This is a genomic window from Prevotella sp. oral taxon 306 str. F0472 (genome assembly GCF_000257925.1).
In the GTDB taxonomy this organism is placed as follows: domain Bacteria; phylum Bacteroidota; class Bacteroidia; order Bacteroidales; family Bacteroidaceae; genus Prevotella; species Prevotella vespertina.
Genome location: NZ_AJIN01000029.1, coordinates 1 through 48,123, shown reverse-complemented (window position 1 = coordinate 48,123; position 48,123 = coordinate 1). Strand labels below are relative to the sequence as shown.

Genomic DNA, 48,123 nt, shown 5'->3' with positions numbered 1-48,123 from the left:
AACCATTCAGAAACGCATCAGTGCCAAGATGAGAAAGAAAACACTTGAAGCCTACAAGCAAGCCTATCTTGTGCCGACTAAGTTAAACAATCGTAAGGCTGTCTATCTGAGCAGGGAGACACAGGAACGTGCCGACTTTATTGTGCGTAGATTAGGCGACAGAGGCAGCAACCTTTCAAGCTTCGTGGAGAACATCGTTCGTCAGCATCTGGAGGATTATGGTGAGGACATAGAGAAATGGAGAAGACTGTAAGCCGTAAGAAAAGGTAGACGGTTTTCTGGAAAAAGGTCTACCCTTTCTTCAAAATAGGTCTACCTTTTCGAGCAAATAGGTCTACCTTTTTTGCTAAAAGGGTCTACCTTTTCTTCTTCGGTTTAGTTCTCTATGAGAATGCCACGAATGCAGTTAGTCATAGAATGCACGGCATTCGTTTTTAAGCTATAAAACGTTTTAAGCGTAAATGGTTTGTTCGGTAGCATTGCAAGACGTCAGTTTGTACCCACAAACTGCTCTTGCTCCCCTCGTCAGACTGTCGGGGAGATAAGACCGTAATCACTCCGTTCTCATCGGTCAGTTCGAATTAAGACAAGAACATCTAATGATTAACTTTCAAGAACTTATATGAACAGATAAAAAAAGCTGCCCGATGGCAGCAACGATAAGGAAGAACAGAGGATGAACAAGAAGAGTTCATCAAGTAAGATGACCTAGAGGAAAAGCACGTATAAGTCAAAGGCGAAAGTGCGGGCGTAAGTTTTCCGATTACTGCCGTGAGATACTCCTAAGTGGAGAGGTGGCAGCCGTTCCCAAGATGACCGACAATGAAAGGGAAGCCATTGCCATACTTCAGCATACAGGAAGGTTCTATGGGCAGGTTTCCAATCTCATCAAGGTCAAGAACGAGGATTGGCTACATATTACAAAGAATCTTTCTCTATGTGCCAAAGAAGCATTTAAGCGATTTTACGACCCGCATTTTCGTGTGGACGATGAGGTATATAAAGTCTTAAATCTAACAAGAAATGATAGGAAAATGTAAGGCGATAGCGCACGGCAGCACGGCTCTGGACTATATATTTATGGAAGGCAAACTCGGTAGTCGGCTTGCCTTCCATAATCTTTGCAGCAGAGAGCCGAAGGCTATCTATGAGGAAATGAAAGTGGTCAGCGATTACAACACACGATGCAGAAACAAGTTCCTCCGCATTGAAATCGGTATAGCACCACAGGACGAGAAAAGACTGCCTGTATCCGAGCTTATGGGAATAGCTCATCTGTTTGCCAGACAGATGGGGCTTGGAAATCACCAATGGGTAGCTGTAACGCACAAGGACACCGACAATATGCACATCCACATCATTGCCAACCGCATCAGTCTTTATGGAGAAGTCTATGATACCACCTTTGTGAGCAACAGGGCAGCGAGAGTGGCGGAGGAAATAAGCAGAGAGAAAGGCTTGACCATCGCAAGGGAGATTAAGGCGGAGAGGAAGCATCAGAAAGCAAAGACCAATCCTACGAGAGAACAGACGAAGCAGCAGGTGCAGAAGATTTGCTATGCCTTGCTTGATAAGTACAAAGGTACAGGCATCACGGGACACTCCATGTTTCTCTACGAATTGAATAAGAACAACATTGCCATAGAGCGCATGAAGAATAAGCAGGGTAACGTCTATGGTTTGAAGTTCTCCTACTGTGGACAGACATTCAAAGCTTCCGAGATAGGCAGGGAGTTCGGCTACCATTCCTTGCAAAAGAACTTTGAAACAACCAACAAGGAAGAATCAAGGAAACCACATCTAACAGTACAAGAGCCGACAGAAAGGAAAGAACAACCTGATACAGGTTACCAACTCGTACCTCCAAGCCGTTCCTCTATCTCACGAGACAATGACACCCCACGAATGCAGAATCCTATTAGTACAGTGGCAGACACCATTGTTAGTGCAGCCGATGAACTGATGGAAGGGTTAGGCGATTTGATTACACCAACCGCACAAGGCGATGACTATGCCGAAACTGCATGGCAGCGCAAACTCAGAAATCAAGCGAACAGAAAGAAGAAGCGAGGAAGAGGGCTATAACTATAAGAGTAGAAGTTCGGTAACTCAGGTGACATTCTTTATTCCAATTATCAAATGTTGTTTTGAGTGGATTCTCTGATTATGTTTTGTAAAACAAAAGTAGGTTTACCTCTATCTTAGGTGCTTCGTAGAGCATTGCGCTAAAAAGGAATAATAATTAAAAAATATTTCTGTAAAATATACTTTATGTGAAGTAAATATGTTAACTTTGCAAGAATAAAGAGAATCATCATTGATGATTCAATAGCTATTGCAGAAAGATGGAAGTCAAGAAGCATTATAAATGTCATATATTTTATCGATACTCAACGTATCGTAGAACTTCCTTTCTCCACAAAGAACTGACAAGTGTTCTGAAACATGATGTCTGGGGTGTAAATGAGTAATATTATCACATTTCGTTGCTAATCAAATGAAGGACAAATGTATTCACAATTATTCTCACCATATAACTTATACTCCTGTACTACGCAAAGTGAACGTAGGAATAGTAGATTAAATAAGGACGATTTTGCTGAGAAGGTGGATTTACTCCTTGGCAATAGCATAAATGATGGTACATACCAGTTCGCAATAAAAGCCTGGTGGGACTTATTCCTCAATAACCATCCCAAAGGTTCTTTGGATTCCCTTTGTCAAAATTTGATTTTGCGTAAGCTATATAAAAATATCAAGCGCATATATGGAATTGGTCAGTCTAATCGCAACCTAATCGTGAAACAGATGGTTTCGTTATTGATAGATGGGTCTCATAAGTGGATTATTCGTCTTGATATACGAAATTTTTATGAATCCATTGAACGCAGCCTACTTATGGAGCGTTTCCAAGAAGATGGACGTTTGAATTATCAGTCTATCAGTCTTCTCAAAAATCTTTTTGCTAATCCAAGTATTTCCGAGAAGAAAGGATTACCTCGTGGATTGAGTATAAGTTCTGTGATGTCAGAACTTTATATGAAGTATTTTGATTTGGAGATTCGCAGAATGGAAGGTGTATTCTACTATGCACGATTTGTTGATGATATCATAATATTTTGCAGCAGTAAAATTTCGCAAGAAAATATTTGGATAAAGATTCCTAAGTTATTGAGTAATATAGGGCTACAACTTAATGAATCTAAGTCATATAAGTGGGATAACCAACAGAAGATTTTAAACCTTACCTATCTTGGTTATACATTTTTTCCCAAAGAAAAGAATATTATAGAAATAACCATAGCTGATAAGAAAGTGAATATCATAAAGACCCGCATAACCAAGAGCTTTGTGCGCTTTGCCAAAGATGGGGACTTCGACAAACTAAAGAACAGAATAAAATTTCTTACAGGCAACTTCACAATCTATAATCCCTCTACTTTATTACCAATCAGAATTGGAATCTACTTTAATTATAATATGATAACCTCCAAAAATTCATTATATGAACTTGATAAGTACTACCAGAGATTGTTGCATTGCAGAACGGGACGCTTAGGAACAAGGTTGAGAATACAGATGACTGTTATCCAGCAAAAGGAACTATCCAAATATTCTTTTGTTTTTGGTTTTGAAAGACATGTAAGACATTACTTTACTTCTGCAATGATTGCAGATATAACTAATTGTTGGCGATGAGTAAGGATATAAATCTAAATAACACATACAGAGTTCTTCTAACTGAAGTCTTGCCATATGAACTTCCTTTGATGCTTGACAACGAAGGCTTCTATCTCAATATGCAAGATGAAGATTTGCAAAATATATTCAATGAGACCTTCCGGGGAAAACTAAATGAATGGACAATTCCTTTCGATTACTCAGTCCGTAAATATGGTGGAGACAAGAGCCGTAAACTTAGTTTAATGCATCCTGTTACTCAATTGCAATGCGCTGAGTTTTATAAATCTCATGATAGCTATATGCTTTCACTTTGTAGTAATAGTCCCTTTTCTCTTCGATACATATCAGAGTGTGCCAAATGTATATTCAAGACTGATGAAACGGAAACTATGGATGCTCCGGAACAACAGAACCGCATAGAAATTTTAGATGATGAAGTGGAGAAACGATACCGTTCGTATTTCAGTTATAAGCGTTACGATATGATGTATAAGTTCTTTACCAGTGGCGATTATCTTCGTTTGGAACAAAAGTACACCAATCTGATGAAGATGGATATTGCCAGTTGCTTCTATCACATATATACTCATACTATAACATGGGCTGTTAAGGGCAAGGAACAAGCTAAGGCTCAAATAGGCAAACCAACCTTTGAAAATGCTTTTGATACCCTTATGCAGCATACAAACTACAATGAAACGAATGGGATAATTGTCGGTCCAGAGATTTCTCGAATATTCGCAGAAATTATCTTGCAACGTATTGATGTCAATGTGCTCAACCGCCTTAAGCAAGAGCCATATTCTTTAAAACTCGGTCGTGATTATGAAATCAGAAGATATATCGATGACCATTATATTTACGCAAATAGCGAAGAAGTACTGCGCTTAATACTTGATGTCTATAAAGAAGAATTCCAGTTCTACAAGCTTTATATTAACGAGAGTAAACTTGAATTTTTGGAGCGACCTTTCGTTTCAAATGTATCTGTTGCAAAACGAGAAATTAACGAACTAATATCCAATATTTCCGAACACTGGTTATTGAAGGATGAAAATCATAAATACAAGCATATTGTAAAGAATGAGATGAGCACCTTTTCATCCGTCGTAAACAAATTCCGTTCGATTACGTTTAGGTATAATCAGAAGTATGGTATATTGAATAGATATTTTCTTGCATTACTCGTCTCACAACTATGTGAAGAATCGAAGAAGGAAAGTGCTATTAATGCAACTTCTAAACTACCTTTGATGTATCTTGAAATCGCTTTTTATGTCTTCTCTTTGGATATGAATACTTCTGCTTCCATAAAACTATGCCGTATTTTGAACGAACTGCATATATGGGCAGAAAAATGTATTGACAAAACTATATTGCCAGAACTGGAAAATAGAATATATCGTGAAGTAAAACGCTGTTTGGATATTTACGAGGTTAATAGAAAAAGTAACGAAACCAATCTCGAAGTACTTAATTTGATACTGTGTCTCAGTCATATAATGAAAACACCAATACCACGAACACAATTGGTTAGACTCTTCAATATTACTGAGGGCTGTATAACGGAATACAAGCATCAAAACTATTTTCAGATATGTACTCTATTATATATTATTGGTAGGGATACAAACTATAATGATATTAGAATTAATATTTTAGAAGAAATCAAACATCGAGTTAAAGAAGAAAATTCGATGTGGCATGCAGACACTACAATGCTTTTCTTTGACGCTTTAGTCTGCCCTTTTTTCACGAAGAGTGAAAGAAAGGATATATTAATGGAAGCGTGTGGATATAAAGAAAACACAGCGTATAATAAATTGAATATTTATAACAAAACGAAGAGATGGTTCTTTAACTGGGATAAAAAATGTGACTTATCTGATTTGTTATCTAAAAAAGAATATCATTCTCCATACGAATAAGATGAACATACGGAATCAGCAAAAGCCCGAAGAGACAGTTCTGAGGAAGTCATCCATGATCAAGAATACGACCAAAGAATATACGTTCAATTAGAGTTGCTGACTTAATTTTAGCGCATGCGTGTGCTGAATTATTGCTCAACGAATGCATTTGCAACAAAGAGAGAACGAGGGGTATAATCCCCACACACTAATGACCCCCAAAGGCTTGTTGCTGATTCCGCTTTATTTATATTTATTCGAACTATTAGCTATAAATTAAATCAAGTTAATATAGTCAAAGTTTCATTCTTGATATATAGAATTTTTTCTCTTTTTATGACTATACATATATATATTATCTGTTAAGTACAGAAGTTTCAGATATTATTAAGGAGTTAAACCATACTTTCCAAATCGAAGTGCACAAGCAGGTATATTTCTTAAAAAACGCTTGTTATTCGGTAACAAAGTATTATCTTTGCAGACAGAATAATAAGCGTTCTTTGTTAGGTAGAATACAGCGACTTGAAGTAGCTCGCTCGTTTCCAAATCGTTACCTATTTTGTTCCTTCGGTGAGGTAACTTATTTATTTTCAAATAGATACATTTTAACAATTATCTTACCCTGCTATTTTGTAATAACTTGATAAACAGATTGTTGTAAAGATGCTAAAAGGATGAATTTTCCTTTCTTTTAAAGTGAAATAGTCTGTTGATTTTGTAATGTTTTTTCGAAATCTATTGCGTGTTTTAAGATAAGTTGTTGAGTCTTTTTAATAATGGAATTTACGCAGAACTATCTTTGACCTTTCTTCTATGATTTACCATGCGAAGTCAATATAGAGTTTTGCTAATGCGTGTTTACTCTATATTGTTATCTCTAAAGTGATAATTTGGCAAGCATGGTTTAGGTAGTAACCTTGTAAGAAGTTTTATACGCTTGTGCTATAAGGATAAGTAATCTTGTTTTTGTTTGCATTTTTAGGTAAAATTCTTACCTTTGTGTTAGACATTAAATTTAAAGCTTATGGGCATTATTGCATCACTTATTATTGGAGCCATTGCAGGATGGTTAGGTGGACTTATCTATAAAGGTAGCGGTTTAGGACTTTTTGGAAATATCATTGTTGGTATTCTTGGAAGTGGCGTCGGATCTTGGCTTTTAGGAAGTGTGCTTCATATTTCACTTGGTGACGGGTGGATAGGTTCTATCATCACGGGTGCTATAGGTGCTGTTGTGGTTTTATTCTTATTAAATATTGTGTTTGGAAAGAAAAAATAAGGACACAAAAGTGGGTGTTTTAAGACAAATAAGTCGTTAGAGCCTAAATATATATTGTTTTATCATTGAGTAGACGTTTTGCTTTGTAGCGCAGGCGTAGCAGCAGACTATGATAAGTTATAAAGACAGACAAGGAACTGATAAAAAAATAAAAGATGGTAGGAACACTACTATAGTTAAATAATTAATAAACGTAAAGCCCCGAAATGTCATACATTTTGGGGCTTTACTCTTATGTTTTCTCTCTACTATCTCTTTCCGTTAGCAGTCCATATTTTGCCATCTTTAGTGTATAGAATATTCAATGATGAAGCATTGATTCTAATTATTTTTACGCCTTCTTTCAAGTCGATGTTTACTAAAGTGTGGTCACCTTCCTTCTTAAAGGTTACGCCTTTAAGGTCAGGGATTCCATCTGAAAATCTAAAATAGTAGCTACCAGCTGCCTTAATGACGGTTATAGAACCATTATCGGCACTTTTCTTTATTTTATCACCTGAATAAGTGATTCTTCCTTTGTATGTCCCTACAAAGATGTCATTGTCTGCAGGGTCATCTGTCTTGCTACAAGAGATTGAAGTAAGAGCTACTATGAATAAACAAATCAAAGTAGCTAAACTGAAGATTCTTTTCATAAATAATTTGATTTTAAGGCTTACTAATCAGCTAAGTTATTTCTTAACTTTTTCTTTCAATGATGCTAATTTCTTTTCTAATAGCTTAACAAGGTCTTCAGGTTTACTGTCTGAATCTGATAAAAGATTGTCAACCTTTTCTTCTAAAGTGCCTTTTAACTCCATAGATTTATCACGCATTTTTCTTGTAAAACTATCTATTTGGTCTTTTAGTTCATCAACTTTATCGCCTATAGAATTCTTTTTACATAAGGTTTTATCCTTGTCAAGTACAAAAAGTACACCTATACCTGCAACTGTTCCAGCTGCTACTCCTAATAAAATGCTTCCAATTTTCGACATAGTCTTATATATGTTTTAATTAGTTTAAAAATATACTGTCGTTGTAAATATAACAAATAAATCTGATATAAGCAATATTGATGCGCGAAGTGTGTGGTAATTTTATAAAGAATAACATTTTCTCATGGTTATTGTGATAATATTTTATATATTAATAAAAATCACTATCAGTGCCTTTTAAAAACAATGTTTACTTGATAGCAATACAATTTTTACAAAAAAAGTCAAGTCTATATAACTATCTTCTACATTCAATTTTAGTGTTTTTGTTTATGTATGTAAGTATAAAAAAAATACCAAACCCGTGATGGTTTGGTACTTCTTACTCTTGTATTGTACTATTATTATGGTAAAATAATTAGTTCAAGGCTATCAGATTTGACTTTCACTTTCAGCCAGTCATATAGCTGCTTTCTGTTGTCTTTGGCAAGTGTCTTGTTTGTTTTGACTATAGCCACGATATGATTTTTTATTGAAGCAGAATCAACGAAAGACTCAGATGCTTTTGAAAGCATAATACTCTTTGCTGAGGGGCATACGACTTTAAGTTCTTCTCGCATGTCGTTAGCAAGTACTGCATAACGTGTATAAGAAGTTAGTTCCTTCTTTAGCACATCGTTGTTATATGCAAGTTCTTGCCATTCAGCCGTATTTTTTTCTCCTACCATCAACTGACCTTTATTCTTGTGCTGTAGGAGTAATAAGCTATCAGAGTTAGATCCTTGTATCACCTTTAGTACGTAGCCATCAAGCTGATAATTAGTCATCGATTTTTGTGCTTTAGCTATCGAATCAGTTGATATCGGATTGCCCACCGCTACCACATGGAGGGTTTTGGTTTTTAGGTCGTATTGGTGTGAGAGAATGTTTGTTCCGCTATAATTAAGTTCCTTTGTAACGAAATTCTCTATGTTATTTTCAAATACACTTTGCTTAATGATGTTCCATGTCATGTAGCTTGCAGGGATAATTGTGATAATGATAATGCTGACGATGTAAAGATTTACTCGTCTCATTTGTTCACGATTGATAAACTGCTTTCTATGAAAATGCAGAAAGCGTACACCAAGACAGGTTGTAAAAGCAATGAAAACAGTATTGATGAAATAAAGGTAAAATGCCCCAAAGAAGTAGGATGTGTTTTGTACAGCAAGACCATAACCTGCTGTACAAAGGGGTGGCATTAAGGCTGTGGCAATGGCAACACCCGGCACCACGTTGTTTCTTCCTTTTGTTGACGTAGCTAAGAATCCAGCAGCACCACCAAAAAGAGCTATCAATACGTCATAAAGGGTAGGCGATGTGCGTGCTAAGAGTTCGGATTGAGCATCCGTGATAGGTGAAAGTGTAAAGTAGATTGCTGCAGTAACAACGCTAATGAACGTACTTACCAAATAGTTTTTTATGGACTGTTTGAACAAGTCCAAGTCAGCAATTCCAATAGCTAATCCCATGCCGATGATTGGTCCCATCAGTGGAGAGATGAGCATAGCACCAATAATTACTGCTGTTGAATTGACATTTAAGCCTAAGGATGCAATAAATACGGCAAAGATAAGTATCCAGAGATTAGAACCTTGAAAGTTGATGCCATTAGTTATTTGTTTAATAACATATTTTTCGCCGTCTTTGTCAGGTAAGACATTGAAATAACTCTTAATTATCTGCCATAAAGTTTGATTGTTATTTTCCTGCATTTCGTTTTTTTTGCAAAGATACTGAATTTAATGGAAAGTTTCAAGCAGTTTCTTGATTAACTATTAGGGCGTGGGCTGGTATTTGTGAGCGTACATTCTTTTCGTTTCACATAAGAACAAGATTGGTAAAGTTAAGGCTCCGTTGTAGTGTACAGCCAATATGCAATTACGATAGTCCTATATATGAATAGATGTTCTGATCAACAAAGAGCTAAGAGAATAAAAAAAAGAGTACCAAGAAAACTTGATACTCTTTTTATTTATGTTAGATTTTAGTGTGCAAATTACTTGCCACCCTCCATCTTCTTCTTCAAGTCAGCGAGAACACCGAGGTCGCCGAGAGATGTACCTGCTGCAACGTTGTTGATAGCAGCTGCATCATTCTTTGGCTTGCTCTGAGCTGCTGGACGCTGGCGACGTGGCTCTTCCTTAACCTCCTCGAATGTACGAGAGTGAGAAAGGATGATACGCTTAGTGTCCTTAACGAACTCGATTACCATGAATGGGAGAACCTCACCAAGCTGTGCCTGTGTGCCGTCCTGCTTAACAAGGTGCTTTGGAGTAGCGAAGCCCTCACCACCCTCGTTGAGAGTGATAACAGCACCCTTGTCCATAGACTCGGTAATCTTACCCTCGTGGATTGAACCTGGAGTGTAGATTGCCTCGTACTCATCCCAAGGATTAGACTCGAGCTGCTTGTGACCGAGGCTCAAGCGACGATTCTCCTTATCGATTTCGAGAACAACAACCTCAATCTCAGAACCCTGTGATGTGAACTCAGATGGGTGCTTAACCTTCTTAGTCCAAGAGAGGTCGCTGATGTGGATAAGACCGTCAACACCTTCCTCGAGCTCTACGAAGATACCGAAGTTAGTGAAGTTACGAACCTTTGCGATGTGCTTAGAGCCTACTGGATACTTAACCTCGATAGCCTCCCATGGGTCTTCCTTGAGTTGCTTGATACCGAGAGACATCTTACGCTCGTCGCGGTCGAGTGTGAGGATAACTGCCTCAACCTCGTCACCAACCTTCATGAACTCCTGTGCAGAACGCAAGTGCTGGCTCCAGCTCATCTCTGAAACGTGGATCAAGCCCTCTACGCCTGGCTGAATCTCTACGAATGCACCGTAGTCAGCCATAACAACTACCTTACCCTTAACGTGGTCGCCAACCTTGAGGTTAGGATCCAAAGAATCCCAAGGGTGCTGAGTGAGCTGCTTGAGACCGAGAGCGATACGCTTCTTCTCCTCATCGAAGTCGAGGATAACAACGTTAATCTTCTGGTCGAGAGCAACAACCTCATGTGGATCGCTTACGCGGCCCCAAGAGAGGTCAGTGATATGTACGAGTCCGTCAACACCACCGAGGTCAACGAATACACCATAAGAGGTGATGTTCTTAACGGTACCCTCGAGGATCTGACCCTTCTCAAGGTGAGAGATAATCTCCTTGCGCTGTGCCTCGAGCTCAGCCTCGATGAGTGCCTTGTGTGAAACGACTACGTTACGGAACTCCTGGTTGATCTTAACGACCTTGAACTCCATTGTCTTACCAACGAATACGTCGTAGTCGCGTATAGGGTGAACGTCAATCTGGCTGCCAGGAAGGAATGCCTCGATACCGAATACGTCAACAATCATACCACCCTTAGTGCGGCTCTTGATGTAACCCTGGATAACCTCGTCGTTCTCCAGTGCCTTGTTGATATTCTCCCAGCTCTTCTGGAGGCGAGCCTTCTTGTGAGAAAGAACGAGCTGACCGCGCTTGTCTTCTTGGCTCTCTACATAAACCTCTACCTTATCACCAGGTTTGAGATCTGGGTTGTAACGGAATTCAGAAGCAGGGATAATACCATCGCTCTTGTAGCCGATGTTAACAACTACTTCCTTCTTGTCAACTGAAATAACAGTACCTTCAACTACTTGGTGTTCCTGGATCTTGTTAAGAGTTTCGTTGTAAGCCTTTGTAAGGTCATCCTTACTAGCTACGGATTGTGAACCATTTTCGAACTCATCCCAGTTGAAGTCAGCTAAAGGCTGTACATTCTGGACGTCTTTGAAATTTGTCATAAAGTGTTTAAAAAATAATTTAATTAATAAAGTTTGACTTTATATTACCTTGTATGAAATGGGGATAATATACCCAAATCGGTGCAAAGTTACTAATAATATTCTGAATATCAGAGTTTTTGACTACGTTTTTTTGTCTTTTTCTTCTTCTTCTTCCAAATATCACTTAGCTTATTGAAGTCTTTCTTCAAGATAAGACCTATTCCTTGTGTTGTGAGAGAATTGCGTGTGAAGTATCGGTCATTTGTCTGGTTATAGAATCGGAATGCAATATTTCCATTAGGTGATAAGAGATAACGAATATCAAAGTCTCCGATAAAGGAGGAATTATTCTTTGCTACATTATCACGATAACCGAATTGTCCGTTGAATAAGAGTCGGTTGTTAAGCATGCTACCTGATAATGTTCCTTCATATTCAGCATTATCGAATCCCTCATTACCTGTAGCAATATTTGCTCCGAAGTTCCAGTTGTTGGTGTTTATCACATTGGACAACACTGTGTTTATTTGCTGAGAGAGAGTTCCTGATAAAAGACTTTGCATAGCGAGCGAAGCTCCACTTGGAGTTCTATTGCCTTGTGCTGTGCTATTATTGTTACTCTGTGGGTAGAAGCGTCCGACTGCAAGTAAGTAAAGTACCTGCTGGTTCAGTTCTTGTTCAGAGTTTAATACAGAACGTACCATTTGTTGTGCATCTGAAGATAGGGTAGGGAGATCGAGGCCGAAGTTGACGGAAGGTGCGCCAGGCGTTCCATTTATATCTAGTAGGCAATTCACTTTCGTATTATTAGAGCTGAAAGAATTGCCAAGCCCCAAATCGCTCAATGGTACGGAGTTAATTGTGTAGACACCTTTCAAATCTAATGCAGCGTTGAATGGATCGCCACCAAAAGCGATAGTAGAACCTTGTTGGAATATGAACTGCTTCTTAATAATATTCTGGATGGTGAGGTTATATTGTCCGTAATCTACATTATAATTACCAAAGAGCTGGAATGCTCCCTTATTATAGTAGGTGGCTCGAATAATACCAGAACCATTAAGTTTGATGTTATCACCAGTCGTTTCATCCATTAAGACGCCTAATGTTAGGTTAGGGTTAGTCTTCAAGATGAAATTCATGTGCAAGTCACTAGGTATGTTTGCAAATCCCGATTTTGATATAGGACGTGGTGATGAAATTGTCTTTGTCGGTACTGATTGTGTCTCATTGGTCTCTGAAGAGATACTTTCTATACTGTCCTTTGGTGTATTTAACCAATGGATAAAGTTGTTTGTTCCAGCGTCATTGGTTGTAGCGGCATTGTAAGTAATGAATGTATTCTTGCAAGGCTTCATTTCTACATCCAATGTCGTTGTGCCTGGACCACCCTTTATGTGACAATTACCTGTAGCATATACGATGCCCCAGAAAGACTCTTTGCCCAGATGTTTGGGGAAGTTGTAAGCAAGAAGATTCTGTGCTTCGACATTTATATCATAGGTTAGGTGCCTCAAACTATTGTGATGTAACCCTCCTGAAACAATTCCGATATGCCCATAAGGATCAGTAATAGTGTCGTTGGCAAAGATGATTTCATTTGGTATGATGCGTATGCGTCCCCGCATTAAATCGTATGTTGTCCCTGTTGGTTTGATATAAACATTGCCATTAGCCTCCATATCACCCTCAAGATTTACATCGCTTAGCGGACCAACAACCTTGCACCACCCGTTAGCTCTAAGTTTTATTTTATCCATGAAAGAATCACAGAAGGTCTTGAGGAATGATAAATGTGTGTTATGTGCGTAAATAGGAAGGTTGATATAACTATTTTTTATATCCACATATCCTTTGATTTCTGTTAATGCCCCATCGTCAGTATCCGCATGTGCATCAATACCGATTTTGCCTTCCTTATCGTAGTTTACATTGGCGTAGAGTGTTCCCATATCTCCCTTCTCAAACTTGAAATTGTGCACTTCGAGGTTAGCTTCCATCTTAGGTTGATGGAAGAAAGATTTGATAGAGGCTGTGCCAGAGGCTGTACCAGAAAACTCTACGCTATGGAAATTGGCAAGGTCTAGAATATAGGGTACGTCTATTTCTTTGAACTTTACGGTGATGGAATCGTTCATATTACCTGACGTAACACCATTCGCAATAAGATGTTGGTTGCGATTAGATATTTCAAAATGACTGATGTTAAGGTTGTTTCGCCTATAAGATAAGTCAGATGGAAGAACATTTAATGTGATAGTATCAATATTAATCTTAGAAGGATTGAAGTGTAATTGTGTCTCCAAATCACCATTATGATGAGTAAATTCCACAATACTATTGATATCTCCAGACAATGCAGTGTGACCAGGAATTTGGAAATTTACATCAGAACTAATTGTATTATTCTTAATGAGTCCTTCTGCATCAACTATAATGTGTGGTCCTTTAGCACCCTTTCTTTCTCCAGATAGTCGAGCTAATAGACCTTCTGAGAGCGTAGAAATATCAATAGATAAGTTTTGTAATTGTTGCCCAGCATAGGTAAGATCTGCTGCATCAAGAGATAACTTTATTTCATTTCGTCCTTCATTTATAGCACCGCTAGCTACAATAGGGTAGGGAGAAATGATAGAAGTCTTAAGTAATTGATTGATTAATTGCGTGTTATTAAGCTTCAAAGAGAACGTATAAGCATTCCGATCCTTTACCATGTGGTAGTTGGGATGCTGGTTGACAATACTTGGAAGATAATGTCCTAATACGGAGATAATACTCTGAGGAAGTGATTGGTAATTATATTGTCCATTAATATCAATCTCTCCAAAGTCGGTCTTTGCTTTTAAAGATTTGGCAATAAGTCCATTGTTCATGACCACATTGATGTGGTCAAGATTTATATTTTCTTTGTCTCCATTGAGCATGAACTGAGAGACATCCAACGTTCCTATTATGTTGTTAATATTAGAACCAGACCCTTTAATCTGGCTTTTAAATGAGAACGTTCTATTGCCTAGTGTGTTGGTCAAATGTAATGCGGCAAGATTAACTCCTTGTGCATTGATAGATATATCTGCAGACAATCTTTCTCTCTTTTTGATGAATGCTAAGATGTTATAGGCTTTTCCTTTAATCGCTAACTTTCCATTAGGATCATTGATAGATAAATCTCCTATAAAGGCATCCTCCTTATATAAGCTGTTGAGATGAACATTTTTATAGTTATATCCTTTATATTCGAAAGAAAAGATGTCACCCTTTGCTAATATATATGAAAGGTTAGTTTTCCCATCAACGAAGATATTTGTACTAATCATTCCAAAGTCAGGATTAGCTAGTACTCGCCCAAGATTAAAGTTAGATGTATTTACTTTCGCGCGAATGTTTTTACCATAAACATTGGCTGTTAATCGTACTTCTCCAGCACTACTTCTTAATGTTCCATGTGCATTAAGATTTCCTCCAATAGAGGATACGGAACCTTTATAGTAAATATCACCAAGATTGTTAAGTGTTGAAGGGATTGCTTGATGTAGAAGTTTTGCAATGGTTTTTAATGTCGCATTGTTTATTGTTATCGGATTAAGAGAGAATTTCCAATTAGGTCTATGGTGTAAATTATTAACCCAACCTTTAGCGTGTAATAATGTTGATAAATCTTCATTCTTTATGGATAAAAGTCCAATTCTAACATCATCGTATGTGCCTTTTGCCTCCAAAGTAGTGGAATAGTTTGTATGAAGGCTTCTCAAGTCATCTGTGAAAGGTGCAAAATCAGAAGGAGTTAAGTCTGCCTTAAATCCTTTAATAGAATATTTTAAACTTTTATTTATTAGTTTCTTATTTTCTAATTGGTAATGAGTAGATAATTGTTTTAACTTCACATGGCTATTAGGTAATATGAGGCTAAAATCATTGATAAAACCTTGGTGTTGGTCTATCTTTGTTTCAAATGTAAGTTGTTTGACGCTTATTCCAGAAGCATCGTTAAAGGACAAGGATTTGAGATTAGCCCAAAGAGAGTTATTATCCAGCTTGTTCACAATGATGTGTGAGGATATACTGCTTAACAAAAGATGGTTAATGTTGAACTTATTGGGCGTTTGGGGAGCGTCTAATATGTCATATTTAATTTTGCCATTACGAATTACAAGGCTATTAATGGCTAGGTGTAATGGGGTTTTCTTACTATTATCCTTGGAAGCTAAAGAATCTAAGACAAATTGAAAGTTAGGCTTGGCATCCTTATCTTTTTTGTATAAGTTGGCGTCTAATCCAAAGATCTGTGCAGAAGAGATATTAATATCTCCACTACGGAGTAATGGCATAATATCAATTTTTGCGCCAATACGAGAGGCCGAAACCATCTTCTTTTTGTTTTGATCATAAATAAGAATATCATCGAGGATAAACCTATTTAAAACGCCGAGGTCTATACGCCCAATACGAACTTCTGTTCCTAGCTTTGTTGAAGCAGCATCTGCTACTCTATGCGCAACAAAAGTTTGTATTGTTGGGATGTGCAACAATACAATCAAGACAATATAAAGACTAACTAAAGTCCATATAATCCATCGGAAAGTGGTTCTAAGCTTCTTCAATGCATTTGCAAAACTACTAAAAAAACATTTTGCGCTGAAATAAATACATATAAATGTTCCTAATCTCCTTAAATTTTGCTACATTTGCACAATATTCATGAATGAAATAAGATAATATCGCATTTATATAATTGTTATGGCAAATGTAATTAAGTTACGAAAGGGCTTAGACATTAACCTTACAGGACGTGCACAAGAGCAGATGTTGTCTGTAAAATCATCTAAGGAGTACGCATTGGTGCCGGATGATTTTATAGGTTTAACGCCGAAAGTTGTAGTTCGTGAGGGTGAACATGTTCGAGCTGGCGACTCGCTGTTTGTGGACAAGGGTTGCCCTGATGTAGGTTTTGCTTCACCTGTGAGCGGTATAGTTTCGGCCATTGAACGTGGAGCGAGACGTAAAGTGCTGCGTGTGAAAATCGAAGCTGATAATCAACAAGAATTTACAGACTTCGGTGTTAAGCAAGTAGATAACTTATCTGCTGAAGAGGTGAAAAGTTCTTTGTTAAAAGCGGGTTTGTTTGGTTATATCAATCAGTTACCTTATGCTGTTTCAACTCGACCAGACACGGAACCAAAGGCTATCTTTGTTTCTGCTCTTCGTGATAAACCATTGCAGGGCGACTTTGAATTTGAATTGAAAGGACAGGAGAAGGACTTCCAAACGGGTTTAACAGCGCTGTCTAAGATAGCAACTGTTTATCTCGGTATTGGCGCGAAACAATCAGCTAATGCTTTAGTGAACGCTAAGGATGTTAACGTAAATGTCTTTGATGGGCCATGTCCTGCTGGTAATGTTGGTGTGCAAGTGAACAATATTTCTCCTGTTAATAAGGGCGAAATCGTGTGGACAGTAGATCCTACTGCTGTTATTTTCTTTGGCCGATTATTCAATACTGGTAAGGTTTCTCTTATGCGTCGTGTAGCCATTGCAGGTAGTAAGGTGAAACAGACGGGATATGTTGATGCTCTTGTAGGTACTCCTTTGAAGGATATTTTGGCAGATAATATTGCTGATGGTTGCCATGTGAGAGTTCTAAATGGTAATCCTCTTACAGGTGTTGTTGCGTCTGAAGAGGCTGTACTTGGAGCACATACTTCTGAGGTAACATTAATCCCAGAGGGTGATGATGTACATGAAATCTTCGGTTGGATGCTTCCTCGTTTCAAAGATTTCTCAACCTCACGTAGTTACTTCACTTGGTTGCAAGGAAAGAAGACTTATGATCTTGATGCTCGTATAAAAGGTGGTGAACGTCACATGATTATGAGCGGAGAGTATGATAAGGTATTACCCATGGATATCTATGGTGAGTATCTCGTAAAATCAATTATCTCAGGTAATATTGACCGTCAAGAAGAATTGGGTATTTATGAAGTAAGTCCTGAAGACTTCGCTCTTGCAGAGTTTGTCGATAGCTCAAAATTACCATTGCAGAAGATTGTTCGTGAGGGATTAGATATCCTTAGAAAAGAGAATGCATAGGGGTCAAAAGCCCACAATAACTTTAACTATAGTTTTAAATAAAGTTTCTCAAAGTGTTATTAATGATAATCCCATCAGCTGTTATAGACGTAAAAGGATGTAAACCATGCTTGATGAGTGCATTACAAATGCTTTGTAGTAACATTACAAAAGGCTTGTAATAACATTACAGCTAACTTGTAATAGCATTACAAAAGCTTTGTAACAATTTGGAAACTGATTTTTTGGACTTTAAGAACCCTATAATAAAAGTATTATGAGTTTAAGAAATTATCTCGATAAGATACGCCCAAACTTTGAGGAGGGCGGAAAGCTTCACGCTTTCAAGAGTGTCTACGATGGTTTCGAGACGTTCCTTTATGTTCCTAACGAGACATCAAAGAGCGGAACTTCTATCCATGACGCTATTGACTCGAAGCGAATTATGAGTTTGGTGGTACTTTCATTGGTACCAGCGATGCTCTTCGGTATGTACAATATCGGCTATCAGAACGCTTTAGCAGCTGGTAAGTTGGCTGATGCTACCTGCTGGGGAATGTTCCTCTACGGTATGCTTGCCCTGTTGCCAAAGATTCTTGTGTCTTACATTGTCGGCTTAGGTATTGAGTTTGCTTGGGCACAGTGGAAGGGTGAGGAGATTCAGGAAGGTTATCTTGTATCAGGTATTCTGATACCATTGATTATCCCTGTGACCACACCTCTTTGGATTCTTGTGCTTGCAGTGGCCTTTGCTGTTATCTTCACAAAGGAGATCTTTGGTGGAACAGGTATGAATATCTTTAACGTAGCATTAGCTGCACGTGCCTTCCTCTTCTTCTCTTATCCAAGTAAGATGACTGGTGACAGTATCTGGGTGGCAAAGGATGCTATCTTCGGACTTGGTTACACCTTGCCTGATGGCTTCACTATGGCAACCCCATTGGGTGAGATAGCTCAGGGAACAAGTGTGAACGCATCTGTATGTGATATGGTATTAGGTCTCATTCCTGGTTCTGTGGGTGAGACATCTGTTATCGCTATCGCTATCGGTGCTGTAATCCTTCTTTGGACAAACATCGCCAGCTGGAAGACAATGTTGAGCGTATTCCTTGGTGGAACCGTGATGGGACTTATCTTCCATTCAACTGGTGCAACACCAATTCAGTGGTATGAACACCTCGTCTTAGGTGGTTTCTGCTTCGGTGCAGTATTCATGGCAACCGACCCAGTAACCTCAGCACGTACAGAGACAGGTAAGTGGGTATATGGTTTCTTCATCGGTGCGATGGCTATCATCATCCGTGTGTTGAACCCAGGTTATCCAGAGGGTATGATGCTTGCCATCCTCTTTGGTAATATGTTCGCCCCACTCATCGACTACTGTGTAGTTCAGTCAAACATCAGCAAGCGCGCAAAGCGTGCTAAATAAATAAGGAGGACGAAGAAATGAAAACAAATAGTAATTCTTATACAATTATCTATTCTGCCATCCTCGTGCTGATTGTAGCCTTTTTGCTTGCTTTCGTGTTCCAAGCATTGAAGCCAATGCAGGATGCTAATGTACAGCTTGATCAGCAGAAGCAGATTCTCTTTGCACTCAATCAGAATCGTGATATGAGCAATGAGGAGGCTGTTAAGCTTTGGAAGCAGATTATCATAGCAGATGATATCATCAATGCAGATGGTAAGGTCGTTGAGGCTGGAAAGCAGGGTGGCGTTGATGCCGGCTTTAAGTTGAATAGTAAGGATGCCAAGGAAGGCAAACTCGCTTTGTTCCGTTGCAAGGTAAACGGTGAAGATAAGTATGTTATCCCTGTTTATGGTAACGGTCTTTGGGGACCTATCAATGGTTTCATCGCTATCAATGGTGATAAGAGAACCGTCTTTGGTGCTTACTTTAACCACGAGAGTGAGACTGCTGGTCTCGGTGCTGAAATCAAAGACAACAAGGCATGGCAGGATTTGTTCAAGGGTAAGCATCTCTTTAGTGGAAACGATACTCAGAAGATAGCACTTGCTGTTGAAAAGAAGATCGAAGACCCATCTACGCAGGTAGATGCCGTAACAGGTGCAACACTTACCAGTAATGGTGTAACAGAGATGTTCCATGCAGACAAGGGTGGACTTCAGCCTTATGTTAAATTCCTGAACAGCAAATAATATTCTAATCTTTAGAACAATAAGAATATGGATTTATTCTCAAAACAAAATAGAGAGGTGTTCAGCAATCCGCTGAATCTGGACAACCCAATTATGGTCCAGGTGCTCGGTATCTGTTCTGCCCTTGCCGTAACTTCACAGCTGAAGCCGGCGATTGTTATGGGACTTGCCGTTACAATTATCACGGCATTCTCTAATGTTATTATTTCACTTATCCGTAACACAATCCCTAACCGTATTCGTATTATCGTACAGTTGGTGGTTGTTGCTGCTCTGGTAACAGTAGTTAGTCAGATTCTTAAGGCTGTAGCTTACGATGTCAGTGTAGAGCTTTCTGTCTACGTAGGACTTATCATTACCAACTGTATCCTTATGGGACGTCTTGAGGCTTTTGCTATGACAAACAAGCCTTGGCCAAGTTTCCTTGATGGCGTCGGCAATGGTTTGGGTTACGCTATGATACTTGTTGTTGTAGGTGCTGTTCGTGAGTTCTTTGGTCGTGGCTCATTGCTCGGTTTCAAGATTCTCCCACAAAGCCTCTATGATGCAGGTTATATGGACAACGGAATGATGTCAATGCCAGCAATGGCACTCATCCTTCTCGGTTGTGTTATTTGGGTTCATCGTGCATATTTCTATAAAGAAGACAAGAAGTAATTATGGAACATCTTATTAGTTTATTCTTCCGGTCCATCTTTGTGGACAATATGATATTTGCGTTCTTCCTCGGTATGTGTTCATACCTTGCTGTTTCAAAGAGCGTAAAGACTTCATTGGGTCTTGGTGTGGCCGTAACATTCGTGTTGCTTGTTACCACACCAATCAACTATCTTTTGCTGACTAAGGTTCTCGGACCAGACTGTCTTGCAGAGGGTGTTGACCTTACTTATCTTAGTTTCATTCTCTTTATCGCTGTCATTGCTGGTATCGTACAGATTGTGGAGATGGCTGTTGAGAAGTTCTCACCTTCACTTTATGGTGCGTTGGGTATCTTCCTTCCACTGATTGCCGTTAACTGTGCTATCATGGGTGCTTCACTCTTTATGCAGCAGCGTATCGGTCTTGACCCAGCAAGCACACAGTATATCGGTACTGTATGGGATGCACTTGTCTATGGTACAGGTTCTGGTCTTGGCTGGACATTGGCTATTGTGGCAATGGGTGCTATTCGTGAGAAGATGGAATATTCTGATGTACCAAAGCCTTTGCAGGGTCTTGGCATCACATTTATTACAGTAGGACTGATGGCAATGGCAATGATGTGCTTCTCAGGTCTTAAAATCTAAGTAAACAATGGGACAATTCATAACAATAAGTATTGTGGTATTCCTTATCACCATCCTTGTGTTGGTGATTCTCTTGCTTGTGTCTAAGAAGTATCTCAGCCCAAGCGGAAAGGTAAAGATAACAATTAACGGTGATAAGGAGATGACCGTTGATCAGGGTAGCTCAGTTCTGTCTACGCTGAATGAGAACGGTGTGTTCCTCCCTTCTGCTTGTGGTGGTAAGGGTAGCTGTGGCCAGTGTAAGTTGCAGGTAGTAGAAGGTGGCGGTGAGATTCTCGATTCAGAGCGTCCTCACTTTAGCCGTAAGGAGGTTAAAGATCATTGGCGTCTCGGATGTCAGTGTAAGGTGAAGGGTGATATGTCACTCAAGGTTCCTGAGTCTGTCATGGGCGTTAAGGAGTGGGAGTGCACTGTTATCTCTAATAAGAATGTGTCAAGTTTTATCAAGGAGTTCAAGGTTGCCTTGCCTCCTGGCGAACACATGGACTTCGTTCCAGGTTCTTACGCACAGATTTCTATTCCAGCTTACGACTGCATTGACTATGATAAGGACTTCGATAAGAACGATATCGGTGAAGAATACCTCGGTCCTTGGAAGCAGTTTAACCTCCTTTCTCTGAAGGGAAAGAATCCTGAGCCAACTGTTCGTGCTTACTCTATGGCAAACTATCCAGCTGAGGGTGATATCATCACACTGACTGTTCGTATTGCAACACCTCCATTCCTGCCACGTCCGCAGGTTGGTTTCCAGAACGTACCAACTGGTATTGGTTCTACTTACATCTTCTCTCTTAAGGAGGGTGATAAGGTGATGATGAGTGGTCCTTATGGCGACTTCCATCCTAACTTCACTTCTGGTAAGGAGATGATTTGGATTGGTGGTGGTGCTGGTATGGCTCCTTTGCGTGCGCAGATTATGCACATGACAAAGACCCTCCACACTCGCGACCGTGAGATGCACTTCTTCTATGGTGCGCGTTCACTCAGTGAGGCATTCTTCCTTGAGGACTTCTGGGAGCTTGAGAAGGAATATCCTAACTTCCATTTCCACCTCTCTCTTGACCGTCCAGACCCTAAGGCTGATGAGGCTGGCGTGAAGTATTACACTGGTTTTGCAGTAAACTGCATCCGTGATGAGTATCTAAAGAATCACGAGGCACCAGAGGATTGTGAGTACTACCTCTGTGGACCTCCAATGCTTATCAAGACTGTTACAGATTATCTTGACAGCATCGGTGTTGATCAGGATGCAATCATGTACGACAACTTCGGATAGATATAATTTAAGGCAGAACTCCAAGTAAGGGTTCTGCCTTTTAGATTATCTTTGAGAAGTTGGGTTATACCATCAGTCTGCGTCAGATACGTGAGGATATTCCAATTTAAATTATTACATTTGCACCCCATGAGTTACGTTTTATGTTCACATCTCCCACCTTAGTCGCTGATAAAACTGATGAACTTACCCAGACCTACGCAAAGATATATGGCAACAGAACAAACAAACAAGTAAGAACAATCGATATGGAATTTAAGAAACAACCGTTGACCTCAGCAACGCATAGCGAGTTTACACTCGAGGCATTGAGGCAAATTGCGCCTTCGGCTTTCACGGAGGTGCGGGGAGCAGATGGTGAGCTGACACAGAAGGTGGACTTTAAGGTGCTTCGTGAACTCTTGGGCGATGCTATTGCTGATGCTGACGAGGAGAGCTTTGGCTTTCAATGGGTGGGCAAGCAGGAGGCTAAGCGGGCGGCAGCGGAACCGACTCGCCAAACGTTGCGTCCCGTTGTGGACGACAGTGTGGACTGGGACACGACAGAGAACCTATACATTGAGGGCGACAATCTCGAGGTGCTGAAACTCTTGCAGCGTGCTTACCTCGGCAAGGTAAAGATGATCTATATCGACCCGCCTTATAATACGGGCAACGACTTTGTTTATGAAGACGACTTCGCCATGAGTGGGGAAGAAATGGACGAAGCGATGGGCAATGTCGATGAGGAGGGCAACCGCCTACGCCGCAACCTCGACTCTAATCCCCGTTACCACTCTGACTGGTGTTCTATGATTTATAGTCGCCTACTCGTCGCACGCACCCTGCTCGCTAATGACGGCGTTATCTTTATTTCCATTGACGATAATGAGGTGCACCACTTGAGAAAGATATGCGATGAGGTGTTTGGAGCGGGGAACTTTCTTGCACAAGTTGTTTGGGAGAGAGCGTATGCACCTATCAATCTTATGAAGCATTTCTCTCCTTCACATGATTATATTGTATGCTATGCCAAAGATGTGGATTTAGCGAAATGTAATGGTATTCCCCGAAGTTCTGAAGCTGATGCACGCTACTCAAATCCTGATAATGATCCTCGTGGTGTTTGGAAAGCTAGTGACTTATCGGTTGGACCAGCTATTGAATCAAACGTATATCCTATCACAACGCCCTCCGGGCGTGTGGTAGAGCCTCCAGCTGGGCGCAGCTGGAGTCTCTCGGCGAATGCATTCGCCGAGAGACTCCGTCAGAACCGAATATGGTTCGGTTCTGATGGTAACAACGTACCCGCAATGAAACGTTTTCTTTCAGAACTACGCAAGACAGGAGTTACCCCTATGACGATTTGGAAGTACGGAGAGGTTGGACACTCACAAGGTGCTACACAAGCTCTTGCTGAGATGTTTGATGGTAAGAAGTATTTTGATTACCCTAAGCCAGTTGATCTAATCAAGCGGTGTATATCCTTATATTCCTCTCCCGACTCCCTCATCCTCGACTTCTTCTCCGGCTCTGCCACTACCGCCCACGCCGTTATGCAGCTGAATGCGGAGGATGGTGGTAAGCGTAAATACATTTGTGTGCAGATACCAGAGAAGACGCCAGAAGGTAGCGAGGCACGCAAGGCGGGTTACAACACGATTTGCGAGATTGGTAAGGAGCGCATCCGTAGGGCTGGCAAGAAGATTAAGGAGGAGGCTGGGCTGATGGGTCAGGACTTAGACACTGGCTTCCGTGTGCTTCGTGTGGACTCGTCGAATATGGAGGAGGTTTACTTTGAGCCTGCTGGATTGGAGCAGCAAAATCTCTTCACGCAGGTGGATAGTGTGAAGGCTGACCGCTCGGAGCTTGACTTGCTCTTTGGCTGTATGGTAGACTGGGGCGTGGAGCTAAGCTATCCACTTCGAATGGAGGAGGTAGACGGTAAGCACCTGCACATTGTGAACGAGGGCGCACTCGTGGCTTGTTTCGACAAAGAAATAAGCGTTGAGGCTGTCAGTCGTATTGCGGAGCTGAAGCCCCTACGTGTCATCTTCCGTGAGGAGTGCTTTGCTACCGATGCCGATAAGCTGAATATCTATGAGAAGTTCAAGCAGTTCTGTGGCTGGAATGATGAGGAAGTCTATAAGCGTATTCACGTGTTATAAATATCAGTTAACTAAATCTTAAACATCAATGGGGTAAATACAGTTGCTATATGTCCCAATGCCCACGCCGTGAGTAAGGGCTGTGGCGGAGTGTTCCCGTGTTGGAACACGGATGTTCCCACACTGGAACTTTCATGTTCCAAAGCCGGAACATGAATGTTCCGCCGCTGGAACATTGGCGTACCACTGCTGGGAACATTTCGTTCCTCATGGTAGGACGCTGCCCAATGCACGTAATGATGATTAGACAATAGATAAGATGAAGATACAATTCAAACATCAAGCCTTCCAACGAGATGCGGCACAAGCCGTTGTAAATGCCTTTCGTGGGCAGCCGTTACAAGATTTCTTTGCTTACCGCAGAGATGTGGGTAAGGGAGTTTTGGCACTGGACGCACAGGGCTTTCGCAATCATGATATTCTACTTAACGATGAGGAGCTAACTCGCAATATTCGTGAAGTGCAAATCAGTCAAGAGCTGCAGCCAGTCAATCACGTGCTTCGTGACGGCAATGGCACGCTGGCACTGAGCATAGAGATGGAGACGGGAACGGGTAAGACCTATACCTATATCAAGACCATGTACGAACTCAATAAGCACTATGGCTGGACAAAGTTTATTATCGTGGTGCCGAGTGTGGCTATTCGTGAGGGAGTCATCAAGAGTCTTGAGACGATGGCAGATCATTTCGCAGAAGAATATGGCGAACGTATGCAGCACTTTGTGTACGATAGTGCACATCCTAAAGCTATCGACCAGTTTGCTTCCGACCCTAAGATACACGTGATGGTCATCAACACACAGGCTTTCAATGCCACAGGAAAGGATGCTCGCCGCATCTTTATGAAGTTGGAGGATTTTAACTATCGTCGCCCGATAGACATCCTCAGTGAGACACGCCCTATCCTGATTATAGACGAACCGCAGAGCGTATTGGGTACCGACAAGAAGAATAAGACCCGTCAGGGTTTGCAGCAGTTCAACCCGTTGTTCTCACTCCTTTATAGTGCGACGCACCGCAAGGCAGATGTTTACAATCAGGTTTATCGTTTGGATGCTATTGACGCCTTCAATAAGCGACTGGTGAAGAAGATAGAGGTGATGGGAGTAGAGCAGATTGGTACGACCGCCACGAATGGTTATCTTTATCTCGATGCGATAGTCCTGTCGAAGAAGAAAGGCGAGGCGCCACGTGCTCGCATTAGTTTTGATGCAACGAGTAGGGTAGGCTTGCGCACGGCAACACGTCTGGTAGATGAGGGCTTCGACCTCTATGCCGAGAGTGGTGAGCTAGAGGCTTATCGTGATGGCTTTATCATAGAGCGGATAGATGGTGTGAAGGGGTGTATTCGTTTGAGCAATGGTCAGGAAATCTATGAAGGTCAGGCAATGGGAGCAATCACCGAGGAGTTGATACGGCGTATACAGATTCGCACCACCATACAGAAGCACTTCGAGCGTGAGCATCAGCTCTATAAGCAAGGAATTAAGGTGTTGAGCCTGTTCTTCATAGATGCCGTAGAGAAGTATCGCATCTATGATTCTGGTGGCGAAACCCGTAAGGGACGATGGGCAGAAATCTTCGAGGAAGAATATGTATCCGTACTGAATGAGGTGCGTGACCTTTACTGGGATGAAGAATACAAACAATATCTTCAAGGGATAAGTGCCGAGCAGACCCACGCAGGCTACTTCTCTCAGGACAAGAAGGGAAAGATGATAGACTCGAAGGTGAAGCGAGGTGAGACGGAGGCTAATGACCCCGACGCCTATCAGTTGATTATGCGCAATAAGGAACGCCTCCTATCATTGGATGAGCCTACCCGCTTTATCTTCTCTCACTCGGCATTGAAAGAGGGCTGGGATAATCCTAATGTCTTTCAGATTTGTGCGCTCAAGCAGAGCAACAACGAAGTGAAGAAGCGGCAGGAGGTGGGACGTGGTATGCGTCTCTGTGTCAATCAGCAGGGCGAACGGCAAGATAGTGACCTGCTGGGCGATGCAGTCTATGACACGAATGTGCTGACAGTGGTAGCCAGTGAGAGTTATAAAGACTTCTCGGAGGCATTGCAGAAAGAACTAGCAGAGAGTATTACCTCGCGTGCAGTACTGGTTACGGTAGCATTGTTTGCAGGTAAGACCATTGTGAAAGGCAACGGCGAGAAGCTGACGCTTACAGAGTCGCAGGCAGTAACCATTTTGGAGGAACTTATATCAGCAGGCTATGTGAAGAAGCAGAAGCTGACCGATAAGTACTTTGAGGATAAGAAGGCTGGTACGCTGCAGTTGGAGGATTGGCAAGAAGATGTGGAAACTATCGTTCAAGAGCTGGATAAGGTGTTTAATCCTGATGTGCTTAAGGTGGAGAATGGTCGAGGCAAAGAGACAGCCCACTTCCGGATGGAACGATTTAACAAGAAGGAGTTTCAAGCCCTGTGGAAACGTATCAACTGTAAGACTTACTATGAAGTTGATTTTGAGACAGAGTCTCTAATACGTAAGTCTATTGTAGGACTGGACGATTCACTCCATGTTACCGCAATTCGTATTGCCGTCACATCGGGTACGCTGGCAAATATCCAGTCAAGAGAAGAACTCGAAGCTGGGCAGGCGATGCAGGAGGGTAAGACAAAGACGGTGAAGGTGAAGGAAGCTGTGGCGAGTGGTGTACGTTATGACCTCGTGGGCGAATTGGTACAGCGTACAGGCTTGAAGCGTAGTACGATAGTTGCGATTCTGACAGGTATCAAGCCCAAGACTTTTGGAATGTATCGTCGCAATCCAGAGGAGTTTATTATCCGTGTAGGTAATATCATCAACGAGCAGAAAGCCATTGCCGTGATAGAGTATATTGCTTACCACAAGATGGATCAGCATTATGATGCCAGTATCTTTTCTGAGCATGAACTCCGTGGGCGTATCGGTATTGATGCCATACAGAGTGAGAGGTCGCTCTACGACCTTGTAGTTGTGGATAGTCAAGGAGTAGAGAAACGCTTTGCCGAAGAGTTGGAGCGGGAGGAAGAAGTTGAGGTTTATACCAAGTTGCCACGTGGTTTCTATATCAATACGCCTGTGGGCAAGTACAATCCCGACTGGGCAATCGTCTTCCGAGAGGGAGCGGTGAAACACATCTATTTCGTTGCAGAGACGAAGGGCTCTGAGGACATTACTCAGCTTCGAGGGGTAGAGAGTGCAAAGATAGAATGTGCTAAACGCCATTTCGCCTCAATCTCTGATAGCTCGGTCAAGTTTGATGTAGTCAAGAGTTACGAAAAGCTGAAGAATATCGTTACGCAAGGTTAGGATATAAGTTGCATTTGATTTGCAATGAGAAAGGAGGACTTCTCAACTTTACGATAACACTGGGAGATATTGATGACCATAAGCCTTTGGAGCGTGAAATAATCTCTGTTAGTTTCGTTTTTGACAAACTTGCGATAGAGTATTTTGCCTGATGAAGCATCCTGAAACAGCATCACACCCAATGTTCTGGAAAAGTATATTGTATCCAATATTATTACTGCAGATTTAAATAAAAGCGTTCCGAGAGGTTTTCAGCCTACCAAATGTCCATTACGCCTGAAGAAAGTGAAAAAGAAACAAAAGTCAAGATAAGTTCAATATGAGCAATATATTTCTCTACCCCATATTCACCACAGATTTTACCAAAATCCATTCCTAACAAGAATACATAGAATATTCTTGCAGGAATGGATCCCAATCTTTATATATGCTTATCTATTGGCTGTCTGCCACAGATAAGTATCTGCACAATGAACAGAGGCAGTTTGGTCGGCAATCATCAACTTGAAGTCGCCTTCCTCCAATCTCCATTTGCCATCCCAACCTACAAAAGCCAAGTCGTCTGCCTTTAATTCGAAGGTCACAGTCTTGGTCTCACCTGGCTGAAGTTCCACTTTGTCGAAGGCACGGAGACGACGACCATCTGGCACCATGCTGGCGACGAGGTCGCTGCTGAACAGGAGAATGCTCTCCTTCCCTGCCACCTTGTCCGTGTTCTTCACATCCACGCTCACCTTGATAATGTCGCCGTGGCGGAAGTCAGACTTGGAAACCTTCAGGTTGCTATATTGATAAGAGGTGTAGCTCAAACCATATCCGAAGCCCCACTGCTGGGTAATCTTCGCATTGTAGTCGTAAGCCCCTTCCATCGTACCCACCTCCTCACTTTTCTTGAAGTCGTAGTTAGCGAGCGAATTGATTTCCTTAGGATAGGTGTAAGGCATCTTGCCACTGAAGTTTGACTTGCCCGATACCAAGTTTACCAAGGCATCGCCGCCCATGTTGCCAGGGATAAGGATATCGATGATACCCTGTGCCAATGGTTCGATGTCGGCGATGAGACGTGGACGTCCTTCATTCAGTACCAAGATGACAGGCTTGCCTGTCTGAGCCAAAGCCTTGACCAGATTGCGCTGGTTTTCAGAAAGCCAGAGGTCTGTCAGGTTGCCCGGAGTCTCGGTATAGGAGTTCTCGCCAATGCAAGCCACAATGACGTCGGCATCCTTCGCTGCAGCCACTGCCCCCAGAATCTGAGGTTCGTTCTCCTCCCAATACTTGCCCTTTTCATTATAGGTAACACCCTGGTTCAAGATAACATTCTCCTTGCCATACTCATTGCAGAATGCCTCATAGATGGTATTATACTTGCCGGCAAATTCATCGGTACGATGGCCCTGCCAGGTATAGCTCCATCCACCATCCAGACAGCGCATCTGATTGGCATTAGGCCCCGTGAGGAGAATCTTCTTGCCATGCTGCAAAGGAAGGATATTACGCTCGTTCTTCAAGAGTACCATACTCTCGGTAGCTCCCTCCAAGGCGAGCTTGGCAAACTCCTCGCCACCAAACTTAGGATAATTCTTCAGTTTCTGGGTTGGATTCTTAAAGAGATCGAGACGGTACTTCATACGAAGCACACGGCGACAGGCATCATCGATGCGACTCATCGGAATCTTGCCTTCCTTCACCAATTCAATAAGGTAGCCACAAGCATCGCAAGAATAAGGTTCCATAATCATGTCGATACCAGCATTGATGGCGATGCGGAGTGCATCCTTCTTGTCCTTTGCCACCATCTCACGAGTATAGAGATTGTTGATGTCTGCCCAGTCGGTGATAAGCACACCATCCCATCCCGTCTCTTCCTTCAGCCATCCTGTCAGGATTTCCTTGTTGGCGTGCATCGGCATACCGTTGACGGAAGCGGAATTCACCATCACGGTCAAGGCTCCAGCTTGCAGACCCGCCAGGAAAGGAGCAAAGTGCTTCTCTCGCAAGTTGGCAGGAGAGATATAGGCTGGTGTACGATCTTTACCAGTCCAAGGCACGCCATAGCCCATGAAGTGCTTCAATGAAGTGGCGATGTGATACTGGTCGATGTTATTTGGGTCCTCGCCCTGGAAACCATAGACCATGGCCTTGCCCATCTCTGAAGTGAGATAGCAATCTTCTCCAAAGTTCTCCCAGATGCGAGGCCAACGGGCATCACGACCGAGATCAACGGTAGGACTGAAAGTCCAAGGCACACTCACCGCACGAGTCTCATAAGCAGTGGCCTCAGCCGAATGGCGAGCAATCTCACGATTGAAGGTGGCAGCTATATTGATGTTCTGCGGGAAGAGGGTACCGTCTTGTGTATAAGTAGAACCGTGGTTCTGATCGAGACCGAAGACGCAAGGGATGCCGATGCGCTTCATCGAAATCTTCTGGATTTGCTCGATGTACTTCTCCCACTGCTTGGCGGTTGGCGCGCAAGTGTTAGGAGCGTTGAGGATAGAGCCAATCTTATAGCGAGAAAGGATAGAATCGGTCTTGTGCTCGTCGATATAGAACACACCGTTCTTGTCGTTGGCACCAAAGAGGTCGGTCACCAATTCCATCATCTGACCTATCTTTTCCTCCAAGGTGAGTTTCTTCAGGGTTTGTTCTACTTGAGCCTCTATCTTAGGGTTGCTTTTGATAACTGGAACATTAGCACTGGTTGTATAAGCAAATGCCAACATTGAAATAGAAAATAATAATTTCTTCATAAGTTCAAAGGCTTGACGTTTTATGATAAAACGGAAATCTTTCTAATATTTTATTCGATAGTTACTTTCTTTACGGTGTAACCGTCACCCACGAGGAGGAAACCATCCTGCTCTGTCAAAAGTTGGATAGATAAGTCGGTCAGTTTAAACTCCCATTTAGCAGTTCCATCCACCATGATGTCGCCACGCTCTGGGTCGCCCTTACCAGTAAGGATGTTGTTCCACCAAGCAGTGGCAGCAGTACCCTGACCATTTCCATTCACATAGACACGGAGGATGGTGCCAGCCTTCACCTTTGAGAGGAAGGTATCCTTCAAGGCATTGAATGGTGTACCCCATGTCACGGCAAACTCACCTTCCCAGATGGTGTTCTCCATAGATGGGCGAGCCTCGGTGGTTACCTTGATGGTACCGCCAGCAAACTGTACACCATTGCCATCTACCAATGTAATGTTGTAATCGCCATTGGCGAGGTCGGAAGGAGCAGTAACTTTCAATGTCGTACCCTCATCGAGAACTTCGAAGACAACCTCCTTATCAGCGATGAGAACTTTCTGAACGAGACCCAGGTTCTTGCACTCGTGGATGGTTGTAGTTTCTCCTGGAGCTACCCTAAGCTCGATGGCATTGGTACCCAAGGCTGGGTCATCGGCAGCAGGAGTCACGGTAACGTTCAAGGTGCGGGATGTAGTCTTGCCCTTGGTGGTGGTTGCCACAATCTTCAGTTCATGATTACCTAAAGGCAAAGTTTGGTCGATGGTAGTACCTGCGGCAATCTGAGTGCCGTCGAGCAACCATGTCACTGTGGTGTAGTGAACAGGAGTCACCTTGATTTCCAACTTATAATTTGTCTTGCGGTCTATCTTGGAATCAGCCAAGTCGGTGTTCAAAATACGTGGATTGTCATTTTCGCTGACAGTGAAGTATGGATCATCGTCAGAAGAGCAAGAAGACAAGGTAGATGTACCAGCCAGTGCGAAACTCATGGCGAAGAGCATCATCATAGCCTTCAAAACTTTTCCCTTATATTGTTTCATTGTCTTATTCATAATTAATTATTCTATCTATTGTCCTATAAAACTTAACATTAAACGCTTAACACTACTTGCTGTATCCCTTTCCGAATGGAGGATTGAAGTCTGGCTGAAGGTTTACATCAGCCTTGTCCCACCAGAGGCGCTTGTGCCAGTCGTCTGTACCACCCATGCGGTCGATGGCAGCCTTGTAGTTGGCACTGTTGTACTGACCTTCCAACTCAGGATACTGTAAACGGACAGGCATTGACCAGTTAGAATCTGTGTAAGTAAAACCATTCTTGGTCAAGAGATCACGATTCAAGATGGCAGGATAGTCAGAGCGGCGCATGTTTGCCCAACCCTCAGAAGGGTTCATCATGTGGAGAATCCAAGCCTGGGTGTTGATAGTCTCCTTAGGATTGTCACCCAACGGATTATTGGCAATGAACGCATCTATCTCTTCCTTGGAAATCTTGTTGGATGTAAGATAGTAGTTGTTGAGCAACTCCATGCTGGCACGAACACCAGCCTCGTAGTGGCTCTCTGCATCATCACCCCCAACATTCCAACCCTTGGTTGCAGCCTCAGCCTTGAGGAACTCCACCTCGGCATAGCTCATCAAGTCGCCAGGACAAGAAGGCATCTCGAAGTCGATGTTCAGGCAAGGACGACCTGCTCGGGCTATATAATCAGAGTTGGCATAAGTGTTCTTGTCTATCTCCGCATACTTCTTCAAAGTGGGAAGGTCATCAACCGTAGCTGGATTCATCCAGTCTGTGTACCAGGTAGCACCAGGGTTGCAAGGCTCTTCACCGAGACCCTTGTTCCGGAAGTAAGCCAGGAAATCATCGGTCAAGTCGATGTTCTGCTCTTTGTCTGGCTTCACCTGACTACGTTTGATATTGTAGTAGTGACGGCAGATGCGATAGAGACGAGGGTCGTTGGTATTCTGCAACTGATAGAACAAGGTAGAGCATACCATGGTAGGCGATGTGGCATCCTGACCATAGAGAATCTCTCCTAAGGCATTGGTGCGGAAATCGTAGTCGTTGGCTCCATCATAATAAGTATAAGGAGTATCGGCATATCTGATGTAAGCATCATCTGCTGCACTGGCGATAGCACCGGCAGCAACAGCCTTCTCAAACTCTTCCTTTGCCTTCTGTGGATTAACATCTGAAATGCGCATGGCATAGCGCATACGGAGCGCATTGGCATACTTCTTCCACTTGGCTACATCACCACCCATGCTGGTGACATCACCAGAAATGCGGTCGGTACCGGTGCCAAGTTGCTTCTCGCAAGCGTCAAGTTCCTCAAAGAACCAGCTGTAGAGTTCCTCTACGGTATCATACTTAGGGGTGGAGATGCCTGAGATGTAACCCAGACCTGCCTCCAAACAAGGCACGTCGCCGTAGGTATCTGCCAAGATTGCCGTGAGATAGACACGATGGATACGAAGTGCCGCATTCAAGTTTGCCTTGTCTGTTGAATTGTGGATGGCATCCACAAGGTTCTTGATGCTGACCTCATAGTAGCGGTCCCAGACACGACGAGCGATGTCGTCCTCACGGAAGTTGGAACCTGCATAGTTGGTTACGTTCCAACCACCAGCGAAATACTGTGGAAAACCTGAGATATAGTTACGGTAGGTATCCATCAAACTGAAGTCACCGTAAGTCTGCAACAAAGCAGTAGTCAACTGTGCGTTAGGGTCGAGCTCGCTCACCTTGGTCTTGTCGGTATTGATGTTGCTCAAGGTTTCATCTGAGCAAGAAGTCATCGCAGTGCCGGTTGTCATCAGGGCAAAAGCCATCAGCAGGCTGCTCTTACCTATATATTTCTTGATTATATTGTTCATTTTCTTACATTATTATATATTAGAACTCTTCTAAAGAAATTGATTTATTTTTTCGAGATTAGAACTTCACGTTCACGTTTAAACCATAGCTCTTGCGAGATGGTAAAGAGCCATATTCCAGACCGAGACCAGAGGTATTGTAACTGGAGTCTGGGTCGATGTTAGGAATATTCTTCCAAATAATGAATGGGTTACGAGCCACGAAGGATACGGTCAAGCCCTTGACATACTTGCCCAGGATGCTCTCTGGGAAGGTATAGCCGAAAGTAATCTCACGACACTTCACGTAAGAGTTGTCGTAAACGAAGGCACTCTGCACGCCATTTGCCACATGCTTCCAGTAATCCTCAGGGTTCACGGCGATGTCGTTCTTACGATAAGTACCATCGCCATTGTCGATGACACCCTCTACGACAAATCCCTTGCAGTTACCTGTTTCACGCCATGCGGCAAGGTCCATACCCGAAGCCTTGCGAGCCTCCTCGGAAGTGTACCACTCCTCACGGCCTGCCAATGTTCCCTTTGCCTTACCTGTCTGGTATGCGGAACGCATGGACATAGAGTAGATGTCGGCACCTACCTTAACATCGAATGCAGCAGAGAGGCGGAAGTTCTTGTAGCTGAAGGTTGAGTAGAAACCACCTGTCCAGTCCCAAGTAGAGTTGCCGATGGTCTTGATTTTCTGGTCAACCTTTGGAAGACCAGTAGCTGCATCGACAACCACCTGACCCTTGTCGTTGTAGAGGAAGTCGTGTCCACGGATGGCTCCATAATTCTCTCCTACCTTGGCACCAACAGAAACACCGGACCAGTATGCCTTCGCCAACTCGAAGTAGTCCATGCCATTGGTGAGCGACTTCACCTTGTTGGTATTCTTCGAGAAGTTGACACCCAAGTCCCAAGCGAAGTCCTTGATCTGCAAGGCACGGGCATTGAGGGCAATCTCAATACCCTGATTCTGAATCTCACCGGCATTGATGAGGCGGTAAGCATAGCCAGAGGTGGTGGTTGAAGCCAAGCTCAAAATCTGATCCTTGGAGTTCTGGTTGTAATAGGTGGCATCCAAACCCAAGCGTCCGTTGAAGAACTTCATCTCCAAGCCTACCTCGTAAGAATCTGTCATAGTAGGCTTCAAATCCTTGTTTGGCTGTGTTGAGTTGGCTATCATACCGATGGTATAACCCGAGTAGCTGTACTTGCCCGTGGTATAGTTGAGTGCCAACAGGTATGGATCGGTATCGCTACCTACCTTTGCCCAAGATGCGCGAATCTTACCGTAATTGATAAACTTCTTGTTCTTGATAAACTCGGAGAAAACCAAGCTACCAGATACAGAAGGATATATATATGTATTATTGCCCGAAGGGAGCGTAGAAGACTTATCTCCACGGATGGTTCCCTCCAGATAGTAAGTATGTTTGTAGCCGAGGCTCGCACTGGCATAGAGGGAAGAAATCTGCTTCTTATACATGCTCTCACGAGTATTCTGCTCCTGATAGTTCATGATGTTCTGTATTCCATTCATCTGCTGGTTGAGACCGACGTTGGTAGTGGTCTTGTTGTTCACCTTGAAGATGTTACCACCAGCGGTAGCATTGACATCGAAGTCGCCCCATGAGTTGTTGTAGAGGGCGAGTATCTCGGCGTTGAGTGTGCGGTTGTTGAAGATTTGGTCGGTAAGCTTTCCGGCAGGAGTACCTGGAGTTGTCTTGGCGATGAAGTCCTCGAAGTTCATGCTGTTGATGTCGGTACCGATGGTACCCTGCAACTTGAGGTGGTTGTCGATGTTCCAGATAGCCTTACCCGTAAAACGGAACACGTCCTTGTCGGATGTATTGCTGTTCTTATAGAGATCCCAGTATGGGTTCTTGTTATACTGGTCGTTACCATTCCAGTTGGAATAGTTGCCGTCGGCATCCTCATAGTGCTTCAACCAGGCCTGGTCGTAGGTACCCGCCAGAGTCATGAGGTTCTTACCCACGTTGCTCTGGGAGTCACCAAGGGCAGGACGGTTCTTCACCTTCTCACGAGTATAGTTGGCGGTGAAGTCGAAGTCAACAGGACCTGCGGAGGTATTAACACGGAGGTTGAAGTTGTCACGACTCATATTGGTGTTAGGCAGGATGTCCTTGTTGCGCATATCGGTAACAGAGAAACGCATACCCGTCTTACTGGAATTAACAGAGAGGATGGCAGAGTTTTGGGTGGTGAAACCTGTGCGGAAGAAATCGGAGGCGTTGTTAGGGTGCATCAAGAATGGACGCTCCTCACCATCAAAATACTTGAACATGAAATCATCGGCCTTAGGTCCCCAACTGGTATTGGTACCAGAGGTGCTGGATGCAGGCAGCTCGCCATTGTAACCAGCGCCATATATCTCCTGGATGTCGTCCCACTTAGCCAACTGGGTATCGACAGTGTAAGAACCATTGTACTCCACGGAAATCTTATCCTTCTCCGCCTTCTTGGTCGTAATCAAGATAACACCGTGGGAAGCACGGCTACCATAAAGGGCAGAGGCAGCAGGACCTTTCAATACGGTCATCGTCTCGATATCATCAGGGTTGATGGCAGAGATTCCATCACCCAGATCATAACCGCCACTTTCACCAGCACTGCCAAAGTTTGTATTATCCAAAGGCACACCATCCACCACGTAGAGAGGCTGGTTGTTGCCTGCCATTTCTGTATTACCACGAAGGAGCACGCGGGTAGAACCAGAAGCACCGCCAGCGGTGTTCTGCACAACGAGACCAGCCACCTTGCCTGAAAGAGAGTTGATGACGTTGGTTTCCTTCGCCTTGGTGAGTTCCTCACCCTTCACTTCCTCCAAGCCATAGCCCAGGGCCTTGCGGTCTCGCTTGATACCAAGGGCGGTGACAACTACCTCATTCAAGACCTTACCATCCTCTTGCATCTGTATTTTCATGCCATTAGCAGCTTTCACGGTCATCGTCTTGTAACCGATGTAGCTCACTTCGAGCGTTACTCCAGGCTTGCAATTCAGCGTAAAGTTACCATCCAGATCGGTAACGGCACCGTTGGTTGTACCAGCCACCTTCACGCTTGCACCAATCAAGGTTTCGCCAGTAGCATCCACTACTGTACCCTTGATACCTTGGTTCTGCTGAACGCTCATAGCAGCATTGTTCATCTGGGCAGCGAGGATGGCAGAAGTTGGCATCCACATCAAACCTGCACCGAGCATGCCGAGAAACATGGTTTTCTTTCTCATAATAGATATTTTGTTTTTAGTTTAACATTATTCTTTCCCAAAGATTCCTTCGAGAATCCAAGGAGCATTCACCTTCATACTCTTGAAACGGTCGAAGATGCCATACTTCTCAGAGCCGTTGCCGAAGTGGTTGTTGTCCCAAACGAAAGTAGAGAAGCCTCGTTTGCGAGCCTCTGTAGTCAAGAACTTACAGTAGTAGGTCATGTTTTCATGCACTTTCACTGAGTTTGACTTATAGTGGTCGGTTACTCCCCATTCTCCTATTACGATACCCAGTCCTTTATTACTCCAGGTATTCATTACCTTATCGAAGAAATCCGTCATCGTCTTCTCGTTTTCAGCAGGTATCTTGCCAACATCCTTGTAGGCATCACCCCAGTAATCGTAGGCGCAATCGCCGGCATAGCTCCATGGCTGATAGTAGTGGAATTCCACACTCATATAGTTGTTGCCATTGCCTTCGGCATCCTTCGGAATGATGAATCCTCCATTCTCGATGCCAAACCAAGGGTTGCAAACGTAAGTCTGTAAGATAAGGTGGCGCTTGGCATTGTTGCCACCTGTGGCACGAACCATATCCACGAATATCTGATTGTAAGCATTCTGCACTTCGAGGTTCTCGGCTGTAGGCTTGCTCCAGTTGTCCCTGACGTGAACCTCATTGGTACCGGCGAAAGCCAAGCGGCTGTCATAATTGGCAAACTCAGAGGCGATATTCATCCAGAGGAGCGCAAGCTTTTGGCAGTTTTCATCCTTATATTGATAGGTAGGACGACCTTCGAGCCATTTTTCATGATGTGCATTGATGATAACCTTGAGGTCATTATCCAGACACCAACCCACTACCTCCTTGATACGAGCAATCCAAGCCTTGTCGATGCTCATCGCCTGCGCATTGGTAATGTGGCACTGCCAACGGATTGGAATCCGGATGGCATTGAAACCTGCCTTCTTCACGGCCTGTATCATCTTTTTGGTGACAACGGGATTGCCCCAAGCTGTCTCTGCATGGATGGAACCGTTAGGGTTGCCAATCTGCATCGACTCTCCATCCTGTCCAGGAGCTGAGCACTCGAATTCATTGCCGAGATTCCAACCGACTACATCTTTGTTCCATTGCTTGGCGGTAGGAATCGATTCGCTTGTATCAGGCGTATCCACCACCGAAGGACTAGCACTGCAAGAAAATACAGTAAACATACTTACAAATAGCAAGCAGATTTTCAAAAGGTTCCTTTTCATTATTAAGTTTATTGTTATTTATGCTTAATTGTTTATCTATTGCGAGTTATTGTTTGAACTTAGCTGCAAAAATATAGAAAAGAGGAAAAAACTAGGTTAGAATGCAAACAAAAAAGGTTTCAAATCTAACTTATCGCCAGGTTCGAAACCTTACATTTGTATATAACTAACTGTATATCAGATAGTAGTAACTTTACTTTCTTTACCAATAATTTACACTGTTCATTTTAGTCATACTTACTAGGTGACACCCCGAAATGCTTCTTGAAGATTGTACTAAAGTACTTTACGTTTACAAATCCTGTCTTCACAGAGACATCCAAGACGCTATCGCCTTGCTTCAGATACTGGGCTGCCTGCTCCAAACGGATGAGTCGTATGAAGTCTTGCGGTCCTTGTCCCGTCAGAGTCTTCAACCTGCCATAGAAGAGGGTGCGGCTCATCGCCATCTCCCGACAAAGGCGGTCGATGGTGAAGTCGGTGTCGCTCAGGTTATCGAGGACGAGACGGGTTGCTTTCTCAACGAAAGCTTGGTCCATCGGATCCACTCCCAGTTCTTGTTCATCGGAAGATTTATTCTTTTCATCGGAAGCGGATGGCACGGAAGGTTCGCTTGGCAACAGGCTCTTTTGAGACGATTGCCCAGAGTCTTCTCCTCTGACGATGGCGAGACTTCGCTCCATATAGTATTGACTCAGACGACAACGGTTCTTCAACATGCTCGCTATCTTGCTGGCAAGAATGGCAGAGTCGAATGGCTTCGCAATGTAATCGTCTGCTCCAAGATATAGACCTTCTATCATGAAGTCGCGCCCTGCCTTCGCTGTTAGGAGGATGACAGGCAGCCAACTGGTCTCCTTGTTTTCCTTGATGCTACGGCAGAGTTCGTCGCCCTGCATACCCGGCATCATCACATCCGATACTACGATGTCACACTCACCATTCTCTGACAGATACTTCAAGGCAGCCTCACCACTCTCCACATCCACCACATGGTATTGGTCGGCGAAAGCCATACGGATGTATTGACGGAGGTCTTCGTTATCATCGACAAAAAGGAGCGTGTCCTTAAGTGATTCTTCTGATTTTATTTTTTCATCAGTAGACATAGAGTTATCGGAAGTTTCTGGCAAACTTGATGGCTTGAAAGAAACGGAAACATCAACATATCCGTTATCAGGCAATACAACCAAGAAAGCAGATCCCTTCCCTTCCTCGCTCTCGAACGTTAACTTTCCTCCCAGTTTCTGCACGAGCTGGCGAGTGAGCATCAAGCCCAAGCCACTGCCCATCTCCTGAGAGTTGACAGCATTGGAGGCACGAAAGAAACTCTGGAAGATATGCTTGGCCTCGGTTTTCGGGATACCAATGCCGGTATCGCTTACCTGGATGCTGACTTGCTTACCAACCTCATCAATCGAAGCTGAGATGGTGATGGTTCCACCCACCTTCGTATATTTTATAGCATTGGAGAGCAGATTCTCGAATATCAGATCCATCATAGAAAGATCGGTAGAGAAGGTATGCTGTCCACAGGTTGCCAACCGAAGATTGAGATGTTTCTCCTGGGCAGACATCTGGAACTTATCCACCTGCTGACGCAAGAGAACAGACAGCTCCACTTTCTGCATGTGGACTTGTGTCCTCACTACGGCTATTTTCTGGAAATCAAGCAACTCGGAGACCATCCTCAGAAGCTTGTCGCCATTACACAGTGCCATCTCCAAGAACTTTCGGCTCTTATCGCCCAGTGTAGTATCTTTCGCCAAGTCGGCAAGAGGAGCCAGCACAAGACTCAAAGGGGTACGGATATTATGGGCGGTATTCACAAAGAAGTTGATCTTATCATCGTAGTACTTGCGATGCAAACGCTCTCTGTAGTAATCCCATCCGAAATAGACTATAACACCTAAGATACAGAGATAGGCAATCCATGCCCACCAAGAGTTCCACCATGGTTGAGCGATATGAATGCGCAAGGTGGATTCTCCCAATATGCGTCCGTTACTCCTACCTATTGCCTTGACATGCAGGGTGTAACTGCCAGGAGGCAAATTGGCGAAACGAGCCTGCTGGTAGGCAGAAGGCACACTCCACTGATGGTCATACCCCGCCAGGTAATACTGATATTGGATGTCGTGCTGATACGGATAGTTGATGCTCTCGAAATGTACGATGAGGGTTTTCTCATCATGAGAGAAACTCATCTTTCCTTCTTGCAACATCTCGAAGAGTTCTGCATGCCAATCTTCCAGTTGGTCAGCCTCATCGAAAGTCTTTCCTTCCACCTCAACACCCGTGATATGAAGAGGAGCCTTGTAGTTCAATCCCCTGGCAAACTTGGATGCTAAGACCACAGCTCCTTCACTGCTTCCGAATATCATTCGCCCGTCTTGCGTTCGGACCACAGCCATACGCTTGTACTCCCGCTCCAATCCCTTGAAGAAGTTGAGATTGGTCACCTTTCCATGATCGATGAAAGCCAGTCCCTTGTCGGTACTCATCCACACCTTGCCAATGGGAGTCTTGACCAAGGCATAGACGGTGTTGGAAGGCAAAGACTGCGAGATGGTATAGTTCTTAACCTGGTGCTTCTGCCAATCGTAGAGGTACAAGCCTCCTCCATCGGTGGCTATCCAGATATGCCGTGCATCCTGAAAATCCATCGCATTGACAAAGAAATTATAATCGACTGACGGAAATTCCGACGGATAGAAGAATCGACTGACACGAAGGCTTCTCTTGTCGATACGATAACATCCATGGGTCGTTCCCACCGCAATAATCTTCTTATCAGGAGACTCCACGATACTCTGAACTTCATTGATTGGCAAGTAGTTAACGGAGTTATCCACATTTCCATTCTTTTCTAATGATGATGGGATATGTACCAAGTCTCCATCCAAACAACCTATCCACAAGCCTCCTTCGCTATCCTTGAAAATGCTATACACATAGTCGGTCTTTAACTTGCCATTCGACACAGAGTAAGCCCGACTACTGCTTCCATCGGCATGAACCTGAAAGATGCCATCACCATAGGTTCCCACCAAGACCTTGCCATCGGCAGTCTGACAAAGGGTAAGCGCCACCTTATTATATAGGGAATGATGCCACAGATGGGTTTGCTCGTCATAGATGCTCACCCCCTTGTCGGTAGCATACCATATTTTGCTATTGCGACCCTGTGCATCCACGCTCTGCATAACATCGTTCACACCATTATTGATAAGCGACTGGCTGTTGAGATTCTCATGGCGCACAAACTCCAAGGTATGCTCCATAGGAATAGCCATATCCACACCTCCTGAATAGGAGCCCATCCAAAGGTCGCCAAGATGGTCCTTGCAAAGGGTATAGACGCCATTGCCATGCAATACATTTTCCGGTCTACCATCCGTATTCAAAAGTAGATTCGTCTTACAAGTCTTCTTGTCGTAGGCATAGACACCTGCTCCATCCACCGCCATCAAGATGGTGGCTGCATCGTAGGGGATAATGGAACGAACAGGGATGAGCGGAATATCTGATAAGGATGAGAATTGCGTGAGAGAAGACAATGGCTTCCATGTTCTGTCATCGAGCAAGAGAATGCCACGATGGAAAGTTCCCAACCATATCTGATGAGCCTTCACGTCGTGATAAGACGAAAGCACGGAATACCCTCGCAAGAGCAATCGAGGCTGGGCTGCATTTTGTGAATAGGCGAAGACTCCCGAAGGAGAACCTATCAATAATTTTTTGCCGAAGAATCGGATATGATTGACATATGTGTTCTTCAGAATGTATTTTCCTTTGTTCGGCGAACTATACGCTGTTTTGTCTTTGCTACCAGCAATAGATAGAGGAGCCATCATATACACGCCCCTATCTAACGCCATCCAAAAGCATCCCTTGTTATCAACCAACAAGTCATTGAGCACCACACTTCCTCCAAGTACATTCATCAGATTGACCTGGAGTTGGAATGTGTCTTTCACCTTATTATATATATAGATCTTTCCTTTATTATCATAGGCATAGATATGCTGTTGGCTATCCTTAGTCAACTTGATGTTTCTACCACTGGCATCACTAAACTGCATATCCGTAGCCAAGGTATAGTTCCGTACCTGTTGACCATTGTACCTGTCAACGCCTCGCTTGGTACTGATCCACATAGCACCATCCTCAGCCTCAACTATCGAATACACACGGGCACTGGAGAGCCCATTGTCCGTATTGAGATTCGACAACATCAGCATATTGCGGGTCAAATGTTCCTGAGCATGGAGCTGCGAACACAGCACCATGCACAAGAGCCACAGGAAATCAACCTGTAATCTTAGAAAATATGATAAGCCTTTATTTTTCATTTATCGGTCCAATGTATTAATTTCTTCCAGTCCCTTGGTTTGCTTCTTCGGCGTTATGCCGAGTCCCTTCAAGCTCTCCGCCCTGCGCATCACGTTACCGCTTCCATCGTAAAGCTGCTACCTTGTCTTATCGAAGGTCCTGGAAAGACGGGTTATCAGATCGTCGATGCCCAGGGAGAAGCCGATGGCAAGCCCTATAACGATTCCTATTACTTTTTTATATTGAAGTTGTCTTGACTTTTTATTTTGTTAAAATTGAGAGGATTTCTTATCTTTGTATTAGCAAACCAAGCCTCAAAATCCTCTCATGTACAAAGTACTATACAAAGATACAATAAAAATGAAATTCTACCTCATTTATCAGTTGCAAAACGTGGATATATTTGCCAAAGTAGACTGTAAGAGGTAACTCCATACATTCTTTATAAGCTTAAGACTGGTTGTCAATAGTATATGCTTCCAGTTTTATCGTTCTTCACAGCACAGGTTCTTCATTGCAAAACCGTATACGGACATTTTCGCATGCACTTTTGTTTGACAACGTACAGTTTTTGGGTGAGGAGTTCTCGGAACGCTTCTTCTTTTACTCCTTGATGAAAAGATGTTTTGGTTTGAATTATGTGAATTATAGTGGAGAAGAACTGGAAAAGACTCTAGGGAAGGGAATGCCAGATTATTATCTGAGATATCGAAATAGGGTATTCGTATTTGGATGTAAGGATGTTCAGATGGCTGCAAAAATGAAATTAAGTGGTGATTATGAGACGATAAAAAACAATTTTTGAGAAGTATGTCACAAATTCCAAGGGGCATGCGAAAGGGGGTGTCAGTTGGCAAATATGATTGGTAAAAAGATGGTTCTTCCGTTAAATGCGTAGACGCCTATCATGCAGTGCATATAGTCTTAATTTGAAGTTTTCTTCATTTCAGAACCCATATATCTGTCTTTTCAAAACCTTTATTTTGTTGTTAATTCCTTCTATTGTTCCGTATGTTATATAATGGTCATACCATGCTAATATGTATGTCTTGTATGCTCTAATAGTTGACGCCATTTTCATTAATGGCTGTATTTTGGATTCTATAGCTTGCTTTACCCATTCATCCAACACAGCTTTAGCCTTTTGCTTACTACACTAATTCCATATTTCCTTAAGATCTTCTTTGAGATAATAGGCAATCATTAACGGACGGTTTAGTCTTAGGGCATTCTCCAGTCTATTTCTGTGTTCATGATCAAAGATATCATTTCCATTTCTGAGCAACAACCAACGTGTTCCTTTGATTACTTTACGCTTGTTGACGTCCTTTTCCACATGCCATAACTGTCTTCTTAGCAAGTCCAGCTTTTCGTTCATAAGCTTGGTTACATGAAAGTGGTCTACTACAAGTGCTGCATTGGGAAGATGCTCACTTACAGCTCTTGTATATGCTGCAGAAAGGTCTGTACATACTGCTTGTATATGCTCTTTGTCTTTGCCGAGCCGTTCCCAGAAACCATCAAGAGCATTCTTCCCATTACCATCACCGACATAAACAATATGACCATTATCCAAATCTACAACTATTGTCTTGTATACATGCCCCTTATGAGTGGCAAACTCATCAATGGAAATACGCCTTAATGTGGAAAGATCTGGGTTGGAGTAATTCGACTGCAGATACTCCATCTGTATATTACGCACTACATCCCAAGATACCTGAAGAAACCATGATATGTCCTGGATTGTAGCAAAGCCAGACAGCCCAAGCACCATATTTGCAAAGGCTTTTGTGTGGCGACGTTTCCCTTTCGCAAAGTCGATGTTTTCTTGTTTGATACAGCCGCAGTCCTGACATTGAACACGATGTACACGCATGTCTATATAGGTCTTGCTCAGACCTATAGGAACACTTACAAAGCGACGAATATGACTGCCGTTACGATTAATATTATGACTTCCACATACAGGACAACAAAGTTTTTCCTTTGGAGTTCTAAAACTAAGTTATTACCTTCGTAGCGCAGATTCTGACAATCTTGTTGGGAGATGCCTAAGGCGTTTTGCATTATGCTGGTATTCATGTTCTTGGAGTTTGGTCACTACAAAGATACATAATTCCAGCTTTTTATATATAACTAATCAGAGATATCTATCCATTTAACGAAAGAACCTATTTTCAGTCTGATGGCAAGGGCTTGCTAAGAAATGATAACGGCACAGTCTTCAAGCCAAACGACCGCTATCCGCTGACAAAGGACGTGTTTCGCTTGTACTATACCTCGCTGTCATCTGACCGCCAGACGATTGATGTATATGTGGAGGATAGTTTTGGTAAGGTGCAGCAGCTGACCTTTAGTTTCAACAACGAGCGAGAAGAGAGCAAGGATAAGCCTGCATCTTCTCGCCACTAAGACCATAATGGATGCGAACGATAAATTCTTTCATTTTACTTTGTGTCTTCTGCCTGTTCTGCCAGCCGACCCTTGCCCAGTGCAGGGTGCGGCTGGCAGACTTGCCACCTTTTGAGCGTGCAGTAGTTGTTGTAAAATACTTTGAGGGACTGCACGGCTGGAAGAATTATCCGTATGTTGGATATGGGCATCAGCTACAACCAGGAGAGCATTTTACGGCGGATATGACAGAGCGGCAGGCGGACTCTCTGCTCCGTGCAGACCTTTGGAAATGCTTTGAACACTTCAAAGGGTATAGGAAAGATGCGTTACTGCTGACCTTGCTTGCCTACAATGTGGGCGCAGGGCGACTGCTTGGATATGGCAAGCATCCCAAAAGTAGGCTGCTACGAAAGATAGAGGCAGGAGATAGGAACTTTTATTGGGAGTATGTTTCGTTTTGCCGATACAAGGGAAAAGTTTTGAGTGGATTGGTTAAACGGAGACAGGTAGAATATGCCCTATTTTTCAATCTTTAAGATTGATGTTGAAAAAGAAGGGAAAATGGACACTTTTTCATAAAAAAACCTATACCTTTGCAAGAAAACCTCATGGAAAGAATATTACCCTATGAAATTAGCTACAAATGCTTAGAAAAATGGAGATTTGTTGAAAATGGATTTTTATGGAGTCTTCTTCTATGTCCTTTTTTAACAGTACTATTACAAGAACAATATAATGAGTTTGTTGTAAGATGTATAAACATATTATCAATAATCAATTATATATCTATAATAGGATACGCACTGCTTTATATAATTGTAGAGATTTTAATGCAGCCAATGACTGCAAGCAGTAGAAGAAAAGGGTTTATTGATAATTCTTTAGGAACTAAGTTTTTAGATCAGCCAGTTACTAATTACTATGATAATGATTCCATTAAAGTTGGAACATATAAAATGTTAGTAAACTGTTTTGAAAATTGTTTTTTCACTTTTAGCCTAGTTAAGGCTACACTATCAATAAAAATTTCTAAAAACGTAATAATCGCATTGATTCTTATTTTCTTTACATATTATGGAATCAAGAATTTAGATGTGACAATACCTATATTACAACTTTTTCTTTCATTCTTCTTTTTAATGGACTTAGCATATCATGTTATCTTTTATTTTAAACTACGCTCACTATTTGAAAGATTTAAATCTATTTTTTCAAAAAAGTTATCCAAAAAGGAAACACTTGAGCAAGCATTCTATATGGTTCTTGAGTATGAATCAGCTTTAGCCTATAATAAATCATCTATCAGTAACTCAAAGTATAAGGAGATGAACGAAAAATTGACAAATAATTGGGCAGAAATAAAAAGAAATTACAACATTTCATAATGAAATATACTGTAGAAAACGTCTTGCAAGGCCATCCTGATAAGATTTGTGATCAAATAAGCGATGCGTTATTAGATGAATGCCTTAAATTAAACAAATATGCTCACACTGCAATAGAATGCCTTGGTACTGGTCATAATGTTGTTGTAGGTGGAGAGATTGACGGAATTGAAGATTTAGAATTAGATGTAGTGAAAATTGTAAATGATCTGTATCACTCTATTGGATATGAAGAATTCCTTTCCGTTCAAAATTTATTAAGATGCCAATCAAGTCAACTTAAAATGGGCCTCATTAAAGATGGTGCTGGTGACCAAGGTATTATGTATGGATATGCTGTCAATAATAAATATAACTATTTACCTTATGGTGTATATTTATCAAGTTTAATAGCAAAAGAAATTGATAAGTATAGACATAATTCCAACTATCTATTACCTGATGGAAAAATTCAAATAATAGTAAATGATAATAGGCTAGAAAAATTATCAGTTAATATTCAACATAAGGGTAAAGTCGATAAATGTTTTATGGAAAATGATATTGTGGACAATGTTTTGAGTAAATTTATTGACCCATCTGAAACAGAAATTAATATAAATCAAAACTCAAATTTTCTACAAGGTGGCTTTTTGAATGATACTGGACTAACTGGACGAAAAATCATAGTCGATACTTATGGAGGAATAGCTCCTCATGGCGGAGGAGCCTTTTCTGGCAAAGACCCAACTAAGATGGATCGAACAGCTGCATATATGGCACGTTTTGTTGCCAAAAACATTGTTGCTAACGGATTTGCAAATGAATGTACAATTTCAGTAGCGTACGCTTTTGGTGAAGGAAGGCCAATTATGTTGCAAGTTGTAACTGAGAAAAGAGATAATCATAAAATGCTGACTCAGCTAATAAATGAGAGATTTGACTTTAGACCAGAAGCTATAATAGAGCGTTTAGGATTAAGACAGTTTTCATTTTTACCTACATCTCGTTATGGTCACTTTTCAAATTCTGATTATCCATGGGAACAAGTCTATACATTATAGAAAACATCTATAATCCTGCGACTTTCTTTTGCTTCTTTTCTTTGGTCGACTGCTTGTTCTAAGAAAAAGAAAAGAAGCCACGCAAACCGAAAATTTGCGTGGCTTTTGGTTTTATTTAGAAGGATATTTTTGCACTTTCGTTATTCTGTCTATTCGTTTGTTGGGATGTCTGTCAAACGCCCAATTCACCACCTCATCGGGCAAGGTACTGTGAATGCTTCCACCTATGACTAGCCCACAATTTTGCAGGATTTTTTCCCGTGCGTCTTCCTTGCTCTCTGCAACCACATCAAATACTCCATCGAAGATGTATTGCGTCCGAACTCTGTAAACTTTCTTCTTCATAATCTTAAAATTCAACCTTTAATAATCTGTATTCCTTTGGCTCTCCATTGGACAGTCTGCGGTGTTTGAGCCAAAAGTGATGTGCGCCATAACCGTATGCAAAGAACTTGTCAAGTTCTGTTTCTTTGGCTATTTTGTTGATAGCCGACCTTAACTCTTCTTTGTTGTCGGATAGGGTTATTGCGTTGATAACCCTAATGAGAATATGCGGTATCTCATCTGCATAGTTATAGATGATGTTTTCTATCTCTGTTTTCATATCTCTGATAATTTAATGGCTCATACTTTATGCTGTTGCTTTCATTCTTCGGCTTATAAGACCTCGATTAGCATTCACAAGGTTTACTATCTGCTCATGGTATTCTGTGTTCTTGTTGCATACCCCACGACTTTGTACCACTTCCAAAGTTTGTAATGATACTTCAATGGTTTCTATTCGCTTGTCTTCAATGGTAGCCGAGAGGATAAGGGAGCCCTCCTTGAGGTAATAGGCGTTGGAAAATACGCAATGGTGCATTGATACACCTTCTTCCAAATGTTCTTGCACGCTCTCCAATACGTGGACTTGGATAGTGCCGTCCGTGAAACAGATACCGAAAAATTTGGATTTTAGTTCCTTGAAACGTTTTTCGTCTTCCATTGCCTTCTTTTGCTTCTGTCTTATCTCCACC

At 42.4% G+C, this 48,123-nt stretch carries 31 protein-coding genes and 5 pseudogenes; 20 read left to right on the top strand and 16 right to left on the bottom strand.

Features of this window, described 5'->3' with window-relative positions; genetic code table 11:
* The 6 genes and pseudogenes from HMPREF9969_RS04555 to HMPREF9969_RS04530 form a co-directional block, all read left to right on the top strand.
* The coding region (locus HMPREF9969_RS04555; protein ID WP_009434657.1) for a DUF3408 domain-containing protein at positions 1-253 on the top strand (253 nt) is incomplete at its 5' end.
* Positions 254-630: 377 nt separating this feature from the next.
* A pseudogene (locus tag HMPREF9969_RS13305) lies at positions 631-1,040 on the top strand (hypothetical protein).
* On the top strand, positions 1,024-2,085 hold the full coding sequence (locus HMPREF9969_RS04545; RefSeq protein WP_009434661.1) for a relaxase/mobilization nuclease domain-containing protein: 1,062 nt from the start codon (positions 1,024-1,026) through the stop codon (positions 2,083-2,085). Before HMPREF9969_RS13305 ends, HMPREF9969_RS04545 begins: the two are co-directional and overlap by 17 nt.
* A 423-nt stretch (positions 2,086-2,508) precedes the next feature.
* Complete coding sequence (gene drt3a / locus HMPREF9969_RS04540; RefSeq protein ID WP_009434670.1) at positions 2,509-3,699, top strand: antiviral reverse transcriptase Drt3a; 1,191 nt, start codon at positions 2,509-2,511, stop codon at positions 3,697-3,699.
* Complete coding sequence (gene drt3b, locus HMPREF9969_RS04535) at positions 3,696-5,612, top strand: antiviral reverse transcriptase Drt3b (protein ID WP_009434648.1); 1,917 nt, start codon at positions 3,696-3,698, stop codon at positions 5,610-5,612. Before drt3a ends, drt3b begins: the two co-directional genes overlap by 4 nt.
* Before the next feature lie 1,009 nt (positions 5,613-6,621).
* Positions 6,622-6,876 carry a GlsB/YeaQ/YmgE family stress response membrane protein gene (locus HMPREF9969_RS04530; RefSeq protein WP_009434647.1) on the top strand — a complete coding sequence of 85 codons (255 nt, stop codon included), beginning with the start codon at positions 6,622-6,624 and terminating at the stop codon, positions 6,874-6,876.
* 248 nt (positions 6,877-7,124) lie between these two features.
* On the opposite strand, the gene HMPREF9969_RS04525 is transcribed toward HMPREF9969_RS04530, so the two are convergent.
* The 5 genes from HMPREF9969_RS04525 to HMPREF9969_RS04505 all read right to left on the bottom strand — a co-directional run bounded on the left by HMPREF9969_RS04525 (position 7,125) and on the right by HMPREF9969_RS04505 (position 16,202).
* A complete protein-coding gene (locus HMPREF9969_RS04525) occupies positions 7,125-7,511 on the bottom strand; it encodes a hypothetical protein (protein WP_009434653.1) in 387 nt (128 codons plus the stop codon).
* Between the two features lie 36 nt (positions 7,512-7,547).
* Positions 7,548-7,853 carry a YtxH domain-containing protein gene (locus HMPREF9969_RS04520; protein ID WP_036895029.1) on the bottom strand — a complete coding sequence of 102 codons (306 nt, stop codon included), beginning with the start codon at positions 7,851-7,853 and terminating at the stop codon, positions 7,548-7,550.
* Between the two features lie 344 nt (positions 7,854-8,197).
* The gene (locus HMPREF9969_RS04515) at positions 8,198-9,550 is read right to left on the bottom strand and encodes a TIGR00341 family protein (RefSeq protein WP_009434663.1); all 1,353 of its coding nucleotides are present in this window, start codon (positions 9,548-9,550) and stop codon (positions 8,198-8,200) included.
* A 284-nt stretch (positions 9,551-9,834) separates the two neighbouring features.
* Complete coding sequence (gene rpsA, locus HMPREF9969_RS04510) at positions 9,835-11,619, bottom strand: 30S ribosomal protein S1 (RefSeq protein ID WP_009434666.1); 1,785 nt, start codon at positions 11,617-11,619, stop codon at positions 9,835-9,837.
* A 110-nt stretch (positions 11,620-11,729) separates the two neighbouring features.
* The gene (locus HMPREF9969_RS04505; RefSeq protein ID WP_009434665.1) at positions 11,730-16,202 is read right to left on the bottom strand and encodes a translocation/assembly module TamB domain-containing protein; all 4,473 of its coding nucleotides are present in this window, start codon (positions 16,200-16,202) and stop codon (positions 11,730-11,732) included.
* A gap of 136 nt (positions 16,203-16,338) precedes the next feature.
* Between HMPREF9969_RS04505 and HMPREF9969_RS04500 the strand changes: the two genes are divergently transcribed.
* From HMPREF9969_RS04500 to HMPREF9969_RS12505, 10 genes and pseudogenes are all read left to right on the top strand, one after another.
* Complete coding sequence (locus HMPREF9969_RS04500) at positions 16,339-17,688, top strand: Na(+)-translocating NADH-quinone reductase subunit A (RefSeq protein ID WP_009434659.1); 1,350 nt, start codon at positions 16,339-16,341, stop codon at positions 17,686-17,688.
* A 256-nt stretch (positions 17,689-17,944) separates the two neighbouring features.
* The gene (locus HMPREF9969_RS04495) at positions 17,945-19,096 is read left to right on the top strand and encodes an NADH:ubiquinone reductase (Na(+)-transporting) subunit B (protein ID WP_009434649.1); all 1,152 of its coding nucleotides are present in this window, start codon (positions 17,945-17,947) and stop codon (positions 19,094-19,096) included.
* 17 nt (positions 19,097-19,113) lie between these two features.
* On the top strand, positions 19,114-19,827 hold the full coding sequence (nqrC, locus tag HMPREF9969_RS04490; RefSeq protein ID WP_009434655.1) for an NADH:ubiquinone reductase (Na(+)-transporting) subunit C: 714 nt from the start codon (positions 19,114-19,116) through the stop codon (positions 19,825-19,827).
* Positions 19,828-19,854: 27 nt separating this feature from the next.
* Positions 19,855-20,484, top strand: a complete 630-nt coding sequence (locus HMPREF9969_RS04485) for an NADH:ubiquinone reductase (Na(+)-transporting) subunit D (RefSeq protein WP_004360386.1) — start codon at positions 19,855-19,857, stop codon at positions 20,482-20,484.
* A 2-nt stretch (positions 20,485-20,486) separates the two neighbouring features.
* Positions 20,487-21,113: an NADH:ubiquinone reductase (Na(+)-transporting) subunit E gene (gene nqrE, locus HMPREF9969_RS04480; protein WP_004360385.1), complete on the top strand. Its 627-nt coding sequence runs from the start codon at positions 20,487-20,489 to the stop codon at positions 21,111-21,113.
* Between the two features lie 7 nt (positions 21,114-21,120).
* Complete coding sequence (gene nqrF / locus HMPREF9969_RS04475) at positions 21,121-22,389, top strand: NADH:ubiquinone reductase (Na(+)-transporting) subunit F (RefSeq protein ID WP_009434662.1); 1,269 nt, start codon at positions 21,121-21,123, stop codon at positions 22,387-22,389.
* A gap of 248 nt (positions 22,390-22,637) precedes the next feature.
* The gene (locus HMPREF9969_RS04470; protein ID WP_009434660.1) at positions 22,638-24,536 is read left to right on the top strand and encodes a site-specific DNA-methyltransferase; all 1,899 of its coding nucleotides are present in this window, start codon (positions 22,638-22,640) and stop codon (positions 24,534-24,536) included.
* Positions 24,537-24,618: 82 nt separating this feature from the next.
* Positions 24,619-24,783, top strand: coding sequence for a hypothetical protein (locus HMPREF9969_RS12805; RefSeq protein WP_156787943.1), 165 nt, complete (start codon positions 24,619-24,621; stop codon positions 24,781-24,783).
* Positions 24,784-24,795: 12 nt separating this feature from the next.
* Entirely contained in the window at positions 24,796-27,843 is a 3,048-nt protein-coding gene (locus tag HMPREF9969_RS04465; protein WP_009434650.1) for a type III restriction-modification system endonuclease, read from the top strand.
* A pseudogene (locus HMPREF9969_RS12505) lies at positions 27,843-27,974 on the top strand (transposase); the annotation flags it as partial. The gene HMPREF9969_RS04465 and the pseudogene HMPREF9969_RS12505, both read left to right, overlap by 1 nt.
* On the opposite strand, the pseudogene HMPREF9969_RS13165 reads toward HMPREF9969_RS12505, so the two are convergent.
* The 8 genes and pseudogenes from HMPREF9969_RS13165 to HMPREF9969_RS12500 all read right to left on the bottom strand — a co-directional run.
* Positions 27,942-28,070: pseudogene (locus HMPREF9969_RS13165) on the bottom strand (transposase); the annotation flags it as partial. The pseudogenes HMPREF9969_RS12505 and HMPREF9969_RS13165 overlap by 33 nt on opposite strands.
* Before the next feature lie 204 nt (positions 28,071-28,274).
* Positions 28,275-30,593, bottom strand: coding sequence for a glycoside hydrolase family 3 N-terminal domain-containing protein (locus HMPREF9969_RS04455; RefSeq protein WP_009434669.1), 2,319 nt, complete (start codon positions 30,591-30,593; stop codon positions 28,275-28,277).
* A gap of 50 nt (positions 30,594-30,643) precedes the next feature.
* Positions 30,644-31,630, bottom strand: a complete 987-nt coding sequence (locus HMPREF9969_RS04450) for a hypothetical protein (RefSeq protein WP_232212647.1) — start codon at positions 31,628-31,630, stop codon at positions 30,644-30,646.
* A 64-nt stretch (positions 31,631-31,694) separates the two neighbouring features.
* Positions 31,695-33,470, bottom strand: coding sequence for a SusD/RagB family nutrient-binding outer membrane lipoprotein (locus HMPREF9969_RS04445; protein ID WP_009434644.1), 1,776 nt, complete (start codon positions 33,468-33,470; stop codon positions 31,695-31,697).
* Between the two features lie 58 nt (positions 33,471-33,528).
* Complete coding sequence (locus HMPREF9969_RS04440; protein ID WP_036895023.1) at positions 33,529-36,705, bottom strand: SusC/RagA family TonB-linked outer membrane protein; 3,177 nt, start codon at positions 36,703-36,705, stop codon at positions 33,529-33,531.
* 27 nt (positions 36,706-36,732) lie between these two features.
* The gene (locus HMPREF9969_RS04435; RefSeq protein WP_009434668.1) at positions 36,733-37,947 is read right to left on the bottom strand and encodes a glycoside hydrolase family 5 protein; all 1,215 of its coding nucleotides are present in this window, start codon (positions 37,945-37,947) and stop codon (positions 36,733-36,735) included.
* Positions 37,948-38,174: 227 nt separating this feature from the next.
* The gene (locus tag HMPREF9969_RS04430; RefSeq protein ID WP_009434651.1) at positions 38,175-42,191 is read right to left on the bottom strand and encodes a hybrid sensor histidine kinase/response regulator transcription factor; all 4,017 of its coding nucleotides are present in this window, start codon (positions 42,189-42,191) and stop codon (positions 38,175-38,177) included.
* Positions 42,192-43,228: 1,037 nt separating this feature from the next.
* A pseudogene (locus HMPREF9969_RS12500) lies at positions 43,229-44,233 on the bottom strand (ISL3 family transposase).
* A 224-nt stretch (positions 44,234-44,457) separates the two neighbouring features.
* On the opposite strand from HMPREF9969_RS12500, the pseudogene HMPREF9969_RS04410 reads away from it, so the two are divergent.
* The 4 genes and pseudogenes from HMPREF9969_RS04410 to metK all read left to right on the top strand — a co-directional run.
* A pseudogene (locus tag HMPREF9969_RS04410) lies at positions 44,458-44,697 on the top strand (TraQ conjugal transfer family protein); the annotation flags it as partial.
* Between the two features lie 11 nt (positions 44,698-44,708).
* The gene (locus HMPREF9969_RS04405) at positions 44,709-45,215 is read left to right on the top strand and encodes a glycoside hydrolase family protein (RefSeq protein WP_009434652.1); all 507 of its coding nucleotides are present in this window, start codon (positions 44,709-44,711) and stop codon (positions 45,213-45,215) included.
* A 72-nt stretch (positions 45,216-45,287) separates the two neighbouring features.
* Entirely contained in the window at positions 45,288-46,064 is a 777-nt protein-coding gene (locus tag HMPREF9969_RS04400; RefSeq protein ID WP_009434643.1) for a hypothetical protein, read from the top strand.
* Complete coding sequence (metK, locus tag HMPREF9969_RS04395; protein ID WP_009434646.1) at positions 46,064-47,107, top strand: methionine adenosyltransferase; 1,044 nt, start codon at positions 46,064-46,066, stop codon at positions 47,105-47,107. The genes HMPREF9969_RS04400 and metK overlap by 1 nt, the downstream gene beginning before the upstream one ends.
* Before the next feature lie 111 nt (positions 47,108-47,218).
* Here the strand turns inward: metK and HMPREF9969_RS04390 are convergent, their stop codons facing one another.
* The 3 genes from HMPREF9969_RS04390 to HMPREF9969_RS04380 all read right to left on the bottom strand — a co-directional run.
* A complete protein-coding gene (locus tag HMPREF9969_RS04390; protein WP_036895019.1) occupies positions 47,219-47,452 on the bottom strand; it encodes a hypothetical protein in 234 nt (77 codons plus the stop codon).
* 4 nt (positions 47,453-47,456) lie between these two features.
* Positions 47,457-47,711, bottom strand: coding sequence for a hypothetical protein (locus tag HMPREF9969_RS04385; protein WP_009434656.1), 255 nt, complete (start codon positions 47,709-47,711; stop codon positions 47,457-47,459).
* Positions 47,712-47,738: 27 nt separating this feature from the next.
* Positions 47,739-48,123: PcfJ domain-containing protein (locus HMPREF9969_RS04380; protein ID WP_036895016.1), on the bottom strand; the 385-nt coding region annotated here is incomplete at its 5' end.

Coding starts and splice junctions, on each gene's coding strand:
- HMPREF9969_RS04545 (WP_009434661.1), top strand. CDS start 1,024: ATGATAGGAAAATGTAAGGCGATAGCGCACGGCAGCACGGCTCTGGAC.
- drt3a (WP_009434670.1), top strand. CDS start 2,509: ATGTATTCACAATTATTCTCACCATATAACTTATACTCCTGTACTACG.
- drt3b (WP_009434648.1), top strand. CDS start 3,696: ATGAGTAAGGATATAAATCTAAATAACACATACAGAGTTCTTCTAACT.
- HMPREF9969_RS04530 (WP_009434647.1), top strand. CDS start 6,622: ATGGGCATTATTGCATCACTTATTATTGGAGCCATTGCAGGATGGTTA.
- HMPREF9969_RS04525 (WP_009434653.1), bottom strand. CDS start 7,511: ATGAAAAGAATCTTCAGTTTAGCTACTTTGATTTGTTTATTCATAGTA.
- HMPREF9969_RS04520 (WP_036895029.1), bottom strand. CDS start 7,853: ATGTCGAAAATTGGAAGCATTTTATTAGGAGTAGCAGCTGGAACAGTT.
- HMPREF9969_RS04515 (WP_009434663.1), bottom strand. CDS start 9,550: ATGCAGGAAAATAACAATCAAACTTTATGGCAGATAATTAAGAGTTAT.
- rpsA (WP_009434666.1), bottom strand. CDS start 11,619: ATGACAAATTTCAAAGACGTCCAGAATGTACAGCCTTTAGCTGACTTC.
- HMPREF9969_RS04500 (WP_009434659.1), top strand. CDS start 16,339: ATGGCAAATGTAATTAAGTTACGAAAGGGCTTAGACATTAACCTTACA.
- HMPREF9969_RS04495 (WP_009434649.1), top strand. CDS start 17,945: ATGAGTTTAAGAAATTATCTCGATAAGATACGCCCAAACTTTGAGGAG.
- nqrC (WP_009434655.1), top strand. CDS start 19,114: ATGAAAACAAATAGTAATTCTTATACAATTATCTATTCTGCCATCCTC.
- HMPREF9969_RS04485 (WP_004360386.1), top strand. CDS start 19,855: ATGGATTTATTCTCAAAACAAAATAGAGAGGTGTTCAGCAATCCGCTG.
- nqrE (WP_004360385.1), top strand. CDS start 20,487: ATGGAACATCTTATTAGTTTATTCTTCCGGTCCATCTTTGTGGACAAT.
- nqrF (WP_009434662.1), top strand. CDS start 21,121: ATGGGACAATTCATAACAATAAGTATTGTGGTATTCCTTATCACCATC.
- HMPREF9969_RS04470 (WP_009434660.1), top strand. CDS start 22,638: ATGGAATTTAAGAAACAACCGTTGACCTCAGCAACGCATAGCGAGTTT.
- HMPREF9969_RS04465 (WP_009434650.1), top strand. CDS start 24,796: ATGAAGATACAATTCAAACATCAAGCCTTCCAACGAGATGCGGCACAA.
- HMPREF9969_RS04455 (WP_009434669.1), bottom strand. CDS start 30,593: ATGAAGAAATTATTATTTTCTATTTCAATGTTGGCATTTGCTTATACA.
- HMPREF9969_RS04450 (WP_232212647.1), bottom strand. CDS start 31,630: ATGAAACAATATAAGGGAAAAGTTTTGAAGGCTATGATGATGCTCTTC.
- HMPREF9969_RS04445 (WP_009434644.1), bottom strand. CDS start 33,470: ATGAACAATATAATCAAGAAATATATAGGTAAGAGCAGCCTGCTGATG.
- HMPREF9969_RS04440 (WP_036895023.1), bottom strand. CDS start 36,705: ATGAGAAAGAAAACCATGTTTCTCGGCATGCTCGGTGCAGGTTTGATG.
- HMPREF9969_RS04435 (WP_009434668.1), bottom strand. CDS start 37,947: ATGAAAAGGAACCTTTTGAAAATCTGCTTGCTATTTGTAAGTATGTTT.
- HMPREF9969_RS04430 (WP_009434651.1), bottom strand. CDS start 42,191: ATGCTGATGTTGTCGAATCTCAATACGGACAATGGGCTCTCCAGTGCC.
- HMPREF9969_RS04405 (WP_009434652.1), top strand. CDS start 44,709: ATGCGAACGATAAATTCTTTCATTTTACTTTGTGTCTTCTGCCTGTTC.
- HMPREF9969_RS04400 (WP_009434643.1), top strand. CDS start 45,288: ATGGAAAGAATATTACCCTATGAAATTAGCTACAAATGCTTAGAAAAA.
- metK (WP_009434646.1), top strand. CDS start 46,064: ATGAAATATACTGTAGAAAACGTCTTGCAAGGCCATCCTGATAAGATT.
- HMPREF9969_RS04390 (WP_036895019.1), bottom strand. CDS start 47,452: ATGAAGAAGAAAGTTTACAGAGTTCGGACGCAATACATCTTCGATGGA.
- HMPREF9969_RS04385 (WP_009434656.1), bottom strand. CDS start 47,711: ATGAAAACAGAGATAGAAAACATCATCTATAACTATGCAGATGAGATA.